This is a genomic window from Nocardioides pini, assembly GCF_026712185.1.
In the GTDB taxonomy this organism is placed as follows: domain Bacteria; phylum Actinomycetota; class Actinomycetes; order Propionibacteriales; family Nocardioidaceae; genus Nocardioides; species Nocardioides pini.
In genome coordinates this window covers 688,580-742,769 of the sequence record NZ_JAPPUX010000002.1, presented here as the reverse complement: position 1 = coordinate 742,769, position 54,190 = coordinate 688,580, and the positions used below count along the sequence as shown (strand labels likewise).

The 54,190-nt window shown below is 72.9% G+C and carries 55 protein-coding genes, 1 tRNA gene, 1 rRNA gene, 1 other RNA gene and 1 pseudogene (1 of these 59 only partly in view); 33 read left to right on the top strand and 26 right to left on the bottom strand.

Going from position 1 to position 54,190, the window contains the following annotated elements:
* The 3 genes from rrf to NYO98_RS09670 form a co-directional block, all read left to right on the top strand.
* A 5S ribosomal RNA gene (gene rrf, locus NYO98_RS09680) occupies positions 1-116 on the top strand; the annotation flags it as partial.
* Between the two features lie 114 nt (positions 117-230).
* Complete coding sequence (locus NYO98_RS09675; RefSeq protein WP_268111426.1) at positions 231-1,223, top strand: tetratricopeptide repeat protein; 993 nt, start codon at positions 231-233, stop codon at positions 1,221-1,223.
* A 188-nt stretch (positions 1,224-1,411) separates the two neighbouring features.
* Positions 1,412-1,891, top strand: coding sequence for a DUF3145 domain-containing protein (locus NYO98_RS09670; RefSeq protein ID WP_268111444.1), 480 nt, complete (start codon positions 1,412-1,414; stop codon positions 1,889-1,891).
* A 39-nt stretch (positions 1,892-1,930) separates the two neighbouring features.
* Here NYO98_RS09670 and NYO98_RS09665 read toward each other — a convergent pair whose 3' ends face one another.
* The 6 genes from NYO98_RS09665 to NYO98_RS09640 all read right to left on the bottom strand — a co-directional run bounded on the left by NYO98_RS09665 (position 1,931) and on the right by NYO98_RS09640 (position 8,486).
* The gene (locus tag NYO98_RS09665; RefSeq protein WP_268111425.1) at positions 1,931-3,361 is read right to left on the bottom strand and encodes an acyl-CoA carboxylase subunit beta; all 1,431 of its coding nucleotides are present in this window, start codon (positions 3,359-3,361) and stop codon (positions 1,931-1,933) included.
* 18 nt (positions 3,362-3,379) lie between these two features.
* A complete protein-coding gene (locus tag NYO98_RS09660) occupies positions 3,380-4,630 on the bottom strand; it encodes a beta-ketoacyl-[acyl-carrier-protein] synthase family protein (protein WP_268111423.1) in 1,251 nt (416 codons plus the stop codon).
* Between the two features lie 92 nt (positions 4,631-4,722).
* A complete protein-coding gene (locus NYO98_RS09655) occupies positions 4,723-4,968 on the bottom strand; it encodes an acyl carrier protein (RefSeq protein WP_172260204.1) in 246 nt (81 codons plus the stop codon).
* Positions 4,969-5,036: 68 nt separating this feature from the next.
* On the bottom strand, positions 5,037-6,050 hold the full coding sequence (locus NYO98_RS09650) for a beta-ketoacyl-ACP synthase III (protein ID WP_268111422.1): 1,014 nt from the start codon (positions 6,048-6,050) through the stop codon (positions 5,037-5,039).
* Entirely contained in the window at positions 6,050-7,234 is a 1,185-nt protein-coding gene (locus NYO98_RS09645; protein ID WP_268111420.1) for an acyltransferase domain-containing protein, read from the bottom strand. Before NYO98_RS09645 ends, NYO98_RS09650 begins: the two co-directional genes overlap by 1 nt.
* 79 nt (positions 7,235-7,313) lie before the next feature.
* Entirely contained in the window at positions 7,314-8,486 is a 1,173-nt protein-coding gene (locus tag NYO98_RS09640; RefSeq protein WP_268111419.1) for a PucR family transcriptional regulator, read from the bottom strand.
* Positions 8,487-8,672: 186 nt separating this feature from the next.
* Between NYO98_RS09640 and NYO98_RS09635 the strand changes: the two genes are divergently transcribed.
* Positions 8,673-9,626: an alpha/beta fold hydrolase gene (locus NYO98_RS09635; RefSeq protein ID WP_268111418.1), complete on the top strand. Its 954-nt coding sequence runs from the start codon at positions 8,673-8,675 to the stop codon at positions 9,624-9,626.
* Positions 9,627-9,667: 41 nt separating this feature from the next.
* Here NYO98_RS09635 and aceE read toward each other — a convergent pair.
* Positions 9,668-12,415, bottom strand: a pseudogene (aceE, locus tag NYO98_RS09630) (pyruvate dehydrogenase (acetyl-transferring), homodimeric type).
* 228 nt (positions 12,416-12,643) lie between these two features.
* Here aceE and NYO98_RS09625 point away from each other — a divergent pair.
* The 8 genes from NYO98_RS09625 (at position 12,644) to NYO98_RS09590 (ending at position 20,177) form a co-directional block, all read left to right on the top strand.
* A complete protein-coding gene (locus NYO98_RS09625; RefSeq protein WP_268111417.1) occupies positions 12,644-13,072 on the top strand; it encodes a DUF3052 domain-containing protein in 429 nt (142 codons plus the stop codon).
* Complete coding sequence (locus NYO98_RS09620) at positions 13,069-14,766, top strand: AMP-binding protein (protein WP_268111416.1); 1,698 nt, start codon at positions 13,069-13,071, stop codon at positions 14,764-14,766. The genes NYO98_RS09625 and NYO98_RS09620 overlap by 4 nt, the downstream gene beginning before the upstream one ends.
* Entirely contained in the window at positions 14,763-15,248 is a 486-nt protein-coding gene (locus NYO98_RS09615) for a peroxiredoxin (protein WP_268111415.1), read from the top strand. The genes NYO98_RS09620 and NYO98_RS09615 overlap by 4 nt, the downstream gene beginning before the upstream one ends.
* 180 nt (positions 15,249-15,428) lie before the next feature.
* Positions 15,429-15,500, top strand: a tRNA-Val gene (locus NYO98_RS09610).
* 128 nt (positions 15,501-15,628) lie between these two features.
* Positions 15,629-17,161 carry an AMP-binding protein gene (locus tag NYO98_RS09605; RefSeq protein ID WP_268111413.1) on the top strand — a complete coding sequence of 511 codons (1,533 nt, stop codon included), beginning with the start codon at positions 15,629-15,631 and terminating at the stop codon, positions 17,159-17,161.
* Positions 17,162-17,170: 9 nt separating this feature from the next.
* A complete protein-coding gene (locus NYO98_RS09600) occupies positions 17,171-18,289 on the top strand; it encodes a Nif3-like dinuclear metal center hexameric protein (RefSeq protein WP_268111412.1) in 1,119 nt (372 codons plus the stop codon).
* A 38-nt stretch (positions 18,290-18,327) separates the two neighbouring features.
* Complete coding sequence (locus NYO98_RS09595) at positions 18,328-19,068, top strand: zinc ribbon domain-containing protein (protein WP_268111411.1); 741 nt, start codon at positions 18,328-18,330, stop codon at positions 19,066-19,068.
* 14 nt (positions 19,069-19,082) lie between these two features.
* The gene (locus NYO98_RS09590) at positions 19,083-20,177 is read left to right on the top strand and encodes an FUSC family protein (RefSeq protein ID WP_268111410.1); all 1,095 of its coding nucleotides are present in this window, start codon (positions 19,083-19,085) and stop codon (positions 20,175-20,177) included.
* Between the two features lie 111 nt (positions 20,178-20,288).
* Here NYO98_RS09590 and yaaA read toward each other — a convergent pair whose 3' ends face one another.
* Positions 20,289-21,068: a peroxide stress protein YaaA gene (gene yaaA / locus NYO98_RS09585; RefSeq protein WP_268111409.1), complete on the bottom strand. Its 780-nt coding sequence runs from the start codon at positions 21,066-21,068 to the stop codon at positions 20,289-20,291.
* Between the two features lie 51 nt (positions 21,069-21,119).
* On the opposite strand from yaaA, the gene NYO98_RS09580 reads away from it, so the two are divergent.
* Positions 21,120-22,571, top strand: coding sequence for an RNB domain-containing ribonuclease (locus NYO98_RS09580; RefSeq protein WP_268111408.1), 1,452 nt, complete (start codon positions 21,120-21,122; stop codon positions 22,569-22,571).
* 72 nt (positions 22,572-22,643) lie between these two features.
* On the opposite strand, the gene NYO98_RS09575 is transcribed toward NYO98_RS09580, so the two are convergent.
* On the bottom strand, positions 22,644-23,507 hold the full coding sequence (locus NYO98_RS09575; protein WP_268111407.1) for a DUF559 domain-containing protein: 864 nt from the start codon (positions 23,505-23,507) through the stop codon (positions 22,644-22,646).
* 191 nt (positions 23,508-23,698) lie between these two features.
* Here NYO98_RS09575 and NYO98_RS09570 point away from each other — a divergent pair, with 191 nt between their 5' ends.
* Complete coding sequence (locus tag NYO98_RS09570) at positions 23,699-24,430, top strand: CDP-alcohol phosphatidyltransferase family protein (protein ID WP_268111406.1); 732 nt, start codon at positions 23,699-23,701, stop codon at positions 24,428-24,430.
* A 5-nt stretch (positions 24,431-24,435) separates the two neighbouring features.
* Entirely contained in the window at positions 24,436-24,801 is a 366-nt protein-coding gene (locus NYO98_RS09565; protein ID WP_268111404.1) for a hypothetical protein, read from the top strand.
* Here NYO98_RS09565 and NYO98_RS09560 read toward each other — a convergent pair.
* From NYO98_RS09560 to NYO98_RS09550, 3 genes are read right to left on the bottom strand one after another with little or no spacing between them, the layout of a single operon-like run.
* Entirely contained in the window at positions 24,784-25,515 is a 732-nt protein-coding gene (locus tag NYO98_RS09560; protein WP_268111403.1) for an anti-sigma factor family protein, read from the bottom strand. The genes NYO98_RS09565 and NYO98_RS09560 overlap by 18 nt on opposite strands.
* Complete coding sequence (locus NYO98_RS09555; protein WP_268111402.1) at positions 25,512-26,030, bottom strand: sigma-70 family RNA polymerase sigma factor; 519 nt, start codon at positions 26,028-26,030, stop codon at positions 25,512-25,514. Before NYO98_RS09555 ends, NYO98_RS09560 begins: the two co-directional genes overlap by 4 nt.
* A 43-nt stretch (positions 26,031-26,073) precedes the next feature.
* Complete coding sequence (locus NYO98_RS09550) at positions 26,074-27,777, bottom strand: sulfatase-like hydrolase/transferase (protein ID WP_268111401.1); 1,704 nt, start codon at positions 27,775-27,777, stop codon at positions 26,074-26,076.
* A gap of 70 nt (positions 27,778-27,847) precedes the next feature.
* On the opposite strand from NYO98_RS09550, the gene NYO98_RS09545 reads away from it, so the two are divergent.
* The 6 genes from NYO98_RS09545 to NYO98_RS09520 are packed head-to-tail and all read left to right on the top strand — an operon-like array spanning position 27,848 to position 32,587.
* Positions 27,848-28,852: a zinc-dependent alcohol dehydrogenase gene (locus NYO98_RS09545; RefSeq protein WP_268111399.1), complete on the top strand. Its 1,005-nt coding sequence runs from the start codon at positions 27,848-27,850 to the stop codon at positions 28,850-28,852.
* Positions 28,840-29,235: a 6-pyruvoyl trahydropterin synthase family protein gene (locus NYO98_RS09540; RefSeq protein WP_268111398.1), complete on the top strand. Its 396-nt coding sequence runs from the start codon at positions 28,840-28,842 to the stop codon at positions 29,233-29,235. Before NYO98_RS09545 ends, NYO98_RS09540 begins: the two co-directional genes overlap by 13 nt.
* Positions 29,232-30,290: a glycosyltransferase family 4 protein gene (locus NYO98_RS09535; RefSeq protein ID WP_326494425.1), complete on the top strand. Its 1,059-nt coding sequence runs from the start codon at positions 29,232-29,234 to the stop codon at positions 30,288-30,290. Before NYO98_RS09540 ends, NYO98_RS09535 begins: the two co-directional genes overlap by 4 nt.
* Positions 30,287-31,213 (top strand): lysylphosphatidylglycerol synthase transmembrane domain-containing protein, encoded by a 927-nt coding sequence (locus tag NYO98_RS09530; protein ID WP_268111397.1) that lies wholly within the window; start codon positions 30,287-30,289, stop codon positions 31,211-31,213. The genes NYO98_RS09535 and NYO98_RS09530 overlap by 4 nt, the downstream gene beginning before the upstream one ends.
* Positions 31,206-31,937 (top strand): RibD family protein, encoded by a 732-nt coding sequence (locus NYO98_RS09525; protein WP_268111396.1) that lies wholly within the window; start codon positions 31,206-31,208, stop codon positions 31,935-31,937. The genes NYO98_RS09530 and NYO98_RS09525 overlap by 8 nt, the downstream gene beginning before the upstream one ends.
* Positions 31,934-32,587: a GTP cyclohydrolase II gene (locus NYO98_RS09520; RefSeq protein ID WP_268111395.1), complete on the top strand. Its 654-nt coding sequence runs from the start codon at positions 31,934-31,936 to the stop codon at positions 32,585-32,587. The genes NYO98_RS09525 and NYO98_RS09520 overlap by 4 nt, the downstream gene beginning before the upstream one ends.
* A 19-nt stretch (positions 32,588-32,606) precedes the next feature.
* Here NYO98_RS09520 and NYO98_RS09515 read toward each other — a convergent pair whose 3' ends face one another.
* The 3 genes from NYO98_RS09515 to NYO98_RS09505 form a co-directional block, all read right to left on the bottom strand.
* Positions 32,607-33,575, bottom strand: a complete 969-nt coding sequence (locus NYO98_RS09515; protein ID WP_268111394.1) for a hypothetical protein — start codon at positions 33,573-33,575, stop codon at positions 32,607-32,609.
* A 95-nt stretch (positions 33,576-33,670) separates the two neighbouring features.
* Complete coding sequence (locus NYO98_RS09510) at positions 33,671-33,844, bottom strand: hypothetical protein (protein WP_268111393.1); 174 nt, start codon at positions 33,842-33,844, stop codon at positions 33,671-33,673.
* A 132-nt stretch (positions 33,845-33,976) separates the two neighbouring features.
* The gene (locus NYO98_RS09505; RefSeq protein WP_268111392.1) at positions 33,977-35,620 is read right to left on the bottom strand and encodes an ABC-F family ATP-binding cassette domain-containing protein; all 1,644 of its coding nucleotides are present in this window, start codon (positions 35,618-35,620) and stop codon (positions 33,977-33,979) included.
* Positions 35,621-35,658: 38 nt separating this feature from the next.
* Here NYO98_RS09505 and NYO98_RS09500 point away from each other — a divergent pair, with 38 nt between their 5' ends.
* Positions 35,659-36,456 (top strand): hypothetical protein, encoded by a 798-nt coding sequence (locus NYO98_RS09500; RefSeq protein ID WP_268111390.1) that lies wholly within the window; start codon positions 35,659-35,661, stop codon positions 36,454-36,456.
* A gap of 24 nt (positions 36,457-36,480) precedes the next feature.
* On the opposite strand, the gene NYO98_RS09495 is transcribed toward NYO98_RS09500, so the two are convergent.
* Positions 36,481-38,229, bottom strand: coding sequence for a SulP family inorganic anion transporter (locus NYO98_RS09495; RefSeq protein WP_268111389.1), 1,749 nt, complete (start codon positions 38,227-38,229; stop codon positions 36,481-36,483).
* 162 nt (positions 38,230-38,391) lie between these two features.
* Between NYO98_RS09495 and NYO98_RS09490 the strand changes: the two genes are divergently transcribed.
* Positions 38,392-38,856, top strand: a complete 465-nt coding sequence (locus NYO98_RS09490) for a hypothetical protein (protein ID WP_268111388.1) — start codon at positions 38,392-38,394, stop codon at positions 38,854-38,856.
* Positions 38,857-38,899: 43 nt separating this feature from the next.
* Positions 38,900-39,121 (top strand): hypothetical protein, encoded by a 222-nt coding sequence (locus tag NYO98_RS09485; RefSeq protein ID WP_268111387.1) that lies wholly within the window; start codon positions 38,900-38,902, stop codon positions 39,119-39,121.
* A gap of 292 nt (positions 39,122-39,413) precedes the next feature.
* Here NYO98_RS09485 and NYO98_RS09480 read toward each other — a convergent pair whose 3' ends face one another.
* From NYO98_RS09480 to map, 4 genes are all read right to left on the bottom strand, one after another.
* Positions 39,414-40,289: an NAD(P)-dependent oxidoreductase gene (locus NYO98_RS09480; RefSeq protein WP_268111386.1), complete on the bottom strand. Its 876-nt coding sequence runs from the start codon at positions 40,287-40,289 to the stop codon at positions 39,414-39,416.
* Positions 40,290-40,682: 393 nt separating this feature from the next.
* A complete protein-coding gene (locus tag NYO98_RS09475; RefSeq protein WP_268111385.1) occupies positions 40,683-41,228 on the bottom strand; it encodes a hypothetical protein in 546 nt (181 codons plus the stop codon).
* Positions 41,229-41,407: 179 nt separating this feature from the next.
* Positions 41,408-41,770: RNase P RNA component class A (rnpB, locus tag NYO98_RS09470), an RNA gene on the bottom strand.
* 13 nt (positions 41,771-41,783) lie between these two features.
* Positions 41,784-42,632 carry a type I methionyl aminopeptidase gene (gene map, locus NYO98_RS09465; protein ID WP_268111384.1) on the bottom strand — a complete coding sequence of 283 codons (849 nt, stop codon included), beginning with the start codon at positions 42,630-42,632 and terminating at the stop codon, positions 41,784-41,786.
* Positions 42,633-42,655: 23 nt separating this feature from the next.
* Between map and NYO98_RS09460 the strand changes: the two genes are divergently transcribed.
* Positions 42,656-42,880: a hypothetical protein gene (locus NYO98_RS09460; protein WP_268111383.1), complete on the top strand. Its 225-nt coding sequence runs from the start codon at positions 42,656-42,658 to the stop codon at positions 42,878-42,880.
* Here NYO98_RS09460 and NYO98_RS09455 read toward each other — a convergent pair whose 3' ends face one another.
* The 4 genes from NYO98_RS09455 to NYO98_RS09440 form a co-directional block, all read right to left on the bottom strand.
* Positions 42,881-43,525 carry a histone H1-like repetitive region-containing protein gene (locus tag NYO98_RS09455; protein ID WP_268111382.1) on the bottom strand — a complete coding sequence of 215 codons (645 nt, stop codon included), beginning with the start codon at positions 43,523-43,525 and terminating at the stop codon, positions 42,881-42,883.
* Positions 43,526-43,650: 125 nt separating this feature from the next.
* On the bottom strand, positions 43,651-44,505 hold the full coding sequence (gene panB, locus NYO98_RS09450; RefSeq protein WP_268111381.1) for a 3-methyl-2-oxobutanoate hydroxymethyltransferase: 855 nt from the start codon (positions 44,503-44,505) through the stop codon (positions 43,651-43,653).
* Positions 44,506-44,604: 99 nt separating this feature from the next.
* The gene (locus tag NYO98_RS09445; protein ID WP_268111380.1) at positions 44,605-45,768 is read right to left on the bottom strand and encodes a PQQ-dependent sugar dehydrogenase; all 1,164 of its coding nucleotides are present in this window, start codon (positions 45,766-45,768) and stop codon (positions 44,605-44,607) included.
* A 49-nt stretch (positions 45,769-45,817) separates the two neighbouring features.
* A complete protein-coding gene (locus NYO98_RS09440; RefSeq protein ID WP_268111379.1) occupies positions 45,818-46,714 on the bottom strand; it encodes a GNAT family N-acetyltransferase in 897 nt (298 codons plus the stop codon).
* A 122-nt stretch (positions 46,715-46,836) separates the two neighbouring features.
* Between NYO98_RS09440 and NYO98_RS09435 the strand changes: the two genes are divergently transcribed.
* The 3 genes from NYO98_RS09435 to NYO98_RS09425 all read left to right on the top strand — a co-directional run bounded on the left by NYO98_RS09435 (position 46,837) and on the right by NYO98_RS09425 (position 49,905).
* Positions 46,837-48,879, top strand: coding sequence for an NAD(+) synthase (locus NYO98_RS09435; RefSeq protein ID WP_268111378.1), 2,043 nt, complete (start codon positions 46,837-46,839; stop codon positions 48,877-48,879).
* Between the two features lie 231 nt (positions 48,880-49,110).
* A complete protein-coding gene (locus NYO98_RS09430; protein ID WP_268111376.1) occupies positions 49,111-49,497 on the top strand; it encodes a hypothetical protein in 387 nt (128 codons plus the stop codon).
* Between the two features lie 30 nt (positions 49,498-49,527).
* Positions 49,528-49,905: a hypothetical protein gene (locus NYO98_RS09425; protein WP_268111375.1), complete on the top strand. Its 378-nt coding sequence runs from the start codon at positions 49,528-49,530 to the stop codon at positions 49,903-49,905.
* A gap of 26 nt (positions 49,906-49,931) precedes the next feature.
* Here the strand turns inward: NYO98_RS09425 and NYO98_RS09420 are convergent, their stop codons facing one another.
* Together NYO98_RS09420 and NYO98_RS09415 are read right to left on the bottom strand one after the other, a co-directional pair.
* Positions 49,932-51,230, bottom strand: coding sequence for a sensor histidine kinase (locus NYO98_RS09420; RefSeq protein ID WP_268111374.1), 1,299 nt, complete (start codon positions 51,228-51,230; stop codon positions 49,932-49,934).
* Position 51,231: 1 nt separating this feature from the next.
* Positions 51,232-51,936, bottom strand: a complete 705-nt coding sequence (locus NYO98_RS09415; protein WP_268111373.1) for a response regulator transcription factor — start codon at positions 51,934-51,936, stop codon at positions 51,232-51,234.
* A gap of 112 nt (positions 51,937-52,048) precedes the next feature.
* On the opposite strand from NYO98_RS09415, the gene NYO98_RS09410 reads away from it, so the two are divergent.
* The 5 genes from NYO98_RS09410 to NYO98_RS09390 all read left to right on the top strand — a co-directional run.
* Positions 52,049-52,480 (top strand): hypothetical protein, encoded by a 432-nt coding sequence (locus NYO98_RS09410; RefSeq protein WP_268111372.1) that lies wholly within the window; start codon positions 52,049-52,051, stop codon positions 52,478-52,480.
* 80 nt (positions 52,481-52,560) lie between these two features.
* Complete coding sequence (locus NYO98_RS09405; RefSeq protein ID WP_268111371.1) at positions 52,561-53,172, top strand: hypothetical protein; 612 nt, start codon at positions 52,561-52,563, stop codon at positions 53,170-53,172.
* A gap of 58 nt (positions 53,173-53,230) precedes the next feature.
* A complete protein-coding gene (locus NYO98_RS09400; RefSeq protein ID WP_268111370.1) occupies positions 53,231-53,563 on the top strand; it encodes an SAV_915 family protein in 333 nt (110 codons plus the stop codon).
* The gene (locus NYO98_RS09395) at positions 53,560-53,886 is read left to right on the top strand and encodes a hypothetical protein (RefSeq protein WP_268111369.1); all 327 of its coding nucleotides are present in this window, start codon (positions 53,560-53,562) and stop codon (positions 53,884-53,886) included. The genes NYO98_RS09400 and NYO98_RS09395 overlap by 4 nt, the downstream gene beginning before the upstream one ends.
* Positions 53,879-54,190, top strand: partial view of a hypothetical protein gene (locus tag NYO98_RS09390; RefSeq protein ID WP_268111367.1) — the beginning only. The gene runs 915 nt beyond the window's last position; only the first 312 of its 1,227 coding nucleotides appear in the window; the start codon lies at positions 53,879-53,881; the stop codon falls past the right edge of the window. The genes NYO98_RS09395 and NYO98_RS09390 overlap by 8 nt, the downstream gene beginning before the upstream one ends.

Genomic DNA, 54,190 nt, shown 5'->3' with positions numbered 1-54,190 from the left:
CGGCGGCCATAGCGAAACGGGAAACACCCGGTCCCATACCGAACCCGGAAGTTAAGCCTTTCAGCGCCGATGGTACTGCAACCGAGAGGTTGTGGGAGAGTAGGACGCCGCCGGACAAACATTTGGCAGGGGCCACCAGTGATCTGGTGGCCCCTGCGCCATTTCTGGCGCGGTATGAGTAGCGTGGCCCCCGAACGGGACGTCGACGCGTGGAGAAGGGAAGTGCGGCTGTGGCCGAGGACCGTCGAGGACAGCGACCGTCACGAGGTGGGTCCGGCAGTGGACGAGGTGGCTCGTCCGGCGGTGGTCGCGGCAGCTCCTCCTCCCGCGGAGGCCAGCGCAGCGACTCGCGCGGCGGTGCCCGCGGTGACTCCCGTGGTGACTCCCGCAGTGGCGCAGGCCGGTCCGGGGACACCCGGGGCAAGGCCGCGGGCCGCGGACCGTCCGGTGGCAAGCCGTCGGGCGGCAAGCGTCCGGCCGGCGCGCAGCAGCGCGGGCCCAGGGGCCGAGCGGAGGACAAGCAGCCGCGCACGGCCGACCAGGCGGCGTACGACGGGCCGGACCTGCCCGAGGGCATCACCGGTGCCGAGCTCGACCGTGGCGTCCGTGCCCAGCTGAAGGGGCTCCCCGAGAAGCTGGCGGCCCGAGTCGCCCGACACCTGGCCGCGGCCGGTGTGTTCATCGACGAGGACCCTGAGCTCGCCTACCGCCACGCCCTGGCCGCCCGGGCGCGTGCCTCGCGCATCGCGGTCGTCCGCGAGGCCGCGGGGGAGACGGCGTACGCCGCGGGGCACTACGCCGAGGCGCTCTCCGAGCTGCGTGCGGCGAAGCGCATGAACGGCGCGACCGACTACCTCCCGATCATGGCCGACTGCCACCGCGCGCTCGGCAACCCCGAGCAGGCGATCAAGCTGGCCAAGAGCCCGTCGGTCGCCAACTTCAGCTCGGAGGCGAAGGCCGAGATGACGCTGGTCGAGGCCGGCGCCCGGCGCGACATGGGGCAGCTCGACGCCGCCCTGCGCACGCTCGAGCTCGCGCCGCTCACGTCGAAGAGCCGGGCGGCCTGGGTGGTGCGACTGCGCTACGCCTACGCCGACACCCTCGAGGCTGCCGGCCGTGAGTCGGACGCCCTGGCGTGGTTCCACCGCACGCACGCGATCGACTCCGACGAGCTCACCGACTCCGCCGAGCGCGCCGAGGTGCTGGAGCGGCGACAGGCCTGATCGGCGTGACTGCTGGCGCTCGGGCGCCACATGCGTCACAATGGAGTTCTAATCACATACGTGTCACTCGACTCTTTGAGCACTGACGACAGAACGCTGGGGAAGGCGCATCTGGAGCGTCGGAACTCAAGGAGGTCACAGTGACCACACGCATTGCTTCCCGTCCGGACGGTCCGGCCACGAGGGGCATTCTCTACGTGCACTCTGCTCCCTCCGCACTCTGCCCGCACATCGAGTGGGCCGTGGGCGGGGTCCTCGGAGTTGCCGTCTCGCTCGACTGGACGCCTCAGCCTGCCCAGCCGGGCTCCTACCGCGCCGAGCTGTCCTGGACCGGGTCGGCCGGCACCGCCGCCGCCGTGGCGTCGGCGCTGCGCGGCTGGAACCACCTGCGTTTCGAGATCACCGAGGAGCCGACGAGCTCCAGCGAGGGCACCCGCTTCTCGTGCACGCCCGACCTCGGGATCTTCCACGCCATCACCGGCCCGCACGGCGACATCCTGATCCCCGAGGACCGCCTCAAGGCGGCGGTGGTGAAGGCCGCCCTCGGCGACACCACGCTGCTGCTCGAGATCGACAACCTGCTCGGCAAGCCGTGGGACGACGAGCTGGAGACGTTCCGCCACGCCGGCGAGGGCGCCCCGGTGCGCTGGCTGCACCAGGTTGTCTGAGTCCGTTCAGAGGGCGTGCGACTGACCCTCGCGCCGGCCTCAGAGCGGGATGTTGCCGTGCCGCCCGCGGCGCACGCCGGCCGTGTCGATCTCGTGGCGCATCGCCAGCGCGATCGCGCTGCGGGTGCGGGTGGGCTCGACGACCTCGTCGACGACCCCGATCTCCACCGCCTTGTCGACGCCTCCGGCGATCCGCTCGTGCTCGGCGGCGAGCTCGGCCTCGACCTGGGGCCGGATCTCGGGGGACACCTCCGCCAGCTTGCGTCGGTGCAGGATCCGGATGGCGGCGACGGCGCCCATCACGGCGACCTCGGCACCCGGCCAGGCCAGCACGCGGGTGGCGCCGAGGGACCGCGCGTTCATCGCGATGTAGGCGCCGCCGTAGGTCTTGCGGGTCACCAGCGTCACGCGCGGCACGACGCACTCACCGAAGGCGTGCAGCAGCTTGGCGCCGCGGCGGACGACGCCGTCCCACTCCTGGCCGACGCCGGGGAGGTAACCGGGCACGTCGACGAGCACGATGAGCGGCACGCCGAAGGCGTCGCACATGCGCACGAAGCGGGACGCCTTCTCGGCAGACAGCGAGTCGAGGCAGCCGCCGAGGCGCAGCGGGTTGTTGGCCACGACGCCGACGGTGCGGCCCCCGAAGCGGCCGAGGGCCGTGACGATGTTGGGCGCCCAGCGGGCGTGGAGCTCCTGCATGGTGCCCTCGTCGAGGACGCCCTCGACGAGCGGGTGCACGTCGTAGGCGCGCTTCTTCGACTCCGGCAGCAGGGCACCGAGGTCGCGGTCCTCCACCGCGTCGGCGTCGAGGCTGTGCTGGGCGCCGAGGAGCGTCGCGACGGTGCGGGCCCGGTCGAGCGCCTCGCGCTCGGACTCGGTGAGGATGTGCACGACGCCGGAGCGACGGCCGTGGGGCTCGGGGCCGCCGAGGCGCAGCATGTCGACGTCCTCGCCCGTGACCGAGCGGACGACGTCGGGGCCGGTCACGAAGATGCGACCCTCGGGGCCCAGGATGACCACGTCGGTGAGGGCGGGGCCGTAGGCCGCGCCGCCGGCGGCGGGACCGAGGACGACGGAGATCTGGGGGATGACGCCGGAAGCCTGGGTCATCACCTGGAAGATGCGGCCGACGGCGTGCAGCGACAGCACGCCCTCGGCGAGCCGGGCGCCGCCCGAGTGCCACAGGCCGATGATCGGCACCCCGTCGGTGATCGCGCGGTGGTAGGCGTCGACGACGACCCGGCAGCCCAGGTCGCCCATGGCGCCACCCATCACCGTGGCGTCGCTGCAGAACGCGACGACGGACGTGCCGTCGACCCGGCCGGTGGCCGCGAGCATCCCCGAGTCGTCGTCGGGGGTCAGCAGCTCGAGGGTGCCCTCGTCGAGGAGTGCGGTGAGCCGGTGGACGGGGTTGCGCGGGTCCTGCTCACGGGGCATCTTGGCGGGCTTGGTGGCCGTCGTCGTCATCGGGAGGTCCTTCCGTTCTCAGGCGCTGCCGAAGGCGACCGCGACGTTGGCGCCACCGAAGCCGAAGGAGTTGTTCAGTGCGACGACGTCGCCGTCGGGCAGGTCGCGCTTCGACGTCGGGATGTCGAGGTCGACCTCGGGGTCCTTGTCGTCGAGGTTGATCGTCGGCGGGCTGACGCGGTCGTGCAGCGCCATCACGGTGGCCACGGCCTCCAGGGCCCCGGCGCCGCCGAGGAGGTGGCCGGTCATCGACTTGGTGCTGGTGACCACGCAGCGGTCGACGTGCTCGCCCAGGACGGCGTGCAGCATCAGGCCCTCGGCGATGTCGCCCTTGGGCGTGGACGTCGCGTGGGCGTTGACGTGCACGACGGTGGCGGGGTCGACGTCGCCCTCGCGGAGGGCCATCTTGATCGCGCGCGTGCCGCCGCGACCCTCGGGGTCGGGCTGGGCGATGTCGTGGGCGTCGTTGCTGATGCCGGCGCCGCGGACCTCGGCGTAGACCTTGGCGCCGCGGGCGCGGGCGTGCTCCTCGGACTCGAGGATGAGCACGGCACCACCCTCGCCGAGGACGAAGCCGTCCCGGCCGGTGTCCCACGGGCGGGACACGGTCGTGGGGTCGCCGCCGTCCTCGCTGCCGGTCTTGGACAGCGCCATCATGTTGGCGAACGCCGCCATCGGCAGCGGATGGATCGCGGCCTCGGTGCCCCCGGCGATCACGACGTCGGCGCGGCCCAGCCTGATGAGGTCGATGGCCATCGCGATGGCCTCGTTGCCCGACGCGCAGGCCGAGGTGGGCGCGTGGACCGCGGCGCGGGCGCCGTACTTCAGGCTCACGTTGGCCGCCGGGGCGTTGGGCATGAGCATGGGGACCGCGAGCGGCGAGACCCGGCGCGCACCCTTCTCGAGCAGGATGTCGTAGTTGTCGAGGAGCGTCGTCACGCCGCCGATGCCGGAGGCCAGCGCGACGGCGAGCCGCTCGGCCTCGAGGCCGGAGCCCTCCAGGTCCGCGTCGGCCCACGCCTGCTCGGCCGCGACCATGGCGAACTGGCTCGACCGGTCGAGACGGCGGGCCTTGACCCGCTCGAGGACCTCCGAGGGCTCGACCGCCACCCGGCCGCCGATCTTCACCGGCAGCTGGTCGACCCACTCGTCGGTGAGGCGCCTGATGCCGGACGTGCCGGACAGCATCGCCTGCCACGTGGAGGCGACGTCCCCGCCGACGGGGGAGGTGGTGCCGAGGCCGGTGACGACTACGCGGGTCGAGGGCATCAGATGAGGTTCCGTTTCTCGCGGGAGTGTGAGGGTTCCTGGGTCACGGGGGCCGGGGCTGGACACCGGCCACCCGTGACGCGGGGAGAGCGTCAGCCCTGGGCGCGCTCGATGTAGGCGACGGCGTCGCCCACGGTCTTGAGGTTCTTGACCTCGTCGTCGGGGATGGTCACGCCGAACTTCTCCTCGGCGGCCACGACGACCTCGACCATGGAGAGCGAGTCGACGTCGAGGTCGTCCACGAAGGACTTGTCCAGCTGGACGTCGTCGGCGTCGACGCCGGCCACCTCGTTGACGATCTCGGCGAGGTCGGCGCGGATTTCTTCGGTGCTGGCCATGGGGCCTTCCCTTCTTCTGTGTGGGTGCTGCTTGGGCTGGTCTGGTCTGAACTGGCGGGTGGTGCGGGTCAGGGCACGGTGACGACCTGGGCGGCGTACGACAGCCCGGCGCCGAAGGCGATGAGCAGGGCCGTGTCACCGGACTTCGCCTCGCCCTCGGCGATCATCCGGTCGAGCGCCAGCGGCACGGAGGCCGCGGAGGTGTTGCCCTGGTCGGCGACGTCGCGTGCGATGCGCACCGTGTCGGGCAGCTTCATGGAGCGCGCCATGGCGTCGATGATGCGCATGTTGGCCTGGTGGGGCACGAAGACGTCGAGCTCGTCGAGCGAGACGCCCGCGGTGTCGAGCGCCTGCTGGCCGATCTTCGCCATGGCGAAGGAGGCCCAGCGGAAGACCGGGTTGCCCTGCATGGTCAGGTGCGGCATGACGCCGGAGCCGGGCGTGGTGTCGGTGCCGACGACGTCGCGCCAGTCCTCGCGCTGGCGGATCAGGTCGAACTGCTCGCCGTCGGAGCCCCAGACGACGGGCCCGATGCCGGGGGTGTCGCTCGGACCCACCACGGCCGCTCCCGCCCCGTCGGCGAAGATGAAGGCGGTGCCGCGGTCGGTGAGGTCGAGGATGTCGGTGAGCCGCTCCACGCCGACCACCAGCACGTGCCGGGCGCTGCCGGCGCGGACGATGTCGGAGGCGAGGGCGATGCCGTGGCAGAACCCCGAGCAGGCCGCGGAGATGTCGAACGCGGCGGCGCCGTCGGTGCCGAGCTCGTGCGCGATCGCGGTGGCCACCGCGGGGGTCTGGAGCAGGTGGCTCACGGTGGCGACGACGACGCAGTCGATCTGTCCGACGTCGAGCCCCGACCGCTCGATGGCGATCCTGGACGCCTCGACCGACATCATCTGGACCGACTCCTCGGGGCCGGCCCAGCGACGCGTCCGGATGCCGGAGCGCTGCTGGATCCACTCGTCGCTGGAGTCGATCGCGTCGACGACCTCGGAGTTGGGCACCAAGCGTGAGGGGCGGTAGGCCCCGAGGCCCATGATGCGCGCGTGGGGGGCGCCCGTGCTGCCCGTGATGGCGGTCATCAGAGCGTGGCCTCCGGGTGCAGGCGCAGCAGGGGCTGTCCGGGGGAGACGAGGTCGCCGTCCTCGACCAGCCACTCGACCACGGAGCCGCCGTGCGGCGCCGTGATGTCGGTGCGGTCGCGCAGGCTCGCCACCGCGCCGATCGTGGCGCCCGGGGCGAGGAGGTGGAGCTGTGCGGCCTCGGGGGAGAGGTGGAACGTGCCCTTGGCGGGGGACACGATCATCCGCCACGTCGGGGTGGTCTCGATCATCGAGGCCTCGCCGTGCTTGTCGCAGAACTCGCGGGCGTCGTCGAGCTGGTCGGGCGTCTTGAGCGCGAAGGTCTCGACGCCCTTGAGCGCGCGCTTCGCAATGCCGGTGAGGGTGCCGGCGGGCGGCATCTCGAGGATGCCGGTGACGCCGAGGTCGCTCATGGTCTCCAGGCACAGGTCCCAGCGGACGGGGTTGGAGATCTGCCCGACGATGCGGCGCAGCACGTCGCGGCCGTCGTGGACGACCTGGCCGTCGCGGTTGGAGATCACCGGGGTGCGCGGGTCGTGGGTGGAGACCGAGCGGGCCAGCGAGGCGAGTCGGTCGACCGCCGGCGCCATGTGGACGGTGTGGAACGCGCCGGCGACGCTGAGCGGCATGAGGCGCGCCTTGGCGGGCGGGTCCTCGGCGAAGGCGGCGAGCTGCTCCGTCGTACCGGCTGCGACGACCTGCCCGGGACCGTTGTCGTTGGCGGCGGTGAGGCCGTGGCGCTCGATGACGGCGAGCACCTCGTCACGGTCGCCGCCGAGGACGGCGGTCATCCCGGTGGCGGTGGTCGCCGCGGCGTCGGCCATGGCGTTGCCGCGCTCGCGCACCAGCACCATCGCCTGCTCGGCGGAGATCACCCGGGCGCCGGCCGCCGCGGTCAGCTCGCCCACGCTGTGGCCGGCAACCGCGCCGATGCGCGAGAACGCGTCGGCCGGGTGCGGGAAGAGCTCGAGCGCCGCGATCAGGCCGGTCGCGACCAGCAGCGGCTGCGCGACCTTGGTGTCACGGATCGTGTCGGCGTCGGCCTCGGTGCCGTAGTGGGCGAGGTCGATGCCGGCCACCGTGGCCAGCCAGTCGAACCGCGCGGCGAAGGTCGGGTCCTCCAGCCAGGGGGTGAGGAAACCGGGGGTCTGGGCCCCTTGACCAGGAGCGACGATGACGAGCACACCTCCACTGTGACGTGTCGCGGCCGGTCGACGCGGGTCCGACGCCGACGAAACTGACCCCCAGATCCTTGTAGGGTTCCTACAGTTCCGTCCGACCCGACTGTCGCCCTAGGATCAGCGCCAGCTGGAGCGCGAACGCCTCACGTGGACGAGTCGGTGACCACCCGGTCGTGTCGGAGATCTGGCGCAGCCGGTAGCGCACCGTGTTGGGGTGCACGAAGAGGGCGCGGGCGGTCGCCTCGATCGACGAGCCGTGCTCGAACCACGCCGACAGCGTCTCCAGCAGCGTGCCGCGGGCCGCCACCAGGGGCAGGTAGACCTCGTCGACCAGGTGGCGCCGCGCGTGGCCGTCGCCGGCGAGCGCCCGCTCGGGCAGCAGGTCCCGGCTCGCGACCGGGCGCGGGGCGTCCGGCCAGCCGCTGGCCGCGCGGTGCGCCGACAGGGCCGCACGGGCGGACGCGTTGGCGTGGGCCAGGTCGGCGGTGACGGGACCGACCACGACCGGTCCGTCACCGAAGTGGTCGAGCAACCGCGTCGCGGCCGCGAGGGGGTCGGTGACGCCGCCCAGCACGACGACCAGGCGATCACCCTGGGTGGCGCAGAGCGCGTCCATCCCGCCCGCGCGCGCGGAGCGGCGTACGGACTCGAAGACGTCGAGCTCGGCGCGGTGCGGGGGCGTGGCGCCCAGCACCACGGCCACGTCGCCGTGCGCGCCCCAGCCCAGTGCGCTGGCGCGGGACAGCACGCTCTCGTCGGTCTCCGCGCGGACGACCGCGTCCACGACGAGGGCCTCGAGCCGGGCGTCCCACGCGCCGCGCGACTCGGCGGCCCGGGCGTAGACGGCAGCCGTGGCGAAGGCCACCTCGCGGGCGTAGAGGAGCACCGCGTCGTGCACCTCGCGGGCGTCCTGTGGGTCGAGGAGCGTGTCGATCGTCGTCTCGACGACCCGGATGCTGAGCCGCACCAGCTCGACCGTCTGCTGGAGCGAGATGACACCGGTCAGCTCGCGTGGCGCGGCGCCGAACACGACGACGTCGAGCGGGTCGTGCGCCGAGGCCTCGACCTCGTGGTCGTACCAGTCCACGAACCCCCGGATGCCGGCCTGCACGATCAGGCCGACCCACGAGCGGTCCTCCGCGCTGAGGTCGTCGAACCACGGCAGGTCGGTCGACATCCGGCCCGTGGCCGCGGTGCTCAGCGCGCCCGAGGAGTTGCGCAGGGCCTCGGCAGCACGCCGACGGGACGGGGTCACGGCACGACTGTAGTGGGGTGCGTCACGTAGTGGGATTCCCACGAAGTCGCGTGCGCCGGCCGCAGGTCACGACTTCGCATCGGGGTGGGGCGTGCGGGGTACCGGACCACACGTTCTGGTTGAATCCCGGACAGTCCCAGCCCTGGAGGTCGAGTGACCCGCAGCAGCAGTCATCAGGTCGAGCACGTGACCGTGCACGGGCACCGGCGCGCGTACGTCCGGGCCGGGTCGGGACCGGTCGTCCTGCTCCTCCACGGCCTCGGCTGCGACCACACGACGTGGGCGGCGGTCATCGACTCGCTCGCCCGGACCCACACCGTCATCGCGCCCGACCTGCTCGGGCACGGGGCGTCCGACAAGCCTCGGGCGGACTACAGCGTGGGCGGCTACGCCAACGGCATGCGCGACCTGCTGACCGTGCTGGGCATCGACACCGCGACCGTCGTCGGGCACAGCTTCGGCGGGGGAGTGGCGATGCAGTTCGCCTACCAGTACCCCGAGCGCACCGAGAGGCTCGTCCTCGTGGGCTCCGGCGGCCTGGGGCCCGAGGTCAACCCCGCGATCCGGGCGATCACCACGCCGGGCTTCCACCAGGTCATGGGCCTGCTGGCGGCGCCGGGGCTCCGCCACGCGGCCACCACGACGATGCGGGTGCTCGCCCGGAGCGGGATCAGCCAGCTGCGCGACCTCGGCGAGGTCGCCGCCATCTACGACTCCTTCAAGGACCCCCGCGCCCGCGCGGCGATCCGGCACGTGGTCCGCGCGGTCGTGGACTGGAAGGGCCAGATCGTGACGATGTCCGACCGCGCCTACCTCACCGAGGCCATGCCGATGTGCGTGATCTGGGGCGCCGACGACCACGTCATCCCGGTCACCCACGCGAGCAACGCCAGTGCGCTAGCGCCCACCGCGCGCGTCGAGATCATCCCCAACGCCGGCCACTTCCCGCACCGCGACCACCCCGAGCGCTTCGCGAAGATCGTGCGGGACTTCATCCGCGCGACGGAGCCCGCCCGCTACGACCGCGAGCGCTGGCGCGAGCTCCTCGACGAGGGGGCGCCGGTGCGCCCGGCCGGGGCGCGCGCCGGCGACGCACCCGTCGACCCGCTCGACGACGTACGACACGCAACACCCGCCTGACCCGGGCGGGTCAGGCGGGTGTCGGCGGATGGTGGCGCCGGTCAGGCGTCGCCGCCCTCCTGCTTGATGTCCTTGGTGGCGGTCGGGTCGTCGATCCGGTAGCGCTGCGCGGCCTCCACGACCTTCTCCACCGGGAAGTCGCCGGCGTCGGCCAGGGCCTGGAGGGCCTGGACGACGACGCTGACCGCGTCGATGTGGAAGAACCGCCGGGCGGCCGGGCGGGTGTCGGCGAACCCGAACCCGTCGGCGCCGAGCACGCGGTAGTCGGCAGGGACCCAGCGGGCGATCTGCAGCGGGACGGCACGCATGTAGTCGGACACGGCGACGACCGGGCCCTGGGCGCCGGCGAGCTTGTCGCTGACGTAGGCCGTGCGGCGCTCCTCGCCCGGGTGGAGCAGGTTCCACTGCTCGGCAGCGGCGCCGTCGCGGGCCAGCTCGTTCCACGAGGTGACCGACCACAGGTCGGCCTGGACGCCCCACTCCTCGGCGAGGAGGCGGGCGGCCTCCTCGACCCACGGGAAGCCCACGCCGGACGCCATCAGCTGGACCCGCGGGCCCTCGCCCTCGGCCCTGCGGACCTGGTGGATGCCGCGCAGGATGCCGTCGACGTCGACGTCGGAGGGCTCGGCCGGCATCGAGACCGGCTCGTTGTAGACGGTCAGGTAGAAGATGACGTCCTCACCCTGGCCGTCGGGGCCGCCGGTGCCGTACATCCGCTCGAGGCCGTTCTGCATGATGTGGCTGATCTCGTAGGAGAACGCCGGGTCGTAGTGCACGATCGCGGGGTTGGTCGCCGCGAGGAGCGGCGAGTGCCCGTCGGCGTGCTGCAGACCCTCACCGGTCAGGGTGGTGCGACCGGCGGTGGCGCCGATGAGGAAGCCGCGGGCGAGCTGGTCGGCCATCGCCCAGATCGAGTCGCCGGTGCGCTGGAAGCCGAACATCGAGTAGAAGATGTAGAACGGGATCATGTGCTCGCCGTGCGTGGAGTACGCCGAGCCGGCGGCCGTGGCCGATGCCATGGCGCCCGCCTCGGAGATGCCCTCGTGGAGCATCTGGCCCTGCGCGGACTCCTTGTAGGAGAGCAGCATCTTCCGGTCGACCGACTCGTACTGCTGGCCGCCCGGGTTGTAGACCTTGGCGCTCGGGAACATCGAGTCCATGCCGAAGGTGCGGTACTCGTCGGGCGCGATCGGGACCAGGCGCTCGCCGATCTCCGGGTCCTTCATCCAGTCACGGAGCAGCCGGACGACGGCCATGGTGCTGGCGAACTTGTTCTTGCCCGAGCCCTGCTTGAGCTCGGCGTACATCTCGTCGCCGGGCAGCTTGAGCGCGGCGGCGCGGTTGACGCGGCGGGGGATCGAGCCGCCGAGGGCCTTGCGGCGTTCGAGCATGTACTCGATCTCCGGGGCGTCGGCGCCGGGGTGGAAGAACGGCGCGCCGCCGGTCTTCTCGTAGGACTCCTCGAGGTCGCGGTCGCTGATCGGCAGGTAGAGCCGGTCGCGGAACTTCTTCAGGTCCGGGAGGGTCAGCTTCTTCATCTGGTGGGTGGCGTTCTTGCCCTCGAGGGCGTCGATCGTCCAGCCCTTGATGGTGTGGGCCAGGATCACCGTCGGCTGACCGGTGTGCTTGGACGCGGCGTCGAACGCGGCGAAGACCTTGCGGTAGTCGTGGCCGCCGCGGGGGAGCTTCTCGATCTGCGTGTCGGACATGTGCTCGACCATCTTGCGCAGGCGCGGGTCGCCGCCGAAGAAGTGCTCGCGGACGTAGGCGCCGTCCTCGGTCGAGTAGGTCTGGAACGCGCCGTCGGGCGTGGAGTTCATCCGGTTGACCAGCACGCCGTCGACGTCGCGCGCCAGCAGCGCGTCCCACTCGCGGCCCCAGACGACCTTGATGACGTTCCAGCCGGCGCCGCGGAAGTTGGCCTCGAGCTCCTGGATGATCTTGCCGTTGCCGGTGACCGGCCCGTCGAGCTGCTGCAGGTTGCAGTTGATGACCCAGGTGAGGTTGTCGAGCTCCTCGCGGGCCGCCACCCGGATCGCGCCGAGCGACTCGGGCTCGGCCATCTCGCCGTCACCCATGAAGGCCCACACGCGCTGCTGCTCGGTGTCCTTGATGCCGCGGTTGTCGAGGTAGCGGTTGAAACGGGCCTGGTAGATCGAGCCGATGGCCGTCAGGCCCATCGACACGGTCGGGAACTCCCAGAAGTCGGGCATCAGGCGCGGGTGGGGGTAGGACGGGAGGCCGGCGCCCTTGCCGTGCTGGACCTCCTGGCGGAAGCGGTAGAGCTGCTCCTCGCTGAGGCGGCCCTCGAGGAACGCGCGGGCTTAGACACCCGGCGAGCCGTGGCCCTGGATGTAGATCTGGTCGCCGCCGCCCTCGTGGTCCTTGCCGCGGAAGAAGTGGTTGAAGCCGACCTCGTAGAGGCTCGCCGAGGACTGGTAGGTGGCGATGTGGCCGCCGACCTCGAGGCCCTTGCGGTTGGCCGAGGAGACCATGACCGCGGCGTTCCAGCGGATGAACGCGCGGATGCGGCGCTCGACCTCCTCGTCGCCGGGGAACCACGGCTCGCGCTCCGGCGGGATCGTGTTGATGTAGTCGGTCGAGCGGAGCGCCGGGACGCCGACCTGCTTCTCGCGCGCGCGCTCGAGGAGGCGCAGCATCAGGTAGCGGGCGCGGTCACGACCGCGGTCGTCGAGCATCGCGTCGAACGACGCGAGCCACTCCTGCGTCTCGTCCGGGTCGATGTCGGGCAGCTGGGTGGGAAGACCCTCGTGGATCACCGACGCGATGGCCGGGTTCTTGCTGGACTTCTCGTCGGACTTCTCGGCGTCACTCACCCGCTCATCGTGTCACGCTCGTCGGCGCCACGAAATCTACCGGCGGGTAGTCCCAACGGCCGTACGCGCGGGGGACGGGGCGTGGACCGGGGTTGCGGCTCCTGCTGTGTTCCTGTGGACTGTGCGCATCCAGCCTGACCGCCACTGGTCGGGCACCCCCGGACACAGGAGGCACGGCGCGTGAGCTCGACGGTGGGCGGTTCTGCCCCGGTGACAGGAACGGGGGACCGGCTCGGGCTCAAGCCCGGCATGGTCGTCCAGGAGCTCGGCTGGGACAACGACACCGATGACGAGCTCCGTGTCGCGGTCGAGGACTGCATCGACGCCGACATGGTCGACGGCGACTACGGCAACGTGGTCGACGCGGTCCTGCTCTGGTGGCGCGCCGACGACGGGGACCTCGTCGACGGCCTCGTCGACGCCCTGACCGACCTCGTCGGCGGCGGCTCGATCTGGCTCCTCACGCCCAAGGTGGGCCGACCCGGCACCGTCGACCCGTCCGACGTCACGGAGGCGGCGCCCATCGCGGGCCTGTCGCAGACCACGACGGCCGCGGTCAGCAAGGACTGGCAGGCCATCCGGCTGGTCGCTCCGAAGACCCCCGCGTGACCGCTCGCGACCTCCCGTCCATGCTCGCGGCCCGGGCGTCCGGGGTCGCGACCACCGTCCGCGTGCTGGGTCGTGCGGGCGTGATCAGGCCCCACGGGCCCCGGACCCTCGTCGACATCGGCCGGCTCGTCGTGCGCTGGGGCACCGGCCCGGCGGGCGGCTTCGCCACGCTCGCAGCCCGCGAGCCGCACCGCGTCGGCGTGGTCGACGAGCTCGGCGAGCTCACCTGGGGTGAGCTGCAGCGTCGTTCCAACTCCCTGGCACGGGCGCTCGCCGAACGCGGCGTCCGCGAGGGCGACTCGGTCGCGGTGATGTGCCGCAACCACCGCGGGTTCATCGACGCCACCGTCGCGGTCGCGAAGCTGGGCGCCGACATCCTCTACCTCAACACCGCCTTCGCGGGTCCGCAGCTGGTCGACGTGCTCGAGCGCGAGGCGCCGAGCATGGTGATCCACGACGAGGAGTTCACCGGTCTGCTCGCCGGCGCCGACATCGAGCGCCGGGTGCTGGCCTGGACCGACGGTGACCACGGGGCCGACGGGGCCGAGGGGACCGTCGAGACCCTCGAGCGGCTCGTGACGGCGTACGACGAGAGCGACCTGCACCCACCCGCCCGGCACGCGCGGATCGTGATCCTGACCTCGGGCACCACCGGCGCACCCAAGGGAGCGCCGCGCAAGGAGGCCGGCATCGACGCCGCCGTCTCGCTGCTGTCGCGGATGCCGCTGCGCGCCGGGTGGCGCACCCACATCGCGGCACCGCTGTTCCACACGTGGGGCTTCGCCCACCTGGCGCTGGCGATGCTGCTCGGCTCGACCGTCGTGCTGCGCCGCACCTTCGACCCGTTGGAGGCGCTGCGGACCACGCAGGCCGAGCGCTGCCAGTCGATGGTCGTGATCCCGGTGATGCTCCAGCGCATGCTGGCGCTCGACCCCGAGGAGCTCGCAGACGTCGACCTCTCCCGTGTCGAGGTCGTCGCGTCGTCGGGCTCGGCGCTGCCGGCCACCCTCGCCCAGACGTGGATGGACCGCTTCGGCGACAACCTCTACAACATCTATGGCTCCACCGAGGTCGCGTATGCCTCGATCGCCACCCCCGAGGACCTGCGTGCCGACCCGACGTCGGCGGGCAAGCCGCCCTACGGCACCGTCGTGAAGATCCTCGACGACGCCGGGCACGAGCTCCCGCGAGGCGAGACGGGCCGGATCTTCGTCGGCAACGGGCTGCTCTTCGAGGGCTACACCAACGGCGGGTCCAAGGAGGTGGTCGAGGGGCTGATGTCCTCGGGTGACCTCGGATGGTTCGACGAGGCCGACCGGCTGCACGTGGCCGGCCGCGACGACGACATGATCGTCTCGGGCGGCGAGAACGTCTTCCCGCAGGAGGTCGAGGACTGCCTCTTCGCCCACGAGGCCGTGGAGGAGGTCGCCGCGCTGGGCGTCGTGGACGAGGACTATGGTCAACGACTGCGCGCCTTCGTGGTGCGCACCGGCGAGGTGTCGGAGGACGACCTGCGCGAGCACGTGAAGGCCCACCTGGCCAGGTTCAAGGTGCCGCGCGAGATCATCTTCCTCGACGAGCTGCCGCGCAACGCCACGGGCAAGGTGCTGAAGCGGGAGCTGGCCGGGTGGGACAGCCGGGACGACCAGCAGCAGCAGAAGACGAAGAAGAAGGACGGCGAGGGACCAGCGTGACGGGCAAGGGACTGCGCATCGGCGACGAGGCACCCGACTTCACGCTCCGCGACCAGTTCGGCCAGGACGTCCGGCTCGGCGACTTCCGGGGCCGCAAGGCGGTCGTGCTGATGTTCTTCCCGTTCGCCTTCACCGGCGTGTGCACGGGCGAGCTGTCGGGGGTGCGTGACCGGCTCGACGAGTTCCTCACCTTCGACACCGAGGTCCTGGCCGTGTCGTGCGACTCGATCTACGCCCTGCGCACCTTCGCCGAGGCCGAGGGACTCAACTTCCCGCTGCTCTCGGACTGGTGGCCCCACGGCGCCGTCTCCCGGGCCTACGAGGTGTTCGACGAGGTCAAGGGCGCCCCGCGGCGCTCGTCCTACGTCGTCGACCGCGAGGGCCGCCTGCGCTGGTCGGTGCACAACGCGAACCCCGACGGCCGGGACCTCGAGGAGCACCTCCGCGAGCTCCACGCGGCGCTCGAGACGCACCTCGTCTGAGTGGTGGTCTAGACCGATGCGGGTCGATTTTCGCGAATCCTCACCGCCGTTTGGGGCGAGGTGTAATCTTCTTCTTGTTGAACCGCTGGTGACCCGAGACGCCAGCGGTTCAACTCATTTCCGGGCCAGGTCGACGCCCGCGCCGGGCCGGGTCCGCGGTCCCGTAGTGTGTGCCCCTGCGCGTCGGTAGCTCAGCGGTAGAGCACTCGGTTTACACCCGAGCGGTCGGCGGTTCGAAACCGTCCCGACGCACCCTTCCCCGCTCGGCGGGAGCCCCGTCAGACGTCTCCCGTCGTCCGCTCGTCGACGTCCACGCACCGTCCGTCGCACCCCGCCTCCGACCTCTCGCCGCCCCGGATGGCGCGTGCCACAGTGGGCGCATGATCGTCCCCTTCAGCGTCACCGACTTCATCGAGCGCGCTGCGGCCGTCTATGGCGGACGCCCCGGGTTCATCGACGAGCCCGACCAGCCAGCGCCGTCGCTGGGCACCCTCACCTACGCCGAGGCGTACGAGCTGTCGCGCCGGCAGTCGGCGAGGCTCGACGAGCTGGGGCTGGAGGTCGGCGACCGGGTCGCGATCATCAGTCACAACTCCTCCCGCCTGCTGACGTCGTTCTTCGGTGTCTGCGGGTCCGGGCGGGTGCTGGTGCCGATCAACTTCCGGCTGCGGCCCGACGAGATCGCCTACATCGTGTCCCACTCCGGCGCCCGGGTGCTCTACGTCGACCCGGAGCTCGCGGAGTCGCTCAAGGACGTCGACGTCGAGCACACCTTCGTGCTCGGCGAGGACGAGTCGATGTTCGCCGCGCCCGGCTCGGAGCCGCGGCCGTGGGAGCCGGACGAGAACGCGACGGCCACGATCAACTACACCTCGGGCACGACCGCCCGGCCCAAGGGGGTCCAGCTGACCCACCGCAACCTCTGGACCAACGCGCTGACCTTCGGCCTCCACGCCGGGGTGAGCGACCGCGACGTCTACCTCCACACGCTGCCGATGTTCCACGCCAACGGCTGGGGCATGCCGTTCGCGATGACCGGCCTCGGCGTGCCGCAGGTGGTGCTGCGCAAGGTCGACGGGGCCGAGATCCTGCGGCGGGTCGAGCAGCACGGTGTCACCGTGATGTGCGCGGCTCCGGCCGTGGCGGCCGCGGTGCTGGAGGCCGCCCAGGACTGGGACGGCGAGATCCCCGGGCGCGACCGCGTGCGGATCATCATGGCGGGCGCGCCGCCGCCCACGAAGACGGTCGTGCGGGTCGAGGAGGAGCTCGGCTGGGAGTTCGTCCAGATCTACGGCCTCACCGAGACCTCGCCGCTGCTGACGGTCAACCGCAGCCGCGCCGAGTGGGACGACCTGCCCGCGGAGGAGCGCGCGGCCAAGCTGGTGCGGGCCGGGGCGCCGGCCCTCGGCGTACGGCTGCGGACCGACGAGCACGGCGAGGTGCTGGCGCGCTCCAACGTCATCCTGGAGGGCTACTGGGAGCGGCCCGACGAGACCGAGAAGGCACTCGTCGACGGGTGGTTCCACACCGGCGACGGTGGCGTGATCGGCGACGACGGCTACCTCACGATCAGCGACCGCAAGAAGGACGTCATCATCACCGGCGGCGAGAACGTGTCCTCGATCGAGGTCGAGGACGTGCTGTTCTCGCACCCGGCGGTGGCCGAGGTCGCGGTCATCGGCGTGCCGAGCGACAAGTGGGGCGAGACGATCAAGGCGCTCGTCGTGCTCGCCGAGGGCGCCACCGCGGACGAGGCCGAGCTGATCGCGTGGTGCAAGGACAAGGCGGCCGGCTACAAGGCGCCGACGTCGATCGAGTTCCGCGACGAGCTGGCCCGCACGGCGACCGGCAAGCTGCAGAAGTTCAAGCTGCGCCAGCCCTACTGGGAGGGGCAGGCGCGGCAGGTGAACTAGCCTGCGCGCATGCCGAGCCTCGCCGACGTCGTCGACCTGCTGCACGCCTGGTACCCGCCCGCGACGGCGGACTCGTGGGACGCCGTCGGCCTGGTGTCCGGGGACCCGTCGGCCGACGTCGCACGCGTGATGTTCGCCGTCGACCCGACCGTCGAGGTCGCCCGTGAGGCAGTGGAGTGGGGCGCCGACCTGCTCGTCGTGCACCACCCGCTGTTCCTCACCCCCGTCAGCTCGGTCGCCGCGGACACGCCGAAGGGCCGCACGCTCCACACCCTGACGGCCGGCGGCTGCGCGCTGCTGGCCGCCCACACCAACGCCGACCAGGCGGTGTCCGGGGTGTCGGAGTCGCTCGCGCTGGCGCTGGGGCTGACCGACCTCGCACCGATCCGGCCGGCACCCGCCGGACCGCTCGACAAGGTGGTGGTCTTCGTCCCGGTCGACTCGGCGGAGGTCGTCCGCGCGGCGATGACCGAGGCGGGCGCGGGCCGGCTGGGGGACTACGACTCGTGCACCTGGACCTCCGCGGGCGAGGGACGGTTCCGTCCGCTCGAGGGTGCCTCGCCGGCGATCGGGGCGGTCGGCGACCTCGAGGTGGTCGAGGAGGCACGGGTCGAGGCGGTCGTGCCGCGCGGTCGCCGTACGGCGGTGGTGCGGGCGCTGCTGGCGGCGCACCCCTACGAGGAACCGGCCTTCGACGTGGTCCCGCTGGCCGACCCGGGACTGGCGTCGACCGGCACCGGCCGGATCGGCACGGTCGAGGAGATGACGCTCGAGCAGCTCGCCGCGCGGGTCGCGGGGGCACTGCCGGCGACCGCGCACGGCGTACGCGTCGCCGGCGACCCGCAGCGGCGGGTGCGCACGGTGGCCGTGTGCGGCGGGGCGGGCGACTTCCTGCTCGACGAGCTCGCCCACAGCGACGTCGACGTCTACGTCACGAGCGACCTCCGTCACCACAGGGCGGCCGAGTTCCTCGAGCACGGCGGCCCCGCGCTGGTCGACGTCGCGCACTGGGCGGCCGAGTGGACCTGGCTGCCGGCGGTGGAGGCTCGGCTGCGCCGGGAGCTGGGCGATAGGGTCGAGACCCGGGTCAGCACGCGGTGCACCGACCCGTGGACGTTCCGCCACTGATCCCCCGAATCCCCACGAATGTCGAAGCAGGAGAGCCGTTGAAGGCCGATCCCACCCACCAGCTCGCGCTCCTCGACGTCGCCGAGCTCGACTCGCGCGCCGCCCAGCTGCGCCACCAGCGCAGCCACCTCCCCGAGCTGGCCGAGATCAGTGCCCTGGAGGCGGAGCGCACCGAGCTGACCGACCGCGTGCGCGACGCGCGCATCGTCGTCGACGACCTCACCGTCGAGCAGACGAGGGCCGACCGTGAGGTCGAGCAGGTCAAGGCCCGCCGCGAGCGCGACCGCACCCGCATGGACAGCGGGCAGATCACCAACCCCAAGGACCTCGAGCGGATGCAGCACGAGCTCGTCTCGCTCGAGCGCCGGATCTCGACGCTCGAGGACGCCGAGCTCGAGGTGATGGAGAAGCTCGAGGAGGCCCAGCAGGTCCTCGACGGCCTCGGCATCCGTGCCGACGACATCGACGCGCGGCTGGCCGAGCTGGTCGCGGCGCGCGACGAGAAGCGGGCCGGGATCGATCGCTCGCTCGACGAGGTGTCGGCCGCGCGCGGGCCGGCGACCGAGGACCTGCCGGACGACCTGGTGGCGCTCTACGAGCGGCTGCGCGAGCAGAAGGGCATCGGCGCCGCGCTGCTCCGGGCCCGCCAGTGCGGCGGCTGCAACATGACCCTCGACGCCTCCGAGCTGGCCCGGATCCGCTCCGCTCCCGCCGACGAGGTCATCCGGTGCGAGGAGTGCCAGCGCATCCTGGTGCGCACCGACGAGTCCGGCCTCTGAGGAGCTGACGCGTCGTGCGGTTCATCGACGCGGAGCTCGTCGCGGAGCGCAGCCGTACGTCGCTGCGCGCCCGGGTGGCCCGGCTGCGGTCCAAGGGCTGGGTGATCGGCCAGTGCGCGGTCGCCGCCGGCGTCGCCTGGTGGCTGGCGGCCGACGTGTTCGGTCACCGGCTGCCGTTCTTCGCGCCGATCGCCGCCGTGGTGTCGCTCGGGATGTCCTACGGCCAGCGCCAGCGCCGGGTCGCGGAGGTCACCGTCGGCGTGGCCCTCGGCGTCTTCCTCGGCGACGCGGCGACGCACCTCATCGGCTCGGGCGGGTGGCAGATCACGGTCATCGTGGCCGCCGGCATGTCGATCGCGCTGCTGCTCGACGCCGGGCAGATCATGGTCATCCAGGCCGCCGTGCAGGGGATCGTGGTCGCGGCCCTGGCGCCCGCCCCCGGTGACGCCTTCCTCCGCTGGACCGACGCGATCATCGGCGGGTCGGTGGCGCTCGTGGCGGCGACCGTCGTCCCGCGCGCGCCGCTGCGCAAGCCGCGCGACCAGGCGGCCGTGGTGGTGCGCAAGATCGCCGAGCTGCTGCGCTCGTCCGCCGACCGCCTGGGTGACGGAGACGTCGACAAGGCGCTGGCCGTGCTGCGTGACGCCCGGTCGACCGACGCACTCATCGCCGAGCTGCGGGCGGCGTCGTCGGAGGGGTTGTCGGTCGTGAGCTCCTCGCCGTTCCGGCGACGGCACGGCGAGCACCAGCGCCAGCTCGCCGAGCTCGTCGAGCCGCTCGACGTGGCCCTGCGCAACACCCGCGTCGTCGTGCGCCGGGTCGCCGTGGCCTGCTACCGCCGCGAGCCCGTGCCGGCGTCGTACGCCTCCCTGATGCGGGACCTGGCGGACCTCTCGGAGCGGGTCGCCGACGAGCTGGTCGCCAACCGGATGGCGGTGGCGGTCATCGACGACCTCATCGCCCTCGGACGCGCCACGGCCGAGGTCGAGCACAGCGACGACCTGTCCGCCGAGGTGATCCTGGCCCAGGTGCGCTCGATCGTCGCGGACATGCTGGCGCTGTGCGGGATGGACCCGCTCGAGGCGACCGACGTGATCCCGCTCCGCTAGGGCTGGCGTCTGCTCCGGTCCCGCCGGCCGCGAGTCACCGGATATCCGGTGACCGCCGCTGGATCGTGGAAGGTCCGAGCCACCTGGTGACCTCGAACTTCCACGCTCCGCTCAGACCTCGGTGACGATGACGTCGAGCTGGGTGCCCTTCGACGTCGGCTCGCCGACCTCGACGGTCCAGCCGAGCCGGGTGAGGGTGTCGGCGAGCGCCTGAGGGGTGCGGGGATCGGCACCGTCCTCGAGCAGCGCGCGCACGATGCGGCCCTTGGTCGCCTTGTTGAAGTGGCTCACGACCGACCGCTTGCCGGCCGACTCGTGGAGCACGCGCACGGTCGCGACGCGGCGGGCCAGCGAGACGTCAGGCCGCCAGAAGGCGGCGTACGTCCCCGAGCGGAGGTCGACGAGCAGCCCGCGGCCGACCGCATCCGTGACGGCCGCGCCGAGGACCTCGCGCCACGCTCCGGCGACCGATCCGGTGCCGGGGAGCGTGGCGTCACCGGAGAGCCGGTAGGCCGGGATCCGGTCACCGGGGCGCACGATGCCGAAGAGCGAGCTGGTGATCGCCACCCGTGCGGTGGCGCGGCGCCGGGCCGCGGGGGAGAGGGTGTCGAAGCCGAGGGCGTCGTAGAGCACGCCGGTGTAGATGGCGTCGGCGCGGGCCGTCGGCGCGTCCTCGAGGACGGAGTTGCGGTGCACCAGGTCCCGCTGGGCGGGACCCAGGCCGAGCACGGCGGCGGCCTTGTCCTCGTCGTCGCCGCACAGCCGCACCAGCGACTCCAGGAGGGTCGCCCGGGTCGCGGTGAGGGACGGCGACGACAGCGAGCCGAGGTCGAGGGCCTTGCCGCGACGGGGAGCGGTCTTGCCCTCGCTGGGCGGCAGGAGGATCAGCACGCGCGCAAGCGTAGGCAGCAGGGGTGTCCGCACCACGGCTAGGGTCGGGACATGCCCAGCAACCGTGTGGTGAAGGTCCGCTCCAGCGGGGACAGCGTGACGGCCCAGGAGATGCGCGACGGCATCGCCGCGATCCAGGCGGAGCTCGAGGTCACGCCGACCTTCCCCGAGTCCGTCGAGCGGGCCGCGGCCGCGGCGGCCGCGGCGCCCCGGCTGCCGGAGCTCGACCGGACGGACATCCCGTTCGTCACGATCGACCCCGAGTCGGCCCGTGACCTCGACCAGGCGATGCACATCGAGCGGTCGGGCGACGGCTACGTCGTGCACTACGCGATCGCCGACGTGGCCGCGTTCGTCACGCCGGGCGACCCGGTCGACGTCGAGGCCAACCGCCGCGGCGAGACGCTCTACGGCGCCGACTCCAAGATCCCGCTCCATCCGACGGTGCTGAGCGAGGGCGCCGCGTCGTTGCTGCCCGACGAGGTGCGCCCGGCGCTGCTGTGGACGATCAAGGTCGACGAGACGGGCGAGGGCACCGACGTCGAGGTCGAGCGCGCGCTGGTGCGCTCGCGGGCCAAGCTGTCGTACGAGGGCGTGCAGGCCGACCTCGACGCCGGGAGGGCCGACGAGCTCATCGGCCTGCTCAAGGAGGTGGGCGAGCTCCGCCTCGCCCGCGAGGCGGCCCGCGGCGGCGTCTCGCTGCCGCTGCCCGAGCAGGAGCTCGTCGAGACCGGCGACGGGCACTGGGAGCTGGAGTTCCGGCGGCTGACGCCCGTCGAGACCTGGAACGCCCAGATCTCGCTCCTCACCGGGATGGGCGCCGCCTCGCTGATGGTCTACGCCCGCGTCGGCATCCTCCGCACCCTGCCGCCGGCCGACCCGCGGGACGTGCAACGGCTGCACCGCACCGCCCGCGCCCTCGGCATCTCGTGGCCCGCCGAGCAGCTCTACCCCGACTTCATCCGCACGCTCGACCCGTCGAAGCCGACCCACGCGGCGATGATCGTCGCGTGCACGCGGCTGCTGCGCGGCGCGGGCTACGTCGCCTTCAACGGTGAGCTGCCCGACCAGGCCCAGCACTCCGCGCTCGCCTCGGAGTACGCCCACGTCACGGCGCCGCTGCGCCGGCTCGCCGACCGCTACGCCGGCGAGATCTGCGTCGCGCTGTGCGCCGGCACCGACGTACCGTCGTGGGTCGTCGAGGCGATGGCCGGGCTCCCCGACACGATGGCCGAGTCGGGCCGCCGGGCCAACCGCTACGAGAACGCCGTCGTCGACCTCTGCGAGGCCGAGCTGCTCCACGACCGCGTGGGCGAGCGCTTCCCCGCCGTCGTCGTCGACCTCGACGACAAGAGCAGGCAGAAGGGCGACGTCACCATCCAGGACCCCGCCATCGAGGCATCGGTCGTCAGCAGCTCCGACCTCCCCCTCGGCGAGGAGGTCACCGTGGAGCTGGCGGCCGCCGACCCGACGACGCGAACGGTGGAGTTCCGGCTCGCCTGAGCGGCGTACGGCGGCGCGTCGGACGACCACAACCCAGCGGGTGCAGGTCGGCTGAGCGGGAGAGATGAGGGCTCACGCGACTTCTGGTCGTCCGGCGCGCCGGACGACCTCGGCCAGAGCCCAGCGGACGTAAGCCTGGTCGTGCATCACCTGCTCCCACGTGAACCGCAGCACCCGCCAGTCGTGGATCACCAGCAGGTTGTAGCGCGCGCAGTCGCGCCGGTGCGCCCTGCGAGAGGCGTGGAAGGTCCACGAGTCGGCCTCGACAGCCAAGCGGAGCTCATGACACACCAGGTCCGGGTGGATGGTGCCGGTGCCCAGGTCCACAGCTGACTGCGGCGCCACGGCGAGCCCGGCCTCGATGCAGAGGGCCCTGAGCACCGACTCGAACGGGTTGGCGGCGCGCCGATCCGCGTGTCGGAGCACCCGGCGTACGGCGCTCGCCCCCGCGCCACGTACGTCGATCGCGTCGAGGTCGGCCCGCGTCACCAGCCCTGACCTCAGTGCCGAGTCCGCAACGGCGAGGGCCTCGTCGAACGGCAGGATCCGCGCGCAGTCGACGACAGTGCGCAGTGGCGTCGTCACCCCGTCGACGACCTGGTCGTCGGCGACGTTCGCCCAGTGGATCGTGACCCCGATCCGCTGCTCCGGCGAGAGCCTGCGCCCGCGTCGGACCATCAGCTCCGGGACGTTCGGCTGATGCTTCAGCGCCCATCCGTGGTGGGCTGCCGCGCTCCGGAGGCACACGATCGCGGTGAGCCCGGACGCCATGCGGCGCGCGTCGTCGGCCGTCGGCAGCGCGTACCTGCCCCGGCCGAGCCGCACCACCCGGCCGCGACCGACCGACCGGCGGAGCCGGCGCCGGGTCGTCAGCCGGAGCAGGTCTCGAGCGCCGGCGGTCCCGCCGAGGCGCTCCAGAGCTGTCGCGGCATCCATCCGGTCAGCCTGCCGGGACCCGGCCCATCTCGGCTCGGCTCATCCACAGGCGCGTCGGACGACCACAACCGTGTACGGCCGACGTCGGTCACGCGTGGAGCGCGGGCATCCGACGACTTCTGGTCGTCCGACGCGCCGGCAGGTGAACCGGCCGGAGGCGGGGAGCGTACGTCCGGGGGAGGAGGTGTCCCGTGGTCGGAGTGCGGAGCGGCCTGGCCGTGTGCCTCGTCGGGGCGGTCGCGCTGCTCGCGGTGCTGCGGGTCGGGCCTGCTGGCTGGGGTGCGGGCACGGCGTGCGCGGTCGTGCTGGCGGTCGCGGCGGGTCGGCGGGCAGGGGTCGACGGGGTCTCGTCGTTCGGGCCGGCCGACCTCGTCACGCTGACCCGCGCGACGCTCGCGTGCGGGGTCGCCGGGCTGGTGGGCGAGGCCCTCGCCGGCCGGGAGGAGACCGGCACCCTCGTCGCGATCACGGCGGCTGCGCTGGTGCTGGACCTCGTCGACGGCCGCGTCGCGCGGCGCACCGGCACCGCCACGGCCTACGGCGCGCGCCTCGACGGCGAGGCCGACGCCTTCCTGATCCTGGTGCTGAGCGTGGTCGTGGCGGGTGAGCACGGGGCGTGGGTGCTCGGGCTGGGCCTGGTCCGGTACGTGTACGCCGTCGCGGCCCGCCTGCTGCCGTGGATGCATCGGCCGTTGCCGCCGCGCTACTGGCGCAAGGTGGTGGCGGCCTACGTCGGCATCGCCCTGACGGTCGCGGCGTCCGGCCTCGCACCGGCAGCGACGACGTACGCCGCGCTGGTCGTCGCGGCCCTGCTGCTCGCCGAGTCGTTCGGCTGGGACGTGGTGTGGCTGTGGCGGCGTCGACTGAACCGGGCGGGTGCCGAGGACGTACTCCCTGCAAAGGTCCTCGAACACGGCAGGTGAGTGTGATGCGCGTCCTCGCAGCGACAGCGGTCCTCGTCTCGGCGGCGGTCCACCTCTACCTCTGGCTCGACTTCGCCAGGGACGACGACTTCCTCGGGCCGTCGTTCATGCTCAACGCGGTCGCGGGGGCCGTGATCGCGGTCCTGCTGCTCGTGTGGCGACACTGGGTGCCGGCGTTCCTCGCGCTCGGCTTCGGAGCGAGCACGCTGCTGGCCTTCGTGCTGGCCACGACCGTCGGCCTGTTCGGCGTCACCGCGAACTGGACCGGCTGGGCGGTGTGGACGGCGGCGGCAGCCGAGGTGGTCGCGATCGTCGCGGGTGCGCGGCTGCTCGCCACGGACAACCCGCTCGCCTCACGCGTCCATTCGTAGGACGACGCGTCCGTCGACGGTCCGCACCTCCACGCTGGCGATGTCGTCGCGGGGCACGGACGTGGCGGCCGGCACCTCCATGGTGGTGCCGCTCACCGACGTCCAGCTGCCGACCTGCTCGGACCGGCCGTCGGCCGCGGTGACCCACATGAGGTAGTCCACCTTCTCGGGCAGCTCGAGCTCGACCGCGTCCTTGTCGTAGGTGCACGTCAGCAGCATCCGGGTGCCCCAGGTGACCTGCTCGAGGCCGAGGCGCGCCTCGATGGGTACGTCGCCGAGCGGGGCCATCTCGCGCGTCTCGACCGGATCTCCCGTGTCCGGCGACGGCGGCGAGGAGGTGCTCGTGCCGGGGCCGGAGACCGGCGCCTCCGCGCGGTGGAGGGCAGCCGGGACGGCGAGCGCGACCACGGCCGCCGCTGCGGCCGCGAGCCCGGCGACGATGAGGACGCGTCGGCGGCTGCGGACCTCGACCGCCCGGGTGAGCGACGGCAGCAGCGTGGCCGGGAGCGGCGGGTCGGCCGGCGGGTTGGCGAGGACACCGGGGTCGACGCGGTCGAGCAGGCCGGGCATCCCGGCGAACGAGCGGACCGAGCGCGAGCACTCGTCGCAGGTGTCGAGGTGCCGCTCGAAGTCGAGCCGCTCGGCGGGGCTCAGGGCGCCGAGCACGTAGGCCGCGTCGTCGTGCGCGTGGGGGCAGCTCGTCGGGGCGCTCACGCCGACACCCCCATCTCCTCCAGCGCGAGCTTGAGCGCCCGCAGGGCGTAGTGGGTGCGGGACTTCACGGTGCCGGGGGGCACGCCGAGGCGGCGGGCCACCTCGGCGACCGGGCGGCCGCGGTAGTAGCACTCCAGCAGCACGGTGCGGTGGTCCTCGGACAGGTGGGTGAGCGCCTCCGCGACGACCCAGGACAGGAGGAGCTGGTCGTCGGCGTCGTCCTCGGTCGAGCGGCGCTGCTCGGGCACCTCGTCGACGGGCGTCTCGGGCCGGGCCCGGCGGCTGCGCCAGTCGTCGATGACGATGTTGCGCGCCACGGTGAAGAGCCAGGACCGGACGGCGGCCGGCGGGCTGTGGAGGATCGTGCCGTGGCGCCAGGCGCGCAGCAGCGTCTCCTGGGTGACGTCCTCGGCGCGGCCGCGGTCGTTGCCCACCAGGCGCAGGCAGAAGCGCCAGAGCACGTCGGCGTGCTCGTCGTGCACCTGCTGCATCAGCGCGACCTCGTCCTTCGGCATCCCACCCTCCTGAACGGGAGGACGGCGCCGTCGTCCGGATGGTTCAACGCGTGACCGCCCGTGCCGTCACAGTGTGACCCCCGGGACCGTACGCGCGGAGGAGCTCGTCGCGGAACGCGTCCATCCGCCACACCGGGGCGTCGTCGGAGGGTCGCAGCCCGGGGTCCCAGCCCCAGTCCGATCCGCGTGGACCGAGCGCGTCGATGACCTCCGGGTCCCGGGAGAGCACCGTGACGGGCACGTCGTGGCCGGGGTCGTGGCCCGACGCGCCGGAGACGATGGTGGCGGGCTGGTGGTCCCCGAGCAGCACCACCACCAGGTCGTCGTCGGCGTACGTCGAGAGGAACGACGTGACGGACCGCAGGGAGTAGGCGATCGCGTCGGCGTAGGCCGCCCGCACCCGGTCGGCGTCGGGCCAGATGTCGGCCTCGGAGGGCAGCGTCTCGGGCATCCCGTCGTAGACGCTGCCGTCACCGACGGACTCCTGGGGCAGCAGGTCGGGGGTGCGCGACCACGGCGCGTGGCTGCTGATCAGGTCGATCTCGGCCATCACCGGTCGCCGGTCGTGCGGCGCGAGCTCGGCCTGCTGGAACGCCTCGAGGGTGAACTGGTCGGGCATCGTCGGGTAGCCGAAGCGGGGCCCGCGGTAGCCGACGTTGCGGGAGTCGTAGACGTGGTCGAAGCCGTAGAACGCGCCCTGCGGCCAGTCGCGGTCGTTGGCCGGCACCGACGCGACCGTCCGCCAGCCGGCCCGGCCGAACAGGCTGGAGAGGGTCTCGCGGTCGGTGGTGACGAGGTGGTCGTAGCGCTGCTGGCTGTCGACCCAGAGCCCGGACTGGAGCGTCGCGTGCGCGAGCCAGCTGATCGCCCCGAAGGTGGGGGAGGTCAGCCAGGCGCTGCGTGCCCGGTATCCCTCGCCCCCGAGCCGCCGCGTGGCGTCGTCGAGCGCGGCCACCACGTCGGGTGAGAGCCCGGGATCGTCGAGCGCGACGCGCCCGTAGCTCTCGACGAACACCACCAGCACGTCCTTGCCGCGCAGCCCGGTGAGCAGGTCGGCGGCGGGGGTGTCGCGGGCGGGGTCCTCGGCCGCCGAGCGGGCGAACTCGCGCTGGTCGCGCAGCTGCGACGGCACCCGGGCCACCTGCGCGACGGCGTACGACGCCGCGGCGTCCGACGCCACCGGGACCGGGCCGGCGCGGACGCCGAGCAGGCTGAGCACCAGCCAGGCCGGGAGCAGGACCGCGACCGCCCGCGCGGTGGCCGGTCGGTGGCGCAGCGCGACCCGGCAGACGCGGAGCAGGGCGAGTGGCACGACGGGCAGCGCGGCCACCAGCACGACGCCCGCGACCGCCAGCAGCACCACGCCGAGCACGCCCGGGGCCGAGCCGCGGACCGTGTCGACCAGGTCGCCCGCGTAGCGCCAGTCGATCATCGGGTCGAAGGGACGGTTGAGCGCCTGGCCGAAGCCGAGGTCGAGCAGCTCGAACACCGCGAGAACGGCGAGGAGCAGACCGGCCGCCGCCACCACGAGGCCGCGCACGCGCCGCGCGCGGTCAGGCAGGACGAGCAGCAGCGCGAGCAGGACGAGCAGCTCGACCGGCAGCCGCAGGAACGCGCTGGGCGACATCTCGTCGAGCCGGCGCGGGGTCGTGAGGACCACCAGCACCAGCCCCAGCGCGAGCAGCGTCAGGCCGGCCGCGGCGAGACCGCGCCACCGTTGAACCGTCGGCACCTCTGCTCCGTTCACCCCGGTTACGAGCACGTCGTCGAGGGATACGGGACCAGCGCCGTCGCGGTTCACCGGTGAGGAGGAGCGGATGCGGGCACGGGCCTTCTGGCTCCGCGAGCCGGGCGCGGGCGAGATCCGTGACGTCGCGCTGCCCACCCCCGGACCGGACGAGGTGGTCGTCCGCACCCTGCGCTCCGCGGTGAGCCGCGGGACCGAGAGCCTCGTCTTCGGTGGTCGCGTGCCCGCGAGCCAGCACGACGCGATGCGCGCGCCGTTCCAGGACGGCGACTTCCCCGGCCCGGTGAAGTACGGCTACCTCAACGTCGGCCGGGTCGAGGGGGGCCCGGCCGACCTCCTGGGGCGCGACGTCTTCTGCCTCCACCCGCACCAGACGGCGTACGTCGTCCCGGCGGCCGCGGTCGTGCCGCTGCCCGGCGGCGTGCCGGTCGAGCGCGCCGTGCTGGCGGGGATCGTCGAGACGGCGCTCAACGCGCTGTGGGACGCGCCGCCGCTGCTCGGCGATCGCATCGCCGTGGTGGGGGCCGGTGTCCTCGGGTGCAGCGTGGCGCGGCTGGCGTCGCGGCTGCCCGGCACCTCGGTGACCCTCGTGGACGTCGACGGGTCCCGAGCCGCGGTGGCCGCGGCTCTGGGCGTGGACTTCGCGCTGCCCGACGACGCGCCGCCCGGGTGCGACCTCGTCGTGCACACCAGCGCGACGTCGGCGGGCCTGCAACGCAGCCTGGACCTGCTCGCGGGCGAGGGGACGGTGCTCGAGCTCAGCTGGTACGGCGACGAGCCGACCACCGTCTCGCTGGGCGGGAGCTTCCACTCCGGGCGGCTGTCGCTGCGGGCCAGCCAGGTGGGACGCGTGGCACCCGCGCGGCGCGACCGGCGCACGACCGCCCAACGGCTGGCGCTGGCGCTCGACCTGCTCCGCGACGACGCCTTCGACTGCCTGCTGACCGGCGAGTCGCCCTTCGAGGAGCTGCCGGAGGTGATGCCGCGGCTCGTGTCCCGTGAGCTGCCGGCGCTGTGCCACTCCGTCACCTACCCGGTGGCGTCCACGTCGGAGGAGGTCGCGTGTTCGGCGTGACCGTGCGCGACCACATGATGGTGGCGCACAGCTTCCGCGGCGAGGTGTTCGGGCCGGCCCAGGCGCTGCACGGGGCAACGTTCGTGGTGGACGCGACCTTCCGCGGCGAGGAGCTCGACGCGGACGGCATCCTCGTCGACATCGGCCGGGCGGCGGCGGTGCTCGCAGAGGTCGTCGGGACGCTCTCCTACCGCAACCTCGACGAGGAGCCGGTCTTCGCCGGCACCAACACCACCACCGAGGTGCTGGCCCGCCACGTCGCCGACCGCCTCGCCGAGCGGGTCGCCGCCGGCGACCTGGGAGCTGCCGACCGTCTGGACGGGCTGGTCGTCACGCTGCACGAGTCCCACGTCGCGTCCGCGACCTACGAGAGGTCGCTGTGACGGCCGGGGAGCTCCACGTCGTCGTGCCGCGCGGCGTCGACGACCCGCGCCGCCCGAGCGGCGGCAACACCTACGATCGAAGGCTCTGCGCGGCGCTGCGCGACCTCGGCTGGGGGCTCGGGGTCCACCAGGTCGAGGGCGGCTGGCCGTGGACGCCGCGGCTGGGACGGCGGGGCCTGCGACGCGTCCTGGGGCGGATCCCGGACGGGTCGGTCGTGCTCGTCGACGGGCTCCTGGCGTCCCGGCTGCCGGAGGTGATGGTGCCCGCGGGTGAGCGGTTGCGGGTCGTGCTGCTGGTGCACCTGCCCGTCGGCGTCGACGACGTGCTGGCCCGGCTCGCCGAGCGGCAGGTGGTCGCGGCCGCGTCCGCGGTGGTCGCGACGAGCGGCTGGTGCCGGGACTGGCTGGTCGAGGAGTACGCCGTCGCTCCGTCGGTCGTGCACGTGGCCCACCCCGGCGTCGACCGGGGCCCCGTCTCCACGGGCTCGCCCGCCGGGACGAGCCTGCTGTCGGTCGGGACGATCAGTCCGGTCAAGGGGCAGGACCAGCTGCTGGCGGCGCTCTGCGACGTGCGCGACCTGACGTGGCACTGCACCTGCGTGGGCACCGACTCGGTCGACCTCGACTTCGCGGACCTGGTGCTGAAGACGAGCGCCGAGATGGGCCTCGCGGGGCGGTTCGTGCTCGCCGGCGCGCAGACCGGGGACGCGCTCGAGGCGGCGTACGCCGCTGCGGACCTGCTGGTCCTGCCTAGCCGCGCGGAGACCTACGGCATGGTGGTGGCCGAGGCGCTGGCGCACGGCCTGCCGGTCGTGGCCACCGACGTCGGCGGGGTGCGCGAGGCGCTGGGGGAGGCGCCGCGACGCGGGGTGCCGGGGGTCCTGGTCCGTCCGGGGGACCCGGGTGCCCTGACGGCGGCGCTGCGCTGGTGGCTGACGGACGCGGGCCTTCGTGAGGAGCTCCGGGCGCGGGCGGTCGAGCGTCGCGGGCAGCTCACGGGGTGGCCGGTGACAGCGGCGCGCGTCGCCGCGGTCGTCGAAGGGGTCGCGCCGTGAGGCGGGCGTGGCGCCGGCTCGCGGGTGCGGTGATCCTCGCGGTGGTCGTCTGGCAGGTCGGCAGCGCCTCGGTCGTGGAGGGACTGCGGTCGCTCGACGTGCCGGTGCTCCTGCTCGGGGCATCGATCGCCCTCGTCACGACGGTCGCCTGCGCGTGGCGCTGGCACCTCGTGGCGCGCGAGCTCGGCGTGCAGATCGCGATGCCCGCTGCGGTGGCGTCCTGCTACCGCGCGCAGCTGCTCAACACGGTGCTGCCCGGCGGGGTGCTCGGCGACGTGCACCGCGGCGTCGCGCACGGCCGCTCGACGGGGGAGACCGGGCGTGCGCTGCGGGCGGTGGGCTGGGAGCGCGCCGCCGGACAGGTGGTGCAGGCGGTCGTCGCGGTGCTCGTCGTGGGGCTGCTGCCGTCGGCCGTGCGCCCGGCGCTGACGTGGGTCCTGGCGGGGCTCGTGGTCCTCGCCGCGGTCGCGGTGCTGGCGGTCCGGTCGGCGCGCGGTGACGGCTGGTGGGGCCGGCTGGCGCGCACCGCACGGGACGACGTGCGCCTCGCGCTGCTCGTGCGACGGTCGTGGCCCGGCGTCGTCGTCGCCTCGCTGGTGGCACTCGCGGGCTACGTGGCGACGTACGTCGTCGCGGCCCGCGCGGTCGGCGTGGAGGCGAGCGTCGCGACGCTGCTCCCGCTGGTGCTCGTCGTGCTCCTCGCCGCCGGGCTGCCCCTCAACCTGGCGGGCTGGGGCCCGCGGGAGGGCATGGCGGCGTGGGCGTTCGCCGTGGCGGGGCTGGGCGCCGCCACGGGGGTGGCGACGGCGGTGGCGTACGGCGCGATGGTGCTGGTCGCGAACCTGCCGGGACTCGTCGTGGTGCTCGCGTCGGGGCATCGGACGACGGCTCCCGCCACAATCGAGGGGAGGGTCCGTGCCTGAACGTCCCTACACGATCCTGAGCTGCAGCATCTCGCTCGACGGCTACCTCGGCGGCGCCACCCGGGAGCGGCTGGTGCTGTCGAACGACGCCGACCTGTGCCGGGTGGACCGGGTGCGGTCGGAGTGCGACGCGATCCTCGTCGGGGCAGGCACGGTGCGCGACGACAACCCGCGGCTGCTGGTGCGCGACCCCGCCCTGCGGGAGCGGCGGCGGGCGCGGGGGATGGCCGAGTCACCCACGAAGGTCACGATGACCAGGCAGGCCCGGCTCGACGCCGACAGCAACTTCTTCGCGACCGGCACCAGCGAGAAGATCGTCTACTGCGCGACGCCGTCGCTGCCCACGGCCCGGAGCCGGCTGGCGCACGTGGCGACCGTCGTCGACGGCGGTCCGGACGTCGAGGTGGCGCGGCTCAGCGCGGACCTCCACGACCGCGGGGTGCGACGGCTGATGGTGGAGGGCGGGGGACGGGTGCACACCCAGTTCCTCACGTCCGCGGCCGCCGACGAGCTGCACCTGGTCGTCGCCCCGTTCTTCGTGGGCAGCTCGCAGGCCCGTCGCTTCGTCGGCGACGGGGCCTTCCCCTGGAACCCGGGCCACCGCGCGCGGCTCGCGCAGACCCAGCAGATCGGCGACGTCGTCCTGCTGCGCTACGCCCTCTCGCCCCGCTTCGAGGACACCGTCGAGGACACCGCCGAGGACACCGTCGAGGACGCCGGATGAGCGTCGAACCCGTCTCCGAACCCGTCCCCGTCGCGGCCGTCCGGCGCGAGGTGGACCTGCCGCTGCGGCTGGCCGACGGCACGCCGGTGCCCGCCCGGCTGACGACCTTCCACGGGCTCGTCGACGGCCGGGAGCACGTGGCCATCGGGCTGGGGAGCCGCGCGCACGACGACGCCCACCCGGTCGGCGTACCCCTCGTGCGGCTGCACAGCGAGTGCCTCACCGGCGACGTGCTCGGCAGCGCGCGCTGCGACTGCGGGCCCCAGCTGGACGAGGCGGTCCGACGGGTCAGCCACGCCGGCGGCTACCTGCTCTACCTCCGGCAGGAGGGGCGCGACATCGGGCTCTACAACAAGATCGACGCCTACGCCCTCCAGGACAGCGGACTCGACACCTACGAGGCCAACCGCGCCCTCGGCTTCGCCGACGACGCGCGGGACTACACCGTGGCGGTGCAGATGCTGCAGGCGCTCGGCGTCGACCGGCTCGACCTGCTCTCGAACAACCCCGACAAGGCCGCCCAGCTCGAGGCGGCCGGGGTGATGGTCGAGCGCCGGGTGCGCACCGGCCTCCACCTCAGCCCGGTCAACCACGGCTACCTCGCCGCCAAGGCCGCCGGTGGACACGTGCTGCAGCTGCCGGCGACCTGACGGATGGCGTCGATCGCGGCTAGGGGATGTGCACCTGGACGGTGTCGACGGTCATGTATGGGATGCCGAGCGTGATCCACGTGTAGACCTTGAAGTTGCTGCCGTCGGTCCCTGTCAGGGGCCGCCCCTGGGGGTCGGTGAGCGTCGACATCGCCTCGACCCGGCCCACGACCCCGAAGAGGTACTCCCGCCCGGCCTGCACGAGGAAGCGCTTCCGGAACGGGCGAGGTGTGAAGAGCGAGCCCGGCAGCCGGGCGCGCTCGGGTCCGAAGCTCTGGTCGCGCGTGATGCCCGCGACCGGGAGCACGGCGTGGTCGAGCAGGTCGAAGCCACCGGGGATCACCTGCCACGAGGCGAGCACGACGCTCGCTCGTAGCGTCACGTGGCCCGCGGAGAGGGTGGGGTAGTAGTCGAGGACCGCGGCGAGCATGCCGTCGCGAACATTGACCATCGGCTCGAAGTCCACGGTGCCGAGCGTGAACGCCGGGGAGTAACGGATCCCGATCCCCGCTTCCCCGCGGGTGTCGTCGGCGGGCGAGGTCCACGGCACGATCGCGTACGCGAACAGGTCGCCGGTCTGCGCCGACGCCCAGTCCGGCCGCGTCGTGCTGCCCGGCGCCGGCCACGCCAGGGCATACCGCTGCCGGTCGGGGGGCGGCACCATCCAGTGGTCGCGGTAGTCGGCGTCCCTGGGGATGTACAGCGACGCCGGCCACCGGAACCGGTCCAGCTCGACGTCGAGGTCGAGGGTCGGCTTCGCGCGGAAGGCGTCCGACCACGTGACGTCGGTCCAGACGTCCCAGATGCGGTCGGCCCCGTGGCCGCCCCGCGTCGGGAGGACCTCGGCGACCTCGGACTCCAGCCCGGTCGCCCGGAGCGCGTCCTGGACGTGGGCCATGCCGTGCGTGGACGGCGCGGGCGAGGTCGGGAGCTCGAGGAGCGCCGGATCGACCTCCCGCGCCTCGAGAGGGTGCTGCGGTTCATCCATGGCCGTGCTCCTCACCGGGGGCTGCACAGGGATGGCGGCTCGACGCGGCCCCACACTCGAGGGATAGCGCACCCGTCGCGCAGGTACAAGGTGGGCTAGGCGGCTCGGTGCGCCCGCACCGGGACGTAGACGAGGGCGGTCAGGGCAACCGCGAGTGCCGAGACCAGCGGCGCGGTCATCGCCAGCAGCGACGACCCCACGACGAGGACGGCGAGCGTGGCGGCCGCGTCGGCCGCTGCTCCGCGTGTGGTGGAGTGCCGGTTGCCCACCTCCTCACTGTGGGTGGGACCCCGTCCCCGCGCCTCCCACGGTGACCCCAGATCAGACGGAGTTTCCTCCCAGGCGCCAGCGGCGTCTGCCCGCGGAGGAGGGGCGCCGGGCGCGGTGAGGAGGTCCGCCCGTCAGGACCGGCGTACGACGACGCGGCCGCCGTCGACCTCCCACCGCTGGTGCAGCCGCACGTTCTCCAGCAGGCGGCGGTCGTGCGAGACCAGCAGCAGCGCACCGTCGTACGACGCCAGGGCCTGCTCGAGCTGCTCGATGGCGGGCAGGTCCAGGTGGTTGGTCGGCTCGTCGAGGACCAGCAGGTTCACCCCGCGTGCCTGGAGCAGCGCCATCGCCGCGCGGGTCCGCTCGCCGGGGGAGAGGCGGCCCACCGGGCTGGTGACCTGGTCGGCCTTGAGACCGAACTTCGCGAGCAGGGTGCGCACCTCGGCCTGGGTCATCTCCGGCACGACGGCCTCGAAGGCGGCGCCGAGGGGCAGCTCCTCGGCGAGGCCCGTGCGGGCCTGGTCGATCAGGCCGACGGCGACCGACGCGCCCAGCGAGGCGGTGCCGGTGTCGGGGGTGTCGCGCCCGAGCAGCAGTCGCAGGAGCGTGGTCTTGCCCGCCCCGTTGGGGCCGGTGATGCCGATCCGGTCGCCGGCGTCCACCTGCGCGGAGACCGGACCGAGGGTGAAGTCGCCCAAGGTCCGGGTCGCGTCGTTGAGGGTCGCGACGACCTGGCTCGAGCGCGGCGCTGCAGCGATGTCGAACTGAAGGGCCCACTCCTTGCGCGGCTCCTCGACCTCCTCCAGGCGCGCGATCCGCGACTCCATCTGGCGGACCTTCTGCGCCTGCTTCTCCGACGACTCGGTGGCCGCCCGCCGCCGGATCTTGTCGTTGTCGGGGTTCTTGCGCATCGCGTTGCGCACACCCTGCGAGCTCCACTCCCGCTGGGTGCGTGCCCGCTTCACGAGGTCGGCCCGGGTCTCGGCGTACTGCTCGTAGGCCTCCCTGGCGTGACGCCGGGCGACGGCTCGCTCCTCGAGGAAGGAGTCGTAGCCGCCGTCGTGGACGGCGACCTTGCCCTGGGCCAGGTCCAGCTCGACGATCCGGGTGACGCATCGCGCGAGGAACTCGCGGTCGTGCGACACGAGCACGACGCCGCCGCGCAGCCCCTGCACGAACGCCTCGAGGCGCGCCAGCCCGTCGAGGTCGAGGTCGTTGGTCGGCTCGTCGAGCAGGACGACGTCGAAGCGGCTGAGCAGGAGCGCGGCGAGCGCGACCCGTGCGGCCTGACCGCCGGACAGGGAGGTCATCAGGGCGTCGGGACCCACCTCGATGCCGAGGTCGGCCAGCACCGGCGCGATCCTGTCCTCGAGGTCGGTGGCCCCGCTGGCCAGCCACCGGTCGTACGCCACCGCGTAGGCGTCGTCCGCCCCCGGCTCGCCCGAGCCGAGCGCGCCGGCGGCGGCCTCCATCGCCGCGGTCGCCTCGGCCGCACCCGTGCGCCGCGCGACGTAGTGCGCGACCGTCTCCCCGGGCATCCGCTCGTGCTCCTGCGGCAGCCACCCCACGAAGGCGTCGCGCGGCGCGCACTCGACGGACCCGGCCATCGGCTGCACCACCCCGCCGAGCAGGGACAGCAGGGTCGACTTCCCGGCCCCGTTGGCGCCGACGACGCCGATCACGTCGCCCGGAGCGACCGTGAGGTCGAGGCCCTCGAAGAGGACCCGGTGCCCGTGCCCGCCGGACAGGTCCTTCGCGACGAGGGTGGCGTTCACGCGAGGGAGCCTAGCGACGCCGGACGTAGGCTCTCGACATGGACCTCATCCTGATCCTGGTCGTCCTCGCGGCGATCGGCGCCGTCGCGGTCGGTGTGTCGCGCCGCAACCAGGCGCGTGAGCTGACCCGGCGGGAGGACGAGCTCGCCCCGGTGCGGAAGCTGGCCTTCGAGGACATCACCGCGTTCGGCGAGGACCTGCAGCAGCTCGACCTGGAGATGACCGGGCACGAGCTCGACGCCGGTGCCACCGCCGACTACCAGCGGGCGCTCGACGCCTACGAGTCCGCCAAGACGGCCGGTGACTCGATCACCGGGCCCGACGACATCCGGCACGTCACGTCGATCGTCGAGGACGGTCGCTACGCCATCGCGTGCGTGCGCGCCCGCGTCGCGGGCGAGGCGCTGCCGACCCGGCGGCCGCCGTGCTTCTTCGACCCCCGTCACGGCCCCTCCGTGGCCGACGTCGCGTTCGTCCCCCCGGACGGTGTCGAGCGGGACGTGCCTGCCTGCGCCCTCGACGTCGAGCGCGTCCGGGCCGGCGCCGAGCCCGACGTGCGCAAGGTGATGGTCGGGCCGCAGAGGGTCCCGTACTGGCAGGGCGGTCGCGCCTACGAGCCCTACGCGATGGGCTATTTCGGCGCCTTCGGTCCGATGACCTGGATGTTCATGGGCGGCATGATGTTCAGCGACTTCGGCAGCGGTTACGACGGCGGCGACGGCGGCGACGGCGGAGGCGACGGAGGCGACGGTGGCGACGGCGGCGGGTTCGACGGCGGCGACGGTGGCGGGTTCGACGGCGGGTTCGACGGCGGCGGCTTCGACATGGGCTTCTGAGTCGCCGTCGTTCGACCGCGTCCGTCAGTCCAGGCGGTAGGGGCTCGACCCCGGCACCCAGGTGACCGCGTGCGTGGCTGCGTAGGCCTCGACCGCGGTCCGGATGGTCGCGTAGAAGCGGTCGTCGCTGAGAGCGGCGAGCCCGTAGGTCCTGACCTTGGCCTGCACGGCGTCCTTCAGCTCGGCGAAGACCAGCCGCGTCCCCGCCTCGTCGAGCTCGGTGTCGAGGTCGGCGAGCATGTCCGCTGCGGTGGTGTCGACGTCGGTGATCGGTTCGGCCGCGACGATGATCCACACGGGCCGCGGCTCCATCGCTGCGAGACGGCGCACCTGGTTGCGGAACGTGCGTGCGTTCGCGAACAGCAGCGGTGCGTCGAACCGGTAGATCGCCAGACCGGGCAGGTGCTCGGTGGTCTCCCGGTAGGCGGTGTCGTGGTAGCCGCGGAGGCCGCTCGCGCGACCGAGGATCGCCTGGTGGGGCCACCACACCCGGCGGAACACGTTGAGGATCGACAGGCCGACGGCCGCCGCGATGCCGTACAGCACCCCGAGGAGGGCGACGCTGAGGAACGCCACGAGGGCGAGGACGAAGTCGGAGCGGCGTTGGCGCCGGAGCCGGCGTAGCCCGGCGATGTCGGCGAGGGACAGCGACGCGGCGATGACGACGGCTGCGAGCGCCGGCTGGGGGAGGTTGCGGAGCAGCCCGGGCGCGGCGACCAGCACGGTGATGATCGCGGCCGCTCCCACCAGGCCGGTGACCTGCGTCCGGGCGCCGCTCTGGAACGCGACCGCGGTCCGTGAGCCACTGGTGCTGACGGGGAACCCCTGGAAGCACCCGGCGGCGATGCTGGCCGCGCCGACCCCGATCATCTCGCGGTCCCCGTCGAGCTCCTCCCCGGTCTTGTCGGCGAACACGGATGCGGTCGAGATGGTGTCGGTGAGGGAGACCAGCGAGATGCCGAGCGCACCGGCGAGCAGGAGCCCCAGGTCGCCGATCGGCACCGTCGGCAGCGTGAGGGGCGGAAAGCCCGAGGGGAGCTCGCCGACCAGCTCGACGCCCCGGTCCGCGAGGTCGAACACGGCAACGGCTGCGATCGCGAGGACGACGGCGGCGAGCACGGCCGGGAAGATCGGCCACAGGTGCTGAAGCCCCGTGATCAGGACCAGGCAGGCTGCCCCGACCGCCAGCGCGGCTCCGACGGTCTCCCCGTCGCTGACCGCCTCGGCGAACGCGACCGCCTCGCCGATCAGGCCGTCCGCGTCGACGGAGAACCCGAACAGCTTGGGCAGCTGGCTGACCAAGATCGTCAGCGCGAGGCCGTTCATGTACCCGATCTGGGTCGGCCTCGAGAGGAGGTCGGCGATGAACCCGAGCTTGAAGACTCCGGCGAGGACGGTGATGGCACCCACCATGAGGGCGAGCACGGATGCGTAGGCGACGGCCGTCCCGGTGTCGCCGTCGCTCGCGACGAGCGGGACGACGACCGCCGCGATCATCGGCCCGAGCGACGAGTCCGGACCGAGGACGAGCACCCGTGACGGACCGAACAACGCGTAGCCGAGCAGCGCGAGGATGGTCGTGTAGAGGCCGGTGATCGCGGGCAGGCCCGCCAGCTCGGCGTACGCCATCCCCTGCGGGACCAGCAGCGTCGTGAGCACGAGACCGGCGACCAGGTCCTTGCCGAGCAGGGACGGCCGGTAGGAGCGCAGCATCGCCAGCCCTGGCACCGCGCGGGGGAGGGCACCGAGACGGGAGGTCGCGTGCGCAGCCACTGCGTCTCCTCTCGGTCGTCCCCGTCCGGCACGGGCCTGGTCGACACCTCGAGGACACCACCCCGCACGGTGAGGTCGCACCATCTGGACCGGGTGACTTCGATCGGCCGACCGCGTGCCCGGAGGCTGCCGGGGGGAGCAGTTGGGGCGGATGATGACCGCGTGCCCCTGCGCCCGGTCGAGTACGTCATCACGTCGCCGCTGTCCCTGGCGCGGGTGCTCTGGTGGTACGGCGAGGACGAGCTGTGGGGTGCGGCGCTGGCACTGACGCCGACGACCGTCGCGGACCTCTCCCCGCGGTTCGCCCGACTCCGCGCTGCGCCGGAGGTCATGGACCTCCTGTGGCCCGGTGGTCCCGCCGCGGACGCGCACCTCGTGCTGGGAGTGCTGGAACACCTGGAAGGGCGTCCGCGGCACGCGGCCCGTCGGACCCGCCGCGGCAGTGCGATGCCCGACGTGCTCGACGTCGATGAACACGAGCGGTGGCGCGACCCCGTGCTGGCAGAGGTCCTCCGTCTCGTCCATGAGCGGACAGGAGTGACCGACGGTCCGGAGCCGTGGCAGATGAGGGCTGTCCACGGACGGTATGCGCCGGCGTGGCGCATCCTCCTGACCGGGGAATGGTGACGACTGCAGGCGGTCGATCGAACACATGTTCTATCGTGTGTGGGTGCCGCGCCAGCCCCCGTTCCACGTGTGGGTCGACCTCACCGGCAGGTGGTCGGTGCCGTCCCCGGGCGTGCTGCTCGCGTGGCGCCGCTCCGACCGTCGCGGATGGGAGGCATGGGTCGTCCGGGTGGAGTCGTACTCGACCGGCACCGGCTCCGAGGTGGTCCTGTCCCAGTCGTGGGTGTCGGCTGCGCTGGTCCGACCGGCCGACGGCAGGACGTGAGCCGCGGCTGATGCAGACCGTTGGAGACCGATACAGCCGATCCACAAGTGCGGAACGAGTCGCGCACACCGGTCGCGTCGGCTGACGGCCGGGCCTACGGTCGTTGCCAGGACCCCAGCCCCAGGTGCTTCCAGCCGACCTTCGGGCGGGTCCCGCGCCAGCCGGCTCCCAGCGGCGGGCGCAGGCTGCCGCCTCGAGTGGGGGGTGCCGACGTGACCGTACGGGCCGTGGGGGGCCGTCGGTCGGCCCCGCCCGGCCACGTGCCGGGCGGGGCGTTCACCCCCTCCGGCGGTCACCTGGCTTCGGTGCGCGCCTCCAACGCTCGCAGCACCGCGACCATGTCCGCACGGCCGTGGCCCAGCCGTTCGGCCTCCGCGAACAGGTCTCGGCACGTGTCGATGACAGGCGAGGACATGCGGGCACGACTCGCTGCCTCCGCCACGAGACGGCTGTTGTAGTGCACGTCACTGATCGATGCCTGCGTCTCGAAGTCGCCCCGCACCAGCTTCTCCAGCTTGATCCGGGAGACGCTGCTGGCCATGGGTCCGGAGTCCAGCACCGAACGGAAGGTCTCGAGGTCCAGGCCGTGCTTCTCGGCGAAGTGGAACGCCTCGGCCAGCCCGGTGACCTGGGTGATGAGGAAGAGGTTGACTGCCAGCTTCATCCGGGTCGCGTTCGGGACCTGACCGCACGTGACCGTGGTCGAGCACAGCGGTGCGAGCAGGGGGAGCACCTTGTCCACGGCTGCGTCCGGGCCGGCCACCATCCCCACCAGCTCACCGGCCTCCGCGGGGCGACGCGACCCCGACACCGGCGCCTCGACGTAGCGGCCACCGGCCGACGTGGTGTCCGCGGAGAGTCGCTCCGAGTACGACGCCGCGGTCGTGCCCATGTGGACCAGCGTCCGACCGGCCACCATCTGGGCGAAGCGGGGCGTGCCACGTTCCAGCACCTCGTCGATGGCCGCGCCGTTCGCCAGCATCAGGAACACCGTCCTCGCGTCGCGCAGCACCTGAGCGGGGCTGCTGGCGACCGTGGCGCCGGCACGGGCCACCAGGTCCGCCTTGCCGGGGGACCGGTTCCACACCACCAGAGGGGTGCCCGCACGGGCCATGTTGAGGGCCATGGGCAGGCCCATGTGCCCGAGCCCGATGAATCCGACACTCATCAACGCCTCCTGCGACTCGTGCACCGCCGATCTCCGCGACGTTGCCGGAGGCGCTCAGCCCCCGGCCGTACCGTGGTCCAGCGTGCCGGTCCGCAGCGGGCGCGGACCAGCGCGCATCCGGCCAGCCGTCGCCGATTTGGCGCCACGTTCGCGGCCAGGGCGCCAGCCGTCTGGTCCAGCGGCTGTACCACCTCACGAGTTTCCTGCCGTGACGTCGAAGGAACGGTCAAGTCGCCGCGAGCGGGGCAGCGGCCCTCCTACCGTGGGGCCTGTCCCCTTCGACGGGACGACGGAGGGAGCCGACTTCGGGGGTTGTCGGCACTCGGAGCCCAGCTGGCAGCACTCCAGCTGGGCTCTTTCCGTCGTGTCCCCGATCGCCTGCTGATCCGCTCGTCACGCGACGTGCACGGATGCGGGCCCGGCCGGCACGTCGTAGCGGTGGCGCACGACGCCACCGTCGAGCTTCGTCAGGACGTGGTGCGCCAACCGTGCGGCCGTGGGCGCCACGGACAGGTTCCGGCTCGCGTAGAGGCTGGTCCAGGCGTCGGGGCGCTGGTGGCGGACCCGCACCTCGAGCACCTCAGGAGCGCGCCACCCCTGCACCGGTCTCCCGCTCGGCGGAGTGACCAGCTCGAGTGCGTCCCACTGTCCCATCACCAGCCGCACCTGCAGGTCGAGCGCGGTGGACAGCAGGGACGGGTGCTCGTCGACGACGAGCATGCGGTGGTGGAGGCGGTACCGGTACGGCTGGCGACAGCCGCAGGTGACTCCGGCGCGCGCCGCCGCGACGGCGAGGTCGAGCGCGCAGGCATCGGGGTCTCGCAGCCGGACGGCACACAGTCGTGCCGCACACGTCCAGTCACCGGCGACGACATCGGCCAGGGCGTCGAGGGCGGGCGCGAGAAGTCGTGCCCCGGGATGCACGATCGCGATGGCCATGTGGATCCCTCCTCGCCGGGTCAGACCACGTAGGTCCCCAGCGTCGAGCGCGGCCGGACGGGCCGACCCGGTGCCGCGCACTTTTCCCGCGAACCGGGGACGACGAGCCGTCGTCGGGGAGGGTCGATGCGAAGGCGTGAGGCGCGTGGAGGGAGGCGCGCGGAGGGAGGCGCGTGGAGGGAGTGGGTCGGCCTGTAGGCCGGGTTCTGTCCCGCAATGCGGGGGCGACCATCCATCTGCGACGACCGTTGCCGGCCGCCTGGTGCGATCTACCCGGATGCTCGGGCGGGCCGCCCTCGGACGCATCCTGTCTGATCTTGCTCCGGGTGGGGTTTGCCTAGCTGCGCCGGTCGCCCGGCGCACTGGTGGTCTCTTGCACCACCGTTTCACCCTTACCGGTCCGGAGACCGGCGGTCTGTTCTCTGTGGCACTGATCCCGCGGGTTGCCCCGGGTGGCTGTTGGCCACCACCCTGCCCTGTGGAGCCCGGACCTTCCTCGACCCGCCACCGGAGCGGCGAGCCGCGGCCGCCCGGCCGACCCACTCACCGAGGAGTCTAGGGGTGCGTCAGCACCTCGGCGCCATCCTCGGTGACGAGCAGGGTGTGCTCGAACTGCGCGGAGCGGCGGCGGTCCTTGGTGACGACGGTCCAGCCGTCGTCCCACATGTCGTAGTCGGGCGTGCCGAGGTTGAGCATCGGCTCGATCGTGAAGGTCATGCCGACCCGGATCTCGTCGTCGAAGCGCTCGTCGTCGTAGTGGGGGATGATCAGGCCGGAGTGGAACGACGTGCCGATGCCGTGGCCGGTGAAGTCGCGGACGACGCCGTAGCCGAACCGCTTGGCGTACGCCTCGATGACGCGCCCGATGACGTTGACCCGGCGCCCCGGCTTGACCGCCTTGATCGCCCGGTCGAGCGCCTCCTTGGTGCGCTCGACGAGCAGCCGCGACTCCTCGTCGACGTCGCCGGCGAGGAAGGTGGCGTTGGTGTCGCCGTGCACGCCGCCGATGAAGGCGGTGATGTCGATGTTGACGATGTCGCCGTCCTCGACGACGCGCGCGTCGGGGATGCCGTGGCAGATCACCTCGTTGACGCTCGAGCACAGCGACTTCGGGAAGCCGCGGTAGCCGAGCGTCGAGGGGTAGGCGCCGTGGTCGAGGAGGAACTCGTGGCCGATCCGGTCGAGCTCGTCGGTGGTGACACCGGGTACGACGTGGGAGCCGACGAGGTCGCGGGCCTGGGCGGCCAGGCGGCCCGCGACCCGCATGCGCTCGATGGTCTCGGCGTCCTTGACCTCCTCGCCGGTGAAGCGCTGCGGCGCCGGCTGGTCGACGTACTCCGGACGGGCGATGTGGGCGGGCACGGCACGACGCGCAGATACCTCTGCGGGGGATACGGCAGGCACGGGCGCGAGTGTAGTTTCGGCCCATGAGCGAGAACGAATACTGGTTCTGCCTGACGCACCACACCGTCGAGGGGAGGGACGGCTGCCGGAACAGCGACCGCCTCGGCCCCTACGCGACGTCCGCCGAGGCCTCGCGCGCGCTCGAGAAGGTCGAGGAGCGCAACGAGGAGTGGGACAACGACCCGAAGTGGAACGACGACGGCCCCGGCTCGGGAGACGGCATCACCGACGGCACACCGGACAGCTGATCACTTCTTCTTCTTCTTCTTCTTCTTGTTCTTCTTGCCCGTGACGGGGTTGGCCGCCTGAGCGACGTCCGCGGCGGCACGGACGCTCTTCAGCGCCCGCTTGGTGTTCTTGTCGAGCGTCTTGGTGAGCTCGGCGATCGCCGCCTCGTACTGCTTGCTCACGCGCGCGGCCGTCTCGGCGGCCACCCGCTCCGCGGTGTCCCGCGCGACCTTCTGGATCGTCGCGGCCGTCGCGACCGCCTGCCCTCCGACGTCGGCGGCGCGGTCGGCGTGGGAGCGACGTGCCGCGGCGGCCACCGGCTTGTCGGTCGCGTTCTTCCTGGTCGGCGCCGCACTCGTCGTCGCGGCCGACTTCTTGGCGGCCGTCTTCTTGGCGGCCGTCTTCTTCGCGGGGGACTTCTTGGCCGTCGTCTTCGTGGCGGTCTTCTTCGCGGGGGACTTCTTCGCGGGGGACTTCTTCGCGGGGGACTTCTTGGCGGTCGACGTCGTGGCTGCCGTCGCCTTCGTGGCGGTCGTCTTCTTCGCGGTCGTCTTCTTCGCGGTCGTCTTCGTGGCGGCCGTCTTCTTCGCAGGAGCCTTCTTCGCGGGGCTCTTCCTGGCGGTGGACGTCTTCGCTGCCGTCGTCTCGGCCGGTGTCTCGCTCACGGAAGGCTCCTCGCGTCGTCGGGATGCCTGATCCTGCCGCGCCGGAGCGAGGTTGTCACCGGCTGGGGTGTCGGCGTGCCCGCCGGCTGGGCTGGTCGGCCTGACCAGCGGGCCGCCGCGAGCGATCAGAACGTGTGCTCGGCGCCCGGGAAGGTACCGCCGCGGACGTCGTCGGCGTACGCCCTGGCCGCCTCGAGCAGCACGCCGTGCACGTCGGCGTACTGCTTGACGAAGCGCGCCATCCGGCCCGTTCGGAGGCCGAAGGCGTCCTGCCACACGAGGACCTGGCCGTCGCACCCGGCTCCGGCGCCGATGCCGATCGTCGGGATCGTCAGCTCCTTGCTGATCTGCTCCGCGACGTCGCCGGGGACCATCTCCATGACGACCGCGAACGCGCCCGCCTCCTGCACGGCGCGCGCGTCGGCGACGACGCGGTCGCTCGCGTCGCCGCGCCCCTGGACGCGGTAGCCGCCGAGGGTGTGCTCGGACTGCGGGGTGAAGCCGATGTGGGCCATGACTGGGATGCCTCCCCGGGTGCACTTCTCGATGACCGGGGTCATCTCGGCCCCGCCCTCGAGCTTCACGGCGTGGGCGCCGGCCTCCTTCATGAACCGGGCCGCGGTGAGGTAGCCCTGCTCGGGCGAGGCCTGGTAGCTGCCGAACGGCAGGTCGCCGACGACGAGCGCCCGCTTGGCGGACCGCGCGACCGCCCGGGTGAGGGGGAGCAGCTCATCGACCGTGACCGGGAGGGAGGTCTCGTTGCCGAAGACGTTGTTGCTCGCCGAGTCGCCGACCAGCAGCAGGTCGATGCCCGCCTCGTCGAAGGTGGCGGCGGTGTACATGTCGTACGCCGTCAGCATCGTGATCTTCTCGCCGCGCTCCTTCATCTCCCGCAGGTGATGGGTGCGGACCCGCTTCACGGGGGCGGACTGCTGCCCAGCAGCCGGGCCGGAACCGTAGGGGGCGGTCTCTTCAGGCATGCTCGCTCCTCGTCATCTCGCAGCTCCCTGATGGAGTCCACGGACCACTCGTCAGGCTAGTGCCGACCGGTGGGTACGGCGCTGTGGTGACGGTCACGCTCAGCGCGGCGACACCCGCACGACGCGGTCGCGCACGCCGTTGTCGGTCGTGACGAGCAGGTCGCCGTCGCGGGCCGACGTGACCGACCGCACCCGGCCGAGCCGCTGGAGCCGGGGCGGCCGGGTGACCGAGACGAGTCCGCCGGCCGTGTCGAAGCGCAGGAACAGGACCTCGGAGGCCTTCAGCGCTGCGACCGCGAGCGTCCCCTCGAGCGCGCCCCACTGCGGACCGCGGACCCAGGAGGCGCCCGAGGTGGCGAGCGTCGGCTCGCCGGAGGACCAGGCCGCCTCCTGCTGCTCGCCCGGCAGCGACTGGTCGGTCATCGGGACCGACTCGTCGTAGCCCGGGACGGGGTTCCAGCCGTAGTCGCCGCCCGCGACGAGCCGGTTGACCTCGTCGTCGCGGTAGCTGCCGTGCTCGACCGACCACATCGAGCCGTCGTCGCGCTGGGCGAGGCCCTGGACGTTGCGGTGGCCGTAGGTCCACACGAAGCGCCGCGCGGTGCTCGCACCGGCGTAGGGGTTGCCGGCCATCGGGGCGCCGGTGTCGCGGTGGATGCGCAGCACCTTGCCGCCGAGGGAGTCGAGGTCTCGCGGGTTCGTCCCGACGGCGGCGTCACCGGTGCCGACGAACAGGGCGTCGCTGTCGCGGTCGAGGAGCAGGCGGCAGCCGCCGTGGCGTCCCGAGGTCGAGGGGAGACCGGTCAGGATCGTGCGGTGGCGGCTGAGTCTCGACCACCTCGCGTCGACGCGCCATCGGCTCACCTGCACGTGCCGACCACCCCTCGCGCTGCCGTGGCACGCCCACAGCGTGCGCGCGCCGGGGTCCACGGCGAGGGACATGAGACCGGTCTCGCCGGAGACCCACACCAGCTTCGAGAGGTCGGCGAGGGTGTGCCGCTTCCCCTGGCGCACGACGCTGAGGCGGGCGCGGTCGCGCTCGGAGACGACGAGCCGACCACCCGTGGCCTGCTGGACGTCCCACGGGTGCTGGAGCCCGCGGGCGACCGTCCGGACGCGCAGCTGCGGGGCACGCGCCTCCTGGTGGCCCACGGCGTCAGCGGTCGCGACCGACGGCGGCGGGCCGGTCAGCAGGCCGCCCGCGAGGGCGCCGGTGGCGAGGAGGGTGGACAGGGACAGGCGGGTGCCGAGGCTGTGGCGCACGCTGGCGACGCTAGGGGAGGACCGCCGCTCGGTAAAGGTCCGTCACGCCTCAGTGGCCGAGCAGCCCGGCGAGGGGCCGGGCCAGCTGGATGCCGACCATGGTCGTGTCGTAGCCGAGGCGCTCGTTGAGGGCGCGCATCGCGGCGTTGCCGTCCTGGGTCCACGTGTAGACCTCCTCGATGCCGTGCTCGGCAGCCCAGGCCAGGGTGACCAGCTTGAGGTGGATGGCCAGCCCGCGCCCGCGCCAGTCGCGGCGTACGGCGGTGAGGCCGTTCTCGGCGCGGCTGGGCTGGTCGGGGTCGAGGCCGAGGCCGGCGCACCCGACCACCTCGCCCTCGTGGAGAGCGAGGAACATCGGGTCGCAGAGCCACGACTGCGTCCACCGCTCCGCGCTGACCTCGAGCGGGGTGTCGACGGCGAAGTCGGCGAGCGCCTCGAGCCCGAAGCCCTCGTAGGCCGCCTCCCACAGCCCGGGACGCTCCTGCGCCGTGACCACCTCGATGCCGTCCGGCGCCGGGGTCGACCCGACGGGGCCCGCGATCCGGTAGGTCTGCTCGACCTCGCGGTTGACCTCCTCGAAGCCGAACCGGGCGGCGAAGGCGAGCGAGCCGTCGTCGTCGGCGCCCGCGCGCACCGTCGGGTGGCCGAGGTCCGCGACGTGGGTGACCAGCCGCTCGAGCAGCGCGGTGCCGTGGCCGCGGCGGCGGTGCTCGGGCAGGACGCGGGGGATCACGGTGCCCGCGCGTCCGATCTCGGAGCGGGTGGCCATGCCGGACCCGACGACCACACCGTCTTCTCGTGCGACCACCAGCAGCCGCTCCGGCGTCTCGTCGGCTCGGAGCTCCGCGACGGACTGGGTGCGCTCGTAGGGGATCACCGCGATCCGTACGCGGCGCCACTCCTCGAGGTCGTCGTCGGTGACGCAGGGGCTGATCTCGAGGGCCATGGCGCGAGCCTGTCCCGCCGGCCGGGGGTAGTCCAGTGGGTTTCTGCTGTCGACCGGGGCTCGGCACGACCGTTTCCCACTGGACTACCACCGACGCGGGAGCGGCTCCCTAGAGTGGCGGCGTGGACTTCTACTCCGCCTACGCCCAGGGCTTCGCCCGGATCGCGGCAGTCACCCTGCCGGTGCACCTCGCCGATCCCGTCGCCAACGCAGCCGCCGTGATCGAGCAGGCGGAGGCCTGCCACGACGACTCGGTCGCCGTCGCGGTGTTCCCGGAGCTGTGCCTGACCGGCTACTCGGTGGACGACCTGTTCCTGCAGGACACGCTGCTCGCCACCGTCGAGGAGGCGATCGCCGGGATCGTCGCGGCCAGCGCCGACCTGATGACGATGCTGGTGGTCGGCGCCCCCGTCGTGCACGGCAACCGGGTCTTCAACGCCGCCGTCGTCATCCACCGCGGCTCGATCCTCGGCGTCGCCCCGAAGTCCTACCTGCCCAACTACCGCGAGTTCTACGAGCGTCGGTGGTTCGCGCCCGGCGACGACCGCGAGCTCGAGTGGATCAACGTCGCCGGCCAGGACGTCCGGTTCGGCCCCGACCTGATCTTCCGGTGCCTCGACGTCCCCGGCCTCGACCTGCACGTCGAGGTCTGCGAGGACATGTGGGTGCCCGTGCCGCCGAGCGCGGAGGCCGCGCTGGCCGGCGCGACGGTGCTGGCCAACCTGAGCGGGTCGCCGATCACGATCGCCCGCGCGGAGGACCGTCGGCTGCTGGTCCGCAGCGCGAGCGCGCGCTGCTCGGCGGCGTACGTCTATGCCGCCGCCGGGCAGGGGGAGTCGACCACCGACCTGAGCTGGGACAGCCAGACGATGGTCTACGAGTGCGGCTCGCTGCTGGGGGAGAGCGAGCGGTTCCCCGACGGCCCGAGGCGCACGGTCGTCGACGTCGACCTCGACCTGGTCCGCCAGGAGCGGATGCGGCAGGTCACGTTCGACGACAACCGCCGCACCCACCACGAGCGCACCAACCGGTTCCGCACCGTGGAGTGGGAGCTCGAGCCGCCGGCCGGTGACATCGGGCTGCTGCGCAAGGTGGACCGCTACCCGTTCGTGCCCGACGACCCCGAGCGGCTCGCCCTCGACTGCTACGAGGCCTACAACATCCAGGTCTCCGGCCTCGAGCAGCGGCTCAACGCCATCGGGTCGCCCAAGGCCGTGATCGGGGTCAGCGGCGGCCTCGACTCGACGCACGCGCTGATCGTCGCGTGCAAGGCGATGGACCGGCTCGGTCGCCCGCGCAGCGACGTCCTCGCCTTCACGATGCCCGGCTTCGCGACGGGGGAGACCACCAAGTCGTACGCCACCCGGCTCTCGCAGGCGCTCGGCGTCACCTTCGAGGAGCTCGACATCCGGCCCGCGGCCGAGCAGATGCTCCGGGACCTCGGCCACCCCTACGGTCGCGGCGAGAAGGTCTACGACGTCACCTTCGAGAACGTGCAGGCCGGGCTGCGCTACGACTACCTCTTCCGGCTGGCCAACCAGCGCGGCGGCATCGTCGTCGGCACCGGCGACCTCAGCGAGCTCGCGCTCGGCTGGTGCACGTACGGCGTGGGCGACCAGATGTCGCACTACACGGTGAACGCCGGCGTCCCGAAGACGCTCGTGCAGCACCTCATCCGCTGGGTGATCAGCCACGGCGAGTTCGACGAGGCGGTGGGCCAGGTGCTCGGGGAGATCCTCGAGCTGGAGATCACCCCCGAGCTGATCCCCGTCGAGGAGGGGAAGAAGCCGCAGGCCACGCAGGACACCGTCGGTCCCTACAACCTGCAGGACTTCACGCTCGCGCTCGTGGTGCGCCACGGCTTCCGGCCGCGCAAGATCGCTTTCCTGGCCTGGCACGCGTGGAAGGACGCCGAGTCCGGCGAGTGGCCGCCCGGCTTCCCCGACGACGCCCGGGTGGCGTACTCGCTCGAGGAGGTCCGCACCTGGCTGGTGGTCTTCGTCAAGCGGTTCTTCGCCAACCAGTTCAAGCGCTCGGCGCTGCCCAACGGCCCCAAGGTCAGCCCCAGCGGCACGATGAGCCCCCGCGGCGACTGGCGGATGCCGAGCGACGCGAAGGGCACCGCCTGGCTGGCGGAGATCGACCGGGACGTGCCGCAGGACTGAACGGTGCCTGTGCCGGCCCACCCCCACTTGTAGGGGTGTCCTGACACTCGGAGGGGCGTGTCAGGGCCTCCAAGTGTCGGACTCCCCGCTCGAGCGGGGAGACCGACCGACAGCAGCAGCGGCCTGACGCCTTTGCCTGCCCTTAACGACCGGCTGGAGCGCGGTTAGCCGCGCCCGGGCGAACCTCCTCGTACGACGCCGCACCCGGTGTCGGACGACGGAGGAGGAAGCGTGCAGAAGAAGAAGGCAGTCATCGGAGGCGCAGCGGTCGCGGTGGTCGTGGTCGGGCTCGGGTCCTGGTGGGCCGTGGGCAACGCCGTCGAGGCGCAGACCAGCGAGCGCGGCACGTGCGGCGGGGCGACCTGGGAGCTCAGCGCCGAGGCGGAGGACGGCGGCACCGAGGTGAGCGCCGAGCTGCAGTCGGCCGGCCCCGGCGAGGAGTGGCAGGTCGAGCTGACCCGCGACGACACCTCCCTGCTCACCGGCACCCGTACCACCGACGAGGACGGCGAGATCGACGTCGACGCCTACAGCGACGGCAACCCCGGCGACGCGACGTACGCCGTCACCTTCACGCCCGCCGACGGCGAGCCCTGCACCGCCACCCTCGGCTCCTGAGCCGCCCCCACCCACGAGATGGAGAGCACCATGAAGAAGATCATCGCCAGCACCATCCTGGTCGCCACCGCCGCGGCCGGCAGCGCCGTCCTGGTGGCCGCGCCCGCCAGCGCGGACGTGGAGCGGCGCGGCACCTGCGCCGGAGCGACGTACGAGCTCAACGTCGACCGCGAGCGCGGCGGCTACGAGGTCGACGCCGACATCGAGAACGCCCGCGCGTCCAGCCGGTGGACCGTCGCGGTCCGCCACAACGGCAAGGTCGCGGTGTCCCGCACCCTCGAGGCCGACGACGAGGGTGAGCTCGACCTCGACACCTTCCGCAGGAACACCCGGGGCAAGGACACCTTCAGGCTCACGGTGACCCCGGCCGGCGGCGGCGCCTGCTCGGTGAAGGTCTCCGTGGCCTGAGCCCGTTCCACCGGGAGGAGCCCGGGTCAGTCCGTCCGCAAGGTGACGGCGACCCGGGCTCCACCCATGTCCGAGGCGCCCGTGGTGATCGCACCGCCGGAGTCCTCGGCGGTGCGGGCGGCGATGGAGAGGCCCAGCCCGGTGGAGCCCGAGCCGCTCTTCCCGCGACCGGTGGCGTCGAGCCCGGCGGGCAGCCCGGGTCCGGCGTCCTCCACGACGAGCTCGACCCGGTCGTCGGCGGCGTCGAGCGTGATCCGGACGGCGGCGTCGTCGGGGGTGTGCGAGAAGACGTTGTCGAGCAGCACGTCGACCATCGCCTCCAGGTCGGCCCGGCTGGCCCGCAGCAGCGGCCCCGACCCCGCCAGGCGGAGGTCGTAGGTGCGGCCCTGGTCCTCGGCCAGCGCCTCCCAGTGGCGGACACGCCCCGCGATGACCTCGACCGCGTCCGTGCGCGGGTCCAGGCCCTCGCGCTCGGAGCGGCGGGCCTCGCGGACGATCTCGTCGACCGTGGCCTGCAGCGCGTCGAGGTCCCCGGCCAGGCGGTCGCGCAGGACGGGGTCGTCGACGGTCTCGACGCGCAGCCGCAGCGCGGTGACGGGCGTCCGCAGGCGGTGGGACAGGTCGGCGACGCTCTCGCGCTCGCGGGCCAGGAGCAGCTGGATGCGGCCGGTGAGCCGCTCGACGGCGCCGGCCAGCTCCTGCACCTCCGGTGGTCCCTCGACCGCCGCAACGGGAGTCACGGCGCCCGGGCGGCCGAGCGTCTGCGTGTGCTCGGCAAGTCGGCGGATGGGCAGCACGAACGACCGGCCGAGGCGGTCGACCACCACCAGCGAACCGGCCAGCAGCGCCAGCGCGAGCAGCGCCAGGAGGCCCCAGGCGACGCCGACCACCGAGGTGAGGCCCGGCTCGTCGACGACGATCCGGATGACCGGTGTCTGGGAGGGCAGGGCGGAGTTGCCGCCCCGCGACACGGGCACGAGGATCTGCGACCCGCCGGGGACGTCGTCGACGCGGGCGCGGCCGGTGTTGCGGGCGTCGAGGACCAGCTCGTCCTGCCCGCGGTCGGGTCCGATCTCCAGGCCGTCGGGGTAGAGCACGGTCACCTGCGTGTTGCTCTCGGCGTCGTTCAGCCGGTCGACGTACTGCCCCACGGCCCCGGCGTCCTGTCCGGACACGACCGTCTCGACCGCCTGCACCTCGAGGGCCGCGCGCGCCAGCCGGTCCTCCAGCGCGTAGCTGCGCACGAGGATCGCCATCGGCACCAGCATCGCCAGCAGCACCATCGAGATGGCCGCGGCCGCCGTCACCAGGAGGCTGCGGCGCACCTCAGCCGTCCTGCCCGGTCTCGGTGGCGGGCGCCGCGAGCCGTACGCCGACGCCGCGCACCGTGGTCAGGTAGCGAGGGGCGGCGGCGGACTCGCCGAGCTTGCGGCGCAGCCACGACAGGTGCACGTCGACCGTCTTGTCCGACCCGCCCCACGGCTGGCGCCACACCTCCACCAGCAGGTCGCGCTTGGTGACCACCTCCCCGGGCCGCTCGGCGAGGTGGGCGAGCAGGTCGAACTCGCGCGGGGTGAGGTCGACCTCGGCGCCGTCGAGGTGCACCCGACGCCCGGCGAGGTCGACGGCGAGGGCGCCGACGGTGATGGTCGACGGCCGCTGCCGGCCCGCGTCGACCCGGCGCAGCACCGCGCGGATGCGGGCGTCGAGCTGGGCGCTGGTGAACGGCTTCACGACGTAGTCGTCGGCGCCCGCGTCGAGCGCCCCCACCAGGGACGGGTCGTCGGCACGGGCGCTGGCGATGATGACCGGCACCTGGCTGACCGCGCGGAGCATGGAGAGCACCTGGGTGCCGTCGACGTCGGGCAGCCCGAGGTCGAGCACGACCAGGTCGGGGCCGGAGTCGACCGCGAGCTGCAGTCCCGCCATCCCGGTGGGCGCGGAGGTCACGGTGTGCCCGCACTCGCGCAGGCCACGGACCAGCAACGGCCGGATCCGGTCGTCGTCCTCGATGATCAGCACCTCGGGCACGCCGCGACCGTACCGTCCGCGGCCGCCCCCACCGGGCGCCGAGGGCGAGGCTTAGCACTGCCTTAACCACCGCCTCACCTCCCGCTGACGTGCGGGCGGGCACGATGGCCCCGTGAGACGCCGGATGCTGCTCGTCGGCCTGTGGGCCGCCACCACCGTCGTCGCCGTGCTCGTCGGTGTCTTCGCCGTCTCCACCGTCGGCGCCACGATCCGCGACCGCGGTCCCGTCGGTGACGAGGTCGCCCGCGACGTGTCGGCGCCGTCCGCGTCGGTGCCCGAGCCCGACGGCCCGGCCGTGTCCGACGAGATCTCGGGGGAGTGGGGGGCCTTCGTCGTCGAGTGCCGCGACACGTGGGCGTACGGCGTCGGCGTACGACCCGCCGAGGACGCCGGCTGGCGCATCGTCAGCTGGGAGAAGGGGCCGGACGACGACGTCGACGCCGTCTTCAGCGACGGACGCAACTCGGTCGACCTGGAGGTCTTCTGCAACCGCGGGCGGCCCACGCTCGCCGAGCTCGAGCGCAACACGCTGGGCGAGGACTGAACGGTCCACCGCCCCCGGTGCAACCTTCGGAGGAGCAGGTGCGTCCAGTCAGCGACACACCACTTCACGGGGAGACCGAGATGACCCACCGCACCACCGTCCTGGCCCGCGCCACCGCGCTCGCCGGCGCCGCCCTCCTGGCCGGCTCGCTGGCGTCCGCGCCCGCACAGGCCCAGCCGGACCCGGACCAGCGCGCCGCGCGCACCACGCTGACCTTCACCGTCGACGACTGCGAGGGCTGCGAGGTCCAGCTCGTCAACGCGCGCAGCACCCTCGACGCCGACGTCGTCCACGTCTGGGAGTCGCGCACCAAGGAGGTGCGCGACGGCGAGGTGACCTTCCGGATCCCGACCCGCCGCACCTGGGGCATGTCGGCCACCGTGGTCGCGCCCTGGGAGGGCTTCACCGGCTACCGCACCACGGTCGCGTGGCGCTACGGCGGCAAGAGCGTCGGCGACACCGTCACCCTCGAGGAGGCCGTGACCAAGAAGAGGGCGTCGGCCTGCTGGGAGGGCGTGCGCAGCCGCGAGGTCGTGGTGCCGCTCGTCGTGGAGAAGGTGCGCGTGCGCGGCCAGAAGAAGGAGGTCGACGGCAGCATCGCCTTCGCCTCGACGACCGAGAGCTGGCTGCCGCCGATGCGGCGGGTGTGGGACGGCGTGCTGGGGTCGCAGGACGTCAACATCTGCCGCTGATCGGTCTGGGCACGACCCGGACGTTTTCCGGGGCCGGTCGCGGGGCAGGATCCTCCGCATGAGCGATGACGTCACCGCGACCGGTCCCGCGGAGCCGCGCAGGCTTCCCCGGGACTACCCGCCCTTCCTCTACATCCCGTGCGTGTCCCACGTGACCGACGGAACCTACGCCGAGGCGGTCTACCGCCAGACCAAGGACGGCCGCACGGCCCTGCTCGTCTACTCCTCGCTCGACCGGCTGCAGGCGTGCCAGGGCGAGGACCAGCCGTGGTTCGGGCTGCCGCTGCAGAGCCTCCAGATGCTCTACGACGTGCGTCCCTTCGACATCGTCTACACCGACGTCTACGTGCCCGAGGAGCGTCGCGCCCCGCAGGCGGGGGTGCGCGCATGAGCGCCGCGGACGGCGGCGGTGGGGGAGGCGCCTCGAGCCTCGTCGTCGACCACGCCACCCTCACCCGGGTCGCGGACCAGCTCGGGCAGGCGGGGTCGGCCTTCGACTCCGTCGGCACGTCGCGCCCCGGTGCGGGCGGCACCGGTCAGGCCGAGCCGCTGCTGCTGATGATCCTGGCCGCGGCCAGCGACGCGGCCGCCCGGCTCGCCTTCGAGTCGACGACGATCGCGGCTGCCGTGGAGGACTGCAACAGCACGGTCGAGACGGTCGACGCCCACGAGGCGGCGTCGTTCCTCGTGAACGGGCTGGTCGCCGATGAGTGACCTCGACACCGAGATCGAGGGCGAGGTCGCCAACGTCCGCGCCGTCGGTCGCTGGCTGCGCCAGGACCTGCGCACCGGCTTCGACAGCCTCGCCACCACGGTCGCGCAGCAGCGCAGCGACGCGGCGGGCGACTGGCAGGGCGAGGCGGGCACGGCGTTCAGCGGACGCGCCCGCGAGCTCGCACGGTCCGGCGACGAGGGCGCCGCGATCACCGGGCACGTCGCGACGCTCGTCGACGACCTGGCCGACGACATGCGCACCGCCCAGGACGCGATGGCCGACGTCCGCACCGCCGCGCGCGAG

What these genes read in the sequence shown, in the direction of transcription:
- NYO98_RS09440 (WP_268111379.1), bottom strand. Translation starts at nt 46,714, where the DNA reads ATGGCCCTCGAGATCAGCCCCTGCGTCACCGACGACGACCTCGAGGAG.
- NYO98_RS09655 (WP_172260204.1), bottom strand. Translation starts at nt 4,968, where the DNA reads ATGGCCAGCACCGAAGAAATCCGCGCCGACCTCGCCGAGATCGTCAAC.
- NYO98_RS09425 (WP_268111375.1), top strand. Translation starts at nt 49,528, where the DNA reads ATGAAGAAGATCATCGCCAGCACCATCCTGGTCGCCACCGCCGCGGCC.
- NYO98_RS09500 (WP_268111390.1), top strand. Translation starts at nt 35,659, where the DNA reads ATGGACCTCATCCTGATCCTGGTCGTCCTCGCGGCGATCGGCGCCGTC.
- NYO98_RS09475 (WP_268111385.1), bottom strand. Translation starts at nt 41,228, where the DNA reads ATGGCCATCGCGATCGTGCATCCCGGGGCACGACTTCTCGCGCCCGCC.
- NYO98_RS09660 (WP_268111423.1), bottom strand. Translation starts at nt 4,630, where the DNA reads ATGCCCTCGACCCGCGTAGTCGTCACCGGCCTCGGCACCACCTCCCCC.
- NYO98_RS09520 (WP_268111395.1), top strand. Translation starts at nt 31,934, where the DNA reads ATGAGCGTCGAACCCGTCTCCGAACCCGTCCCCGTCGCGGCCGTCCGG.
- NYO98_RS09400 (WP_268111370.1), top strand. Translation starts at nt 53,231, where the DNA reads ATGAGCGATGACGTCACCGCGACCGGTCCCGCGGAGCCGCGCAGGCTT.
- NYO98_RS09565 (WP_268111404.1), top strand. Translation starts at nt 24,436, where the DNA reads ATGCGCGTCCTCGCAGCGACAGCGGTCCTCGTCTCGGCGGCGGTCCAC.
- NYO98_RS09600 (WP_268111412.1), top strand. Translation starts at nt 17,171, where the DNA reads ATGCCGAGCCTCGCCGACGTCGTCGACCTGCTGCACGCCTGGTACCCG.
- NYO98_RS09395 (WP_268111369.1), top strand. Translation starts at nt 53,560, where the DNA reads ATGAGCGCCGCGGACGGCGGCGGTGGGGGAGGCGCCTCGAGCCTCGTC.
- NYO98_RS09650 (WP_268111422.1), bottom strand. Translation starts at nt 6,050, where the DNA reads ATGACCGCCATCACGGGCAGCACGGGCGCCCCCCACGCGCGCATCATG.
- NYO98_RS09515 (WP_268111394.1), bottom strand. Translation starts at nt 33,575, where the DNA reads ATGGATGAACCGCAGCACCCTCTCGAGGCGCGGGAGGTCGATCCGGCG.
- panB (WP_268111381.1), bottom strand. Translation starts at nt 44,505, where the DNA reads ATGCCTGAAGAGACCGCCCCCTACGGTTCCGGCCCGGCTGCTGGGCAG.
- NYO98_RS09665 (WP_268111425.1), bottom strand. Translation starts at nt 3,361, where the DNA reads ATGACGACGACGGCCACCAAGCCCGCCAAGATGCCCCGTGAGCAGGAC.
- NYO98_RS09555 (WP_268111402.1), bottom strand. Translation starts at nt 26,030, where the DNA reads ATGCCGAAGGACGAGGTCGCGCTGATGCAGCAGGTGCACGACGAGCAC.
- NYO98_RS09405 (WP_268111371.1), top strand. Translation starts at nt 52,561, where the DNA reads ATGACCCACCGCACCACCGTCCTGGCCCGCGCCACCGCGCTCGCCGGC.
- NYO98_RS09460 (WP_268111383.1), top strand. Translation starts at nt 42,656, where the DNA reads ATGAGCGAGAACGAATACTGGTTCTGCCTGACGCACCACACCGTCGAG.
- NYO98_RS09545 (WP_268111399.1), top strand. Translation starts at nt 27,848, where the DNA reads ATGCGGGCACGGGCCTTCTGGCTCCGCGAGCCGGGCGCGGGCGAGATC.
- NYO98_RS09480 (WP_268111386.1), bottom strand. Translation starts at nt 40,289, where the DNA reads ATGAGTGTCGGATTCATCGGGCTCGGGCACATGGGCCTGCCCATGGCC.
- NYO98_RS09605 (WP_268111413.1), top strand. Translation starts at nt 15,629, where the DNA reads ATGATCGTCCCCTTCAGCGTCACCGACTTCATCGAGCGCGCTGCGGCC.
- NYO98_RS09575 (WP_268111407.1), bottom strand. Translation starts at nt 23,507, where the DNA reads ATGGATGCCGCGACAGCTCTGGAGCGCCTCGGCGGGACCGCCGGCGCT.
- NYO98_RS09580 (WP_268111408.1), top strand. Translation starts at nt 21,120, where the DNA reads ATGCCCAGCAACCGTGTGGTGAAGGTCCGCTCCAGCGGGGACAGCGTG.